Below are 55,450 nucleotides of genomic sequence, written 5' to 3' on the forward strand. Positions count from 1 at the left end.
GAGAAAGCGATGCGGCGCGAGCGCGTCGCCGCCGAACCGCTTGGGCGTGCCGGCGCGGAAAATGCCGGCGCGCTTCATTTGCGCAACCATGTCGCGCGGAATGTGCGAGCGCGCGTCGAACTCGTCGCGGCGCCGTTCGATTTCGGCGATCAGTGCGTCGAGCGGCAGCGCGGTGGCGTGCGCGGGCGTAGCGTCGTCGGTGGCGACGCTGTCGTCGGAATGCAGGGCGTGCATGCGGTCATCTCCTGGCTCGATGCCTGGCCAGGCAACCTGCAAGCCATGCCCAAGCCATGCGTGAATGGTGCGTGAATAATGTGCGAATAATGTGCGAATAATGCGGGTCGTGCCGATATCGGCGGATCATTCGGACTGCTGACGAGCGGCGAGACGCGCCGCGCGCGGAAACGTTTCGCGCGCGCAACCGGTGGCGATCACCGTGACGAGCCCGAGCGCGCCGAGGTACACGGCCACCGGCCCCGCGCCGCGATAGTGCGCGAGGAGGCCCGTCGCGATCATCGGCGAAAGGCCGCCGCCCAGCACGGAAGCGAGTTCGCGCCCGATGCCGAGCCCCGAGTAACGCAGGTGTACCGGCAGCAGTTCGCTGATGAACGCGGGTTGCGCGCCTTCGAGAATGCCGAGCGTGAGACTGTTCGCGAGCACGAGCGCCGCCATCACCTTCCAGTATTCGCCCGAGCCGAGCAGCACGAAATAGGGCCACGCGATAACCACGATCGCGAGCGCGCCGACGAGATAAACGGGCTTGCGGCCCACTTTGTCGGTGAGATGGCCGACCAGCAGCGACACCGGGATCAGCAGCAGCATGGAAACGGTGAGGCCGCCGAGAATCCACGAGGATTTGACGCCGATGAACTGGCCGTAGGCGATGGAAAACGCGAAGAAAATATACGACGCGCCGCCTTCGCCGAAGCGCAGGCCGAACACCGTGAGCACTTCGCGCGGGCATTGGCGCAGCACGTCGAGCACCGGCATGCGGCTTTCGTGCTTTGTCGCCTTGACTTCGGCAAACGCGGCGCTTTCGTCGACCGAGCGGCGAATCCACAGGCCGAGCACGATGAGCGCCGCGCTGCCGAGAAACGGCAGACGCCAGCCCCAGCCCAGGAATTCGGCGGCGGGCAGGCTTTGCACGAGCAGGAACGCGCCCGAGGAAAGCACGAAGCCGAGCGCGGCGCCGCTCGGGCTCCACGCGGCCAGCGCGCCGCGCTTCGAGGCAGGCGCGTTTTCGTGAATCAGCAAAATGCTGCCGCTCCATTCGCCGCCCGCCGCGAGCCCTTGCAGGATGCGCAGCAGCACGAGCAGCACGGGCGCGGCAATGCCGATTTGCGCATACGTGGGCAGCGCGCCCATCGCGAAGGTGGAAACGCCCATTGTGAGCAGCGTGAGCATCATCGTGACCTTGCGGCCGTAGCGGTCGCCCAGGTGCCCGCAAATCACGCCGCCGATGGGCCGCGCGAGAAAGCCCACGGTGAAGCCGCCGAACGCCGCGATGGTGCCCGCGAGCGGGTCCGTGCCCACGGGAAAGAACAGCTTGCCGAACACGAGCGCGGCGGCCGTGCCATAGAGAAAAAAGTCGTACCACTCGAGAATCTGGCCGAGCACCGCCGTGGTGACGGCGCGCCGCACGGCGCTCGTGCTCGCGCGCGCGGGCCTTGCTGCGAGCGGGACGCCGAGTTCGGCGCTCAGGTCGGAATTGACGGCGTTCGGGTTCATGGCGGGCGCGGGCGTGAAGTTGAGTGCCGGCGCCTTGCGCCGCATGAAGCCAGGCGGGCAAGACGCGCCGGGGGAACGGCACGGATCAGGCAGGAGCCACGATAGGAGCCGCGCGAATGCCGGTCAAATAACGGCCAAAAATGCGCGATATGAATTCGCTTCATGGTGCCGCGGGGCGCGGCGCGGTGGGTTTGCGCCCGCCGCGCGTCACGCGTAGCGTTCGTCGAGCAGTTGCTTGACGAGGTCGATGTACTTCGAGTTGTCGTTCACGCGATGGTTGAAGATCACCGGCGAAGTGGCGCGCTCGCTGTCGATCAAACGGCAATGCACGTCCTGGCGAATCTGCCGCGCGGAAGCCGGAATCACGCACACGCCGAAGCCCGCCGCCACCAGCCCGAGCGCCGCCTGAATCTCGCGCACTTCGAGCACTTCGCCCACGTCCACGCCGTGGCCGTGCAGCACGTTCAGCACTTGGTCGGCATAACCGGGGCGCGGCTCCTTCGGATAGACGATCAGCTTTTGCCCCGCGAGCTGCCGGATGTTGAGCGGCGTGGATTCGCGCGCCATCGGCGATGCGATCGGCACCACGGCGGCAAGACGTTCCTCCTGCAACACGATGCTGACCACGGCCGGATCGGTGTGATGCACGCGGCCGAAACTCACGTCGATACGGCCTTCCTTCAACGCCTCGATTTGCTGCATCGACATCAGTTCGACCATCTGGATGTCCAGTTCGGGCGCGCGCTCGCGCAACTGGCGCATCACGTCGGGCAGGCCCGCGTAAAGCGTGGACGCCACGAAGCCGATCGAAAACACGGTGCGTTGATGCAGCCCCACGCGCTGCGTGGCGGCGCGCATCTGGTCGATGCGGCCGAGCACCTGGATTGCCTGTTCGTAGAGCAGCCGGCCCGCGTCGGTCAGGCGCACCGGGCGCGTGTTGCGCACGAGCAGCGTCACGCCGATCTCCTGTTCGAGCAACTGGATCTGGCGGCTCAGCGGCGGTTGCGCGATATGCAGTTGTTCGGCGGCGCGCGTGAAATTGCGCTCGCGCGCGACGGTGACGAAATAGCGAAGCTGGCGCAGATCCATGATTTCGTATGACGTGAAGGGCCTGGACTTGGAGCGTTAAGGCAATACCGTTAAACCAATACCGAAGCGATATGTTGCAGCGCGCAATAACCCCGCCGTTCGCGACTTTCGCGCATTCCATATCTTAAAGGTATTAAAGCCGATGCGAATGGTATTGGACGCCGCGCCCGCGCCGCTTGTATAAAACCAGTCGATGAACTCCTTAAAGCCGCATTTGCCATGATTTCAGCGACCATCGAACGCGTCGAAACCTGCCTTGTCGATTTGCCGACCATTCGCCCGCACAAGCTTTCCGTCGCGACCATGCATGGCCAGACGCTGATGCTCGTGAAGGTGTATTGCAGCGACGGCGTGGTGGGCATCGGCGAGGGCACGACCATCGCGGGCCTGGCTTACGGACCCGAAAGCCCCGAGTCGATGAAGCTCGCCATCGACGCGTATCTCGCGCCCGCGATGATCGGCCGGGACGCCACGCGCATTCAGGCGTTGATGGCGCACCTGGGCAAGCTCGTGAAGGTCAATCATTTTTCGAAAAGCGCGCTGGAAACGGCGCTGCTCGACGCGCACGGCAAGCGTCTGGGCGTGCCGGTGAGCGAGTTGCTCGGCGGACGCCGGCGCGAGCGCCTGCCGGTGGCGTGGACGCTCGCTTCGGGCGACACCGCGAAGGACATCGCCGAAGCCGAGCGTATGCTGGAGGCGCGCCGCCACAAGGTGTTCAAGCTCAAGATCGGCGCGAAGCCGCTCAAGGACGACATCGCGCACGTCGCCGAAATCAAGCGGCAACTGGGCGAGCGCGGCGCGGTGCGCGTGGACGTGAACATGGCGTGGAGCGAGACGCAGGCCGCGTGGGCGATTCCCGCGCTCGCCGACGCCGGTTGCGAACTGGTCGAGCAACCCGTGGCGTCGGCGGCGGCGCTCGCGCGGCTGATGCGCCGCTTTCCGGTTGCGCTGATGGCCGACGAGATCTTGCAGGGCCCCGAAAGCGCATTCGAGATCGCCAGAAACCAGGGCGCCGACGTATTCGCGATCAAGATCGAGCAGAGCGGCGGCCTGTTCGCGGCGCAGCGCGTGGCCGCGATTGCGGACGCGGCCGGCATCGAACTCTATGGCGGCACGATGCTCGAAGGCGCGTTCAGCACGATGGCTTCGGCGCACCTGTTCGCGAGTTTCGCCCATTTGCAGTGGGGCACCGAATTGTTCGGCCCCTTGCTGATTACCGAGGACATTCTCGCCGCGCCGCTCGAATACCGCGATTTCGAACTGACCGTGCCGAACGGTCCGGGACTCGGCATCGAACTCGACGAAGCGAAGCTCAAGCGTTTCGTGCGCGATGGCCTGATGAAAGTCACCCGATAAACCGTTTTCGCAACAAGGACAGCAAGCATGCTTTTTCACGTAAGAATGGATGTGCAGTTGCCGGCCGGCATGCCGGCGGCTATCGGCGACGAAATCAAGGCGCGCGAGAAAGCGTATTCGCAGGAATTGCAGCGCAGCGGCAAATGGCGGCATATCTGGCGCATTGTGGGCGAATACGCCAACTACAGTATTTTCGACGTGGAAAGCAATGCCGAATTGCACGAAATTCTCACGGCATTGCCGTTGTTTCCGTATATGAAGATCGAGGTGACGCCGCTGTGCCGTCATCCTTCGTCGATTCATGGCGGCGACGACTGAACCGCATTCCATACAGGGCTGGCATGACTAATCAGTATGACGAATCAATACGATGAAACAGCCCGGCATCAATCCCCGAAAACCAGATGGAGACAGTGACATGAGCGCGAAGATATTCGAGAACCAGGACGTGCAGGATTTATTGAAGTCGGCGGCCAATCTCGACGGCGACGGCGGCAACGTGCGCTTCAAGCAGATCGTGCATCGCTTGCTGAGCGACGTGTTCAAGGCCATAGACGATCTCGACATCACGCCCGACGAAGTGTGGGCCGGCGTGAACTATCTGAACAGGCTGGGCCAGGATGGCGAGGCCGCGCTGCTCGCGGCGGGCCTCGGGCTCGAAAAGTATCTCGACATGCGCATGGACGCCGAAGACGCGGCCATCGGCCTTGCGGGCGGCACGCCGCGCACCATCGAAGGGCCGTTGTACGTGAGCGGCGCGCCGGTGCGCGAGGGCGTGACGAAGATGGACGTCAACCCCGACGAAGACGCGGGCCCGCTCGTGATTCGCGGCACGGTGAAGGACGTGGACGGCAAGCCGGTGACGAATGCCGTGGTGGAATGCTGGCATGCGAATTCGAAGGGCTTTTATTCGCACTTCGACCCGACCGGCGCGCAAAGCGATTTCAATTTGCGCGGCGCCGTGAAAACGGACGCACAAGGCCACTACGAATTTCGCACGTTGATGCCGGTGGGTTACGGCTGCCCGCCGCACGGCTCGACGCAGCAATTGCTCAATGCGCTTGCGCGCCACGGCAACCGCCCGGCGCACGTGCATTTCTTCGTGACCAGCGACGGTCATCGCAAACTGACGACGCAATTCAATATTGAAGGCGATCCGCTCATTTGGGACGATTTCGCCTATGCCACGCGCGAGGAACTGATTCCGCCGGTGACGGAAAAGACCGGCGGCGCCGCGCTCGGCCTGAAAAGCGACGCGTACAAGGAGATCGAATTCGACTTCGTGCTGACGCCGCTCGTGCAGGGCAAGGACAATCAGCGCGTGACTCGTCTGCGCGCGGCGGCGCAAGTTTAAAGCGTTAATGAGGCGGCATCGAAGGCCGCATTAAAGCGGCGTTAAAGACGAATTAAAGCGGCGGCGCGCGTGCCGCCGCGCGTCGAAAGCGTGAAGGAGGCCCCGGTGTCCAGCGAAATGCGCGAGCAAGCCACCCGCGACGTTCTGCCCGTATTGCCGGGCCGCGCGCACGATCTCGCGCGCCTGCACCGGCTCGTGAGCCGCGGCGAGCCGGTCGTGACCGTCATCGGCAAATACAATCATGGCAAGAGTAGTTTGCTTAACGAACTAATTGGCCACGATGCGTTTTCGGTGTCGGACAAGCGCGAGACGATCGTGCTGGCGGACCGTCTGCATGCAGGCGTGCGCTGGCTCGACGCGCCGGGGCTCGATGCCGACGTGGGCGCCGAAGACGATCGTCATGCGTTGCAGGCGGCATGGCTCAAGTCGGATATCCGTCTTTTCGTGCATGCCGCCAAGGAAGGCGAGCTGGACGCGAAGGAACTGGCGTTGCTGCACGAATTGCGCGAGGACGGCGCGCGAACCGCGCGGCAAACCTTGTTCGTGCTTTCGCAAGTGGATCAACTCGCCGACGAAACCGAGCGCGAAAAGATCGAAAAAGCCGTGAGCGCGCAGGCGCATGGGTTTGCGCTCAACGCGGTGTCTTCCGTCCGGCATCGCAAGGGGCGCGAAGGCGGCAAGACGCTGATGCTCGAAAAAAGCGGCTTTCCCGCGCTCAACGCCGCCTTGCGCGCGGCGCTCGCTCGCATTCCGCAGGCGCGCGCGCAGGAAACGGCGTTGCTGTTCGGCGAAATGAACGGCGAATTGCTGGCGCTTCGCGCGGCGCAAACGCTTACGCTCGAACAGTTGCGTCTAACCCGGCAACAACAGGCGCACGAATTCGAACGCGGATTGCGGGCCGTTATCGACAAAGTCAGCGGCGAGATCGAGCCGGTACTGAATGCGTTCGGCGAAGATCGCGCTCTCGTTCCCGACCACGCGAAAGATCATTACGGCATTACCGCAGGCAAGCGCGAGCGCGCGCATATCCAGATCGCGTATTCGCGCGCCTGCATCGCCATCGACAGTTTTCTCGCGGGTCATGGCGTGGTGGCGCTGCCCGCCGCGCAACATACGGCCGCGCATAGCCTGAATACGGTGATGATTGCGGTCATGGGCGTTTCGGTGAAATTTCGCAAGGACTTGCGGCGCATGTTCGGCGAAGCGGCGGGGCGCGAGCGTCTGCATCGCGACTTCACGCATTACTTCGAGCTCTCCGACGATCGGCGCGCGCTGGCGCAGCGTATCGCGCAGATCGAGGCGGCGCTGGGCGCTGCGGAGAAAGCGTCGGCGGCATTGCGAACTCTGCAAATGCAGGAACGGCGCGAATGAACGAAAGCGCGAGCCACGAAATGCGGTTTATTCGCGAAGTCGGCGCGTTGGATTTCGCCGCCGGCGACCTGGCGGCCACGCTTCAGGCGCTGGACGATTGGCGCGAACGTCTCGCAACGGATTTGCTCGCGCAGCGGCTGGAAAAGCAGGGCTTCCACGCACAGTCGCTATTCGCTCGCCGCATCGATTCGATCCACGCGATGCTGCGCGAAAGCGCGCGCGCCTGGGCGCAGCGGCGCGCCAATCTGCAAGCGGTGCAGTCGCTGGCGGATTCGTTCGGCGATAAAGCGCTGCTGCTCGTATTCGGCAAGTTCAACGCGGGCAAGAGCGCGTTCTGCAATTTTCTCGCCGACCGTTTTGCGGCATCCGGGCAGCCCGTGCGGTATTTTCATGTCGAAGCGGGAAAGATCGTGGCAACGGACGAGCGCTTGCGCGAAGGCTCGACCGAAACCACGTCGCGGCTCCAGGGTGTCGTGCTCGGCGCAACGCTGGTGCTGCTCGACACGCCCGGCCTGCATTCGGTCGCGCGCGACAATGCCGCGCTCACGCAGCAGTTCATGGACAGCGCCGACGCCGTGCTGTGGCTCACCAGTTCCACTTCGCCGGGCCAGATGCAGGAACTCGACGCACTGGGCCACGAATTGCGGCGCGGCAAGGTGCTGATGCCCATCGTCACGCGCAGCGACGCTTACGAAGAAGACGAGGTGGACGGCGCGATCCGCAAGGTCTTGCGCAATAAATCCGCCGCCGTTCGCGCGTTGCAGGAAGCCGACATTGCGGCGCGCGCGAAAGAAAAATTGCAGAGCATGGGCGTTGCGGTAACGCTGCTCGAATCGCCCGTTTCCGTTTCCGCCTATGTGGCGCGCGAAGCCGGACAAACCGCTGCGGCCATGCAAGCCGCCGGGTTCGAGCGGCTTTACGCGTCGTTGCGGGCGATGACGGCTTCGGCGTTGCGCTACAAGCGGCGCAAGCATGCCGAGATCGTGCTGCATCATCTGGAAGAAGACGTGCTGGGCGTGCTGCACGCCACGCTGCTGCCCGCGCTTGCCGCATTGAACGAGGCCGCGCAACAGGCGCTCGATTCGCTGGACGAATGCGAAACGCGCATTGTGAGTTCGGCCTGGCGCGGCATCGTGCCCGCGTTGCCCGAATGGCTCGATACCTATGCCGATACGCGCGATATTCAGGCGCTGGGCGATGGCTTGTCGCGCTCGATCGACGCGGCGCTGGCCCGCGAAGTCGATGCGCAACTTGCCGAATATGCGGTGGAGCACGGCTTTGCCACGCTCGATCTCGACGCTCTCCAGCGCACGATGGGCGATGCCATCGACATCGACATCGACTATCAAAAGCTGTATGGCGCGTTGCAAGCCGTCCTCCACGAAACATTGGTTCGGTATGCGAAATATGCGTGCGAAGCGGCGCGCGCCTCGATCGTGCAACTGACCCGGCACGCCGCGAAGCTCGATGCGTGCGTGAAATCGCACGAAAGCACGTTGGCCGGGCTAAAGGCGCGGCTGCGAGCGCAGACCGCCTAAGCGCGTGCCGGTGGCGCGGCCGCATTCGGGGCGTTTCATTCGGGGCGATCCATTCAGGACAATCCCTTACGCAGCCGCTATTCCTCACACGTATTCGATCTCCCAACGCGCTCGCCAGGCCTCGAACGACCTCGCAAACGATTGCGCACATCTGGCCGGGCGCGATGCGCAATGAAGGTCATTGTGTACACACCGACCTGCGATACGATAGGCATCGGCCTTGCATTGGGGCACGATGCCGTCTTCGTTCGTTTTTCTTTCCGTATTCCGTTTTTTGCCGCTTCCGACTTCCCGACCTGTTCGCCGACGCCCGCATGCTTAGCCCACTCTCCCTGTTCGGGATTTTGATCGTGTCTTGCCTGACGAGCGTCGCCATTCTGGGTTCGCTGTATCGCACGGCGGTGCCGGGGCTCGCGCGCTGGTGCCTCGCGTACACGCTGCTCGCGGCAGCGTCGCTACTGGTGGTAATGAGCGGCGTGCCGCTCGCACGCGGGGTGATCGTCGTCACGGCGTTGCTCACGATCGTGTCCGTTCTGCTGCTCGTGCAGGGCACGCGCGAGTTTTTCGGCATGAGCGCGGTATGCCGTCGCGAACTGGCGGCGGCTGCCGTCGCGTTCGCCGTCATGGTGTATTTCACGGAAATATCGCCGGATACGGACGCGCGCGTGCTGCTTTTTTCGCTGGTCCTCGCGTATGGGCGCATTGGGGTCGGCACGCTCACGCTGCGTTACGCCCCGCGCGACGGCGCGCGCTACGCGTACCGGTTCGTGGCGGCTGCGGCCTACCTGGGCGCGCTGATTCACGTCTCGCGCATCGCGGCCATTGCGGCGGGCGTGGCGCCGCACGGCACGCTGTTGCAGCCCACGACGTGGAATACGCTCGTTCTCGGCCTTGCCATCGTCACGTTGCCGTGCATGTCGATCGGCATGGTGATGCTCACGCACGACCGCTTGATTCGCCGCATGGAATGGCTCGCGACCGTCGACGAACTCACCGGCATTCTCATGCGCCGCGCCTTTATCTCGCAGGCGAACCGGATGCTGGGCGAGTCGTCGCACGCGCGCCCTTCGCTTTCCGTCGCGCTGCTCGACATCGACAACTTCAAGCTCATCAACGACGGATTCGGTCACGCCGCAGGCGACCGCATGCTGCGGCACGTCGCTTCGGTGGTGTCGGGGCAGTTGCGGCCGAGCGACGTGTTCGGGCGGCTCGGAGGCGAGGAATTCGCGATTGTGTTCGTGGGCGCGCTCGAAGCCGAGGCGGAAGCGCTGACGAACGCGTTGCGGCTGGCTGTCGAACAAACGCCCAGCAGCGGCGTGTGCTGCACGCTCAGCGCGGGCGTAAGCCGCGTGGCGCAGGGCGAGTCGCTCGAGGACGTCATGGCGCGCGCCGACACCGCGCTCTACATGGCGAAAGCGACGGGGCGCAACCGCGTGGTGACTGCGCCGCCCGGCGACCGGCAGGCTTGCACGGACGTGTCCGCGCGGGCGTGACGTGCGTTTGCGGCTGCATTTGCGTCGCAGTTGATATTGCGGTGCGGCTAACTGCAACTAACTGCCTGACGAACCGCGACGCCGCGAGCGCACCTTGATGGCGCGGCAACCTGTGCGTTCAGCCCTGAGCCAATAGACACCACAATCGCATCCTCAAGACCTTGCGCGAGCGCCTGGCGCCCCGGCGCAGGCGGCATTCGATTGACGCAATCCAAACCCAACAAGAAAGTGCGCGACGGTAACGCAGCGTCAATGCCGACCGGTTCGCGCGTTGACGTTTTCCGCGCTCCATTCCAAGTGACGCGACTCGGTTTCGTCGTCGGCGGGAAAGAGGCATTCGAGCCGCAATTCCTGCGCGCTCACGTTTTGCGGCGCACCCACGCTCGTGACAGCGAGAAGTAACGCAGCACGGCGCCGTCGCTTTTGAAACCGATCGGCACGAACGGCATCGAAGCCGCCGCGGCCGTCTGCGACGTTCTCCAGTCGCGCGGCACCTCGGGATAGGCGAGCAGGGCGTCGAGCAGTTGCTGCGTGCCGTCGTCGATGGCGCGCCCGATGGATTCGCGATGCACGCGTTGCAGCAGGCTGCGCGCGACCGTGGGCCAGTCGTCGACGAAAGGGCGCATGCCGCGAGGATCGAACATCAGATGCAGCATGTTGCGCGGCCCCTTGCGCGCGGCCATGTCGATAAAGCGGCTAAAGAAGCGCGGCGCGGCGTCGTTGGTCATGAGCACGTTCCAGTGCCGGTCCATCACGACGGCGGGATACGGCTCGTGCTGGCGCACGACGCGTTCGAGCGCGCGCACGACGGCGTGCATTTCCCGCGCATTCCATGGCGCTTCGGAATAGAGCGGCGCGTAACCGGCCGCGAGCAACAGCGCATTACGCTCGCGCAGCGGCACGTCGAGCGTTTGTGCGAGCGCGAGCAGCGTGTCGCGGCCCGGCACGCTGCGCCCGCTTTCGATAAAGCTGATCTGGCGCTGCGAGACGCCGGCCTCGAACGACAGATCGAGCTGACTCACGCCGCGCAAATCGCGCCAATAGCGCAGCAGGCTGCCCAGTTCTCCGGTTGCGGTTTTCGGGTCGCGACGGCTGGCGTTCATCGGCTTTCCTCTTTACGGTAGCGCCTCAAGCTGCGTGAGCATGCCACGCAAACGCTTCGAACGGCGCTTCGAGTGCCGGTTCGGTCACGCTGCTCGCGTAATTCGTGATCGTCGATGCGGCTACCACCGCGATCACTTCGAGCAGTTGTTCGGCGCTGAATCCGGCTGCGATAAAGCTTTGCCGGTCGCGCGCGCTCAGCCGGCCGCGTTTTTCGATCAGCGTGCGCGCGAGCGCGGAGAGCGCGGCCAGCCGCGCGTCGCCGGGCAGCGCGCCGCGCCGCATCGCTTCGACGTCCTCGTGCGCGACGCCTTGCTTGAGCGCGAGCGCGCTGTGAAAGGCCACCGGCCATTCGCTCGCGTTCGTGACCGCATTGGTGAGCAGCAGCGTCTGGATTTGCGGCTCCGTCAAACTGCTCGCATGCACGCGTTCGAACAAGCCGATAAAACCGTTGATCAACACGGGCGAATTGGCCATGACGGCGGCGATATTCGGAATCAGGCCGAATGCTTGCTGAAGTTGCCGAAGCACGGGCTGCGAGGCTTCGGGCGCGGATTCGAGCGTATGAACGCGATAGTCGGACATGATCGTTCCTTGGCATGAGCGCCGCCGGAATGGCGGCGCGACAGGCAAAGAATAAGAAGCTTCGCGCGGCGCGCCAATTACATCCGATGTAATCGTTCTGTTGCGCTTTTTTCGCGGCGCGAATGAAAATGCGCCCTTTGAAGCCGGGCGCATTCGAGTTGCCGAAGCGAATTAACGGTTTAAAAGCGGCCTGGCGCCTTAAGGGCGACCTAACGCTTAAAAAGCCGCTAAAGGCGAGTTAAAACTGAGGTAAAGCGTGAAGTAAAACGCGAAGTAAAGCGCGAAGTAAAACGTGAATTAAAGCGCTTCAATCCAGTTCGTAGCCGCGCGCCCAGAGATTCGCATAAAGCGCGCGCACGCCGAAAGTCCACGGCTCGATTTCGGTACACAGGCGCACGGTGTTGACGATGGCGCCGAGCGGCGGCGCGCTGATCGTCACCACGTCGCCGAGATGGTGCGTGAAGCCGCCGCCGGGCGCGTCGCGGTCCTTGATCGGCGAGAACATGGTGCCGAGAAACAGCACGAAGCCGTCGGGATATTGATGATGCTGCCCGCAGGTCTGCGCGACGAGATCGAGCGGGTCGCGGCTGATCTCCTTCATGTGGCTCACGCCTTCGAGCAGGAAGCCATCGTCGGCGCCTTCCACGCGCAGCGCGACGCTGGTGGCGCGAATCGTGTCGAGCGTGAAGTCGTCGTCGAACACGCGAATGAACGGCCCGATCGCGCAGGCGCCGTTATTGTCCTTGCATTTGCCGAGCAGCAGGGCGGAGCGGCCTTCGATGTCGCGCAGGTTCACGTCGTTGCCGAGCGTCGCGCCCACGGCGCGGCCCGCGCTGTCGACCGCGAGCACGATCTCGGGTTCCGGGTTGTTCCATGCCGAAGCCGGGTGCAGGCCGATATCGGCGCCGAATCCCACGGCCGACATCGGCTGCGATTTCGAAAACACCTCGGCGTCGGGGCCGATCCCGACTTCCATGTATTGCGACCACGCGCCACGGCGCTGAAGCTCCGCCTTGAGCTTGAGCGCTTCCGCCGAGCCGGGCTTGATCTTCGAAAGGTCGGTGCCGATCAGATTCGTGATTTCCGCGCGCACGTCCTGGGCTTTGGCGGGATCGCCGCCGGCCTGTTCCTCGATCACGCGTTCGAGCAGGCTCACCGCGAACGTCACGCCGCACGCCTTGATCGCCTGCACGTCGCACGGCGCGAGCAGGTACGGACGTCCCGCTTCGCGATGCGGCGGCAGGCTCGCCTCCACGAGCGCCTGCACGATGCCGAGCGGTTCACCGGCCGCGTGGCGCACGACGTCGATCAGGTCGTCGCGGTCGAACAGGTCTGCCGTGGTGGGCGTGATGTGCGTGATGTCGAAAACCTGACCATGACGCACGACGACGACACACGGGCCGTCGCCGTCGGGCGTGGCGCGCCAGACCCGGCCGACGAGCAGCGCGCGGTCGAGGTCTTGCGGAAGATAGGCGGAAATCGAAGGCATGGCGGTCCAGGCAAAGTCGGCAGTGAAGCGAATCGTAGAGCGGAAGCGCGCGGGCGTCCAAGCCAATGGCGCGATTTCCAGCCGGTTGGACGATTGCCTCGAACCCGGCGGCATGCGGTGTCCTGGGACGGCAGGCGGTGACGCGCCGCAACGCGGCCGCGCTGCACGCGGCGCATGACACGGTGCGCGACACGGCGCACGACACGGTGCATGACACGGTGCATGACACGGCGCATGACACGGCGATGGCATCGGCGCACGCGCGGCCGGCGCGTCGTCAGCGCGTGCCCAAGGGGCCGGAAACCACGCCGGCGTGCTGCGTGCGCGCGCGAAAGCCCCTCGCCGATTGCGTTTTTGCTCTACCATTTGCGGATGCGGTTAAAGCATCCGGGCAACGGCACCGCTGTAGCGCAAGCGTCTGGCCCCTCTCGTCGCCCGTCTTTCGCGTCGTTTGCGGCACGCTTGTTTCCACGAGGACACGTACTGAAGGTGATTTATGACGTCTAATACGTACCAGGACACGCAACTCTTTATCAACGGCGAATGGCTCGACGGCGAAGGCGGCGCGAGCATCGACGTCGTCAGCCCGGCCACCGGCGAGAAGATCGGCAAGGTTGCGCGCGCCAGCGTCAACGACCTCGAGCGCGCCGTGCAGGCCGCGCAGGCGGGGTTCGCGAAATGGCGCAAGGTCCCGGCCAACGAGCGCGCCGCGCTCATGCGCAAGGCCGCCGGCATCGTGCGTGAGCGCGTCGATTCGATCGCGCGCCTCATGACGCAGGAGCAGGGCAAGCCGCTCGCCGAAGCGAAGATCGAAGTGGCCTCGGCCGCCGACATCATCGAATGGTTCGCCGACGAAGGCCGCCGCGTCTATGGCCGCATCGTGCCGCCGCGCAACATCAACGCGCAGCAGACGGTCGTGAAGGAGCCGGTCGGTCCGGTCGCCGCGTTCACGCCGTGGAATTTCCCGGTCAATCAGGTCGTGCGCAAGCTTTCGGCCGCGCTCACCACGGGCTGCTCGTTCATCGTCAAGGCGCCGGAAGAAACGCCGGCCTCGCCCGCCGAACTGATCCGCGCATTCGCCGACGCGGGCATTCCCGCCGGCGTGCTGGGTCTCGTCTACGGCAGCCCGCCCGAAATCTCGAACTTCCTGATCGCGCATCCGGCCATCCGCAAGGTCACGTTCACGGGCTCCACGCCGGTCGGCAAGGAGCTCGCCGCGCTCGCGGGCCGTCACATGAAGCGCGCCACGATGGAACTGGGCGGGCACGCGCCCGTGATCGTCGCGGAAGACGCCGACGTCGAACTCGCCGTGAAGGCGGCGGGCGCGGCCAAGTTCCGCAACGCGGGCCAGGTCTGCATCTCGCCCACGCGTTTTCTCGTACACAACAGCTTGCGCGAGGCGTTCGCGCAAGCGCTCGTCAAGCACGCCGAAGGCCTCAAGGTCGGCGACGGCCTGGCCGAAGGCACGACGCTCGGGCCGCTCGCCAACGCGCGCCGCATCACGGCGATGGCGAGCGTGGTGGACAACGCGCGCAAGAGCGGCGCGAAAGTCGCCACGGGCGGCGAGCGCATCGGCTCGGCGGGCAACTTCTTCGCGCCCACGGTGCTGACCGACGTGCCGCTCGAAGCCGACGTGTTCAACAACGAACCGTTCGGCCCGGTCGCGGCCATTCGCGGCTTCGACAAGCTCGAGGACGCCATCGCCGAGGCGAACCGCCTGCCGTACGGCCTCGCGGGCTACGCGTTCACGAAGTCGTTCAGGAACGTGCATCTGCTTTCGCAGTCGCTCGAGGTGGGCATGCTGTGGATCAACCAGCCCGCCACGCCCTGGCCGGAAATGCCGTTCGGCGGCGTGAAGGATTCAGGCTACGGTTCGGAAGGCGGCCCGGAAGCGCTCGAGCCGTACCTCGTCACGAAGTCGGTGACGGTGATGACCGCGTAAGCGGCCACGGCATGACGATGCCGCGAGCGCGCGGCATCGTCGTGAAAAAAAACGCGCGGCGACGCAGGAAAGCGTCGCCGCGCGTTTTCTTTTGGCGCGCTTCAGCTCGCGGCTTTTTCCATCGGCTCGCCCAGCACGAACGGGCCGCCCTGGAACCGCTGCGCGGGATCGGCGAGATCGGCGTGCGGCGCGGCAGCCGGGAAACGCTGCGCATACGGCACCGAACTGTCGCGCGGACGGTAGCCGAGAAATGCCGCCTTCGCGTTGTTCCACCAGCTTGCCGGGTTATCCGAAACGCCATACACGACGGCGTGCGCCACGCGATTGGCGAACAGCGAGCAGCGCACGAGTTCGATGAAGTCGCGATAGCTCAGGAACGTGACGAGCATGCGCGCGTTCTTCGGCTCGTCGAACGACGAACCGATGCGCAGGCACACGGTTTCAATGCCGAAGCGGTCGTAGTAATAGCGCGAGAGCGATTCGCCGAAACTCTTCGTCACGCCGTAGAGGCTGTCGGGGCGAGGGGCCGCGTCGGTGTCCAGCACGCTCGTGACCGGATGAAAGCCGGTGACGTGATTCGAACTGGCGAACACCACGCGCTTCACGCCGTGTTTGCGCGCCGCTTCGTAGAGGTTGTACGTGCCGCGAATGTTCGCTTCGAGCAGATCGTCAAAGGGCGCGTCGATCGAAATGCCGCCCAGATGCACGATGGCGTCCACGTCCTGCACCATCTTCATGACCGCTTCGCGATCGGCGAGATCGGCGGGGCACAATTCCTCGTGCGGCGCGGCTTCGCCCAGCGGCGCGATGTCGCTCACGCGCACGGTGTCGGCCCAGTCGGCGAGCGCGCCGCGCAACTGGCGGCCCAGATTGCCGCCCGCGCCGGTGAGGAGCAGGCGACCGAACGGCTTGCCGGAGGAAGAGTGCTGGGGCATCGGGGTTCCCTAATAGCTGGTAAGGGGGTGAAGGGCGTGCGAAGAAAATTTCCGAGAAAACGTTTTCCAATATAACGAGCGGCGCAAGCAGCGTCAATGGTGGAATACGACCGGGCGGGCAGGCGATGGAGCGGGCGGCCGTTTCTGCGACAATGCACGCCGTCGCCCCGAAAAAAGTGCCGTGCCATGAAAAGCAGTTCTCCGACGATTCGCGATGTCGCCGCTCTCGCCGGCGTGTCGGTCGCGACCGTCTCGAAGTACGTCAACGGCACCCAGCGCTTCACGCCCACTGTCGAGGCGAAGCTCAAGGACGCCATCGAATTGCTCGGCTATCGCTCGAATCCGCTCGCGCGTTCGATGATTACCGGGCGCACGCGCACGATCGGCGTGGCGATTCTCGACATCACGAATCCGCATTTCACCAATGTGGTGAAGGGCGCGAACCGCGTGGCGCTTCAGCACGACTACACGCTGCTGTTCGTCGATACCGAGGAAAACCCGGCGCGCGAGCGGGCGCTGATCGAGGCGCTCGCGCCGCGCGTGGACGGGCTGCTCATCAGCTCGCGGATCTCGGCGGAAATCGGCAAATGGCTGCTCGAATTGCGCAAGCCCGCCGTCATGCTGCGCCGCGTGCCCGGCGTGGCGATTCCCAACGTGGGTTTCGACAATCCGCTCGCCACCTATATGCTCGCGCGCCATTTGCTCAATCTCGGGCACCGGCGCATTGCGTACCTCGGTTTCGACGCCGAAACCATCAACAACGAGCGCATCGAGGGCGCGCGCTCGGCGCTGGCCGAAGCGGGCCTCACGCTCGACGTCTACGACACGCATGCGCCCACGGCGCAGGGCGGCGTTGCGGCGTGCTCGCGCGTGATGCTCGGCCCGAAGCGCCCGCAGGCCGTGATTTGCTACAACGACCTGATCGCGCTCGGCTTCATGAAGGAAGCCAAGGTGCTGGGCTTCCAGTTGCCGCGCGACGTTTCCGTGGCGGGCATCGACAACGTGCCGTACGGCGAATACGTCGAGCCGCGCCTGACCACTATCGAAGGCCAGAGCGAAAAGATGGGCGAACTGGCGATGCAGATGCTGATCGACGCGCTCGCCGGCCGCACCGACATCGAGCACGTCATGCTCGAACCGAGCCTCGTCGTTCGCGATTCCACCGCGCCCTGCGGCTGATTTCTCTCGTTGCGCTTTCTGCACGCACGCCCCGCGCCATGCGGCGCGCGGCCTTGTTGCGTCTTTTTCCCGCGTCCGAATTCCCCGTGGGACTTCGCGTAACTACCTACTAGCCAACGTGAAAGGAAGTGTTTAGATTTCCGGAAAACGTTTTCCAAAGCGTTAGCAGCGTGGCAGGCGAAAAACAACAAAGGAGACTGGTGATGTCGAGGCAGAAAAGCCGTCTGAAGGCGGTCGTGGTGGGGGTGGCGATGACGGGCGCGGCGCCCGCGTTCGCGCAAAGCAGCGTCACGCTGTACGGGATTATCGACACGGGCCTCGGCTGGCAGTCGAGCCAGACCTCGCTCGGTTCGACCACGGGCGGCAAGTCGGCGGTCAAGATGATCAACGGCGTATGGGCCGGCAGCCGCTTCGGCCTGAAGGGCGCCGAAGACCTGGGCGGCGGCACCAAGGCGGTGTTCCAGCTCGAAGAAGGCTTCAACAGCGCGACCGGCGCGCAATCCACGAGCGGCCTCATGTTCAACCGCCAGTCGTTCGTGGGCCTCGCCAACGCCGCCTACGGCTCGCTCACGGCGGGCCGCCAGTACGCCTCGTATTACCAGTTGCTCGCGCCGTACAGCCCGACCACCTGGCTTACCGGCTTCTACGGCGCGCATCCGGGCGACCTCGACGGGCTCGACACCATTTATCGCGCGAACAATACGCTGCTCTATACGTCGCCGAAAATCGCGGGCTTCACGTTCAGCGGCTCGTATTCGCTGGGCGGCGTGCCGGGCAGTTTCAATCGCGGCTCCACGTGGTCGGCGGCGGGACAGTACGCGATGGGGCCGGTCGGCCTTGCCGTGGGCTTCTCGCGCATCAACAATTCCACGCTTGGCGGCGGGGCGTTCGGCGCCGATTCCACCACGTCGAGCGCGGGCGGCCAGGCCGGCATCTCGGCCGTGACCAACGGCTATCAGTCGGCGCAGGCGCAGCAGCGTCTTGCCGTGGGCGCCGGCTACACCTTCAACAGCCAGTTCGACATCACGGCCACGTATTCGAACGTGCAATACGTGGCCGGCATCGGCTCGGCGTTCCGCGACACCGCGATCTTCAACACGGGCGGCCTGGTGCTGCACTGGAAGCCCGCTTCGACATGGGACTTTGCCGCGGGCTACAGCTACACGCGCGCGACCAAGGCGAACGGCATCACGAGCAGCGCGCAGTATCAGCAATTCAATCTTTCGCAGTACTACACGCTCTCCAAGCGCACCGGGCTCTACGCGCTCGAAGCGTATCAGCGCGCGAACGGCCAGACGCTCGCGCCTTCGAGCACCGGCGGCACGCACATCATCGGCGCCACGGCCACGCTCGGCGACGGTTTCAACAGCACGCCTTCGTCGTCGCGCAGCATGGTCGGCGTGGGCGCGGGCATCATCCATCGCTTCTGACACACAAGCGGCTTCGCACGCCGGCGGGCCGTGACGCGGCCCGCGCGACGACAACCACGCGTGCGTGCCGTGTTTTCCGGCGCGCACGAGAGCAACGATCGAGACAAGATTTTTCCCTGAGGTAAGCGATGAAAAAGACTTTTCGCCACTCCCGTACCGCAACGACCGCAATGACCGTGGTGGCCGCGGCGCTCGCGCTCGCCACGGGCGCCGCGCAAGCGCGCGTGTTCCGCGTGGCCGACGTGCATAGCGACACGTTTCCCACCAACATGGCCGTCAAGTTCATGGGCGAGGAAATCTCCAAGGCCACCAATGGTAAGGATTCCGTAAAAGTATTCGGCAACAGCGCGCTCGGCTCGGAAAACGACACCATCGACCAGGTGCGCATCGGCGCGCTGGACATGGTGCGTGCGAACGGCGCCGCGTTTAACGAGATCGTGCCCGAGTCGATGATTCCCTCGCTGCCGTTCCTGTTTCGCGACATCAACCATTTCCGCAAGGTGATGTACGGCCCCGAAGGCCAGAAGATTCTCGATGCGTTCAAGGCCAAGGGCATGATCGCGCTGACCTTCTATGAAAGCGGCGCGCGCTCGATCTACGCGAAGCGCCCGATCAAGTCGCCGGCCGACATGAAAGGCCTGAAGGTGCGCGTGCAGCCCTCCGACCTGATGGTCGACGAAATCAAGGCAATGGGCGGCACGCCCACGCCGATGCCGTTCGCCGAGGTCTACACGGGCCTCAAGACGGGTCTTGTCGATGCCGCCGAGAACAACCTGCCGTCGTACGAGGAAACCAAGCACTACGAAGTAGCGCCCGACTTCTCGGAAACCGAGCATGCGATGACGCCGGAAGTGCTGGTGTTTTCGAAGAAGGTCTGGGACACGCTCACGCCGCAGGAGCAGGACGCCATCAAGAAGGCCGCCGCCGACTCCGTGCCGTACTACGTGAAGCTCTGGACCGCGCGCGAGGACAACGCGGGCAAGACCGTGCAGAAGGGCGGCGCGACCATCATCCCGGCGACGCAGGTGGATCGCGCGGCGTTCGTGAAGGCGATGCAGCCGGTGTGGACGAAGTACGAAAAAACGCCGGAGATGAAGAAGATCGTCGACGAAATCCAGGCCATCCAGTAATCACGCGGCAACGCAGCAACGCCATACACGCCATGATCGAACCGAAAAAGGCGCTCAAGGCAACGACGCACTCCGCCGCTTCCCGTCTCCACGGAGAAGCGGCGGGGCCGTCGCGCGGCCTCGAAGGCGCTCGCGCGCCGGGACGCGGCCTGCGTGTCCTCACGCGCGCGAACGACATTCTCTTCCAATTGCTGACGATACTCGCCTCCCTCGCGCTCGCCGTGCTCACGGTGCTCGTGTTCTATGGCGTCGTCATGCGTTACGTGTTCGCGAACGCGCCCGATTTCGTCGAGCCTGTCGCGCTGCTGCTCGTGATCGTGATCGCCATGTTCGGCGCGGCGCTCAAGGTGCGCGAGCGCGGCCATATCGGGCTGGATTCGCTCGTCAAGCGGTTCGGTCCCCGCGGCCGGCGCATCGCCGAGGCCTTCCAGCATCTGTGCCTGATCGTGCTGGGCGCGGCGATCTTCTACGGCTGCTGGCAAATGGCCGAGACGACCATGGACGACCGCATCGCCATTCTGGGCGTGCCCGAGGCGCTGCGCTATTTCATTCCCATCCTGGCGAGCGTCTGCATCGTGCTGTTCTCGCTCGAGCATCTGTTGATGCTGTTCGTTCGCACCGAACGCCACCTGCGCGAAGGCGCGTAACTCACGCGATCAAGGCAAGGCAAACATGGAACTCGCCATTCTTTCCGGTAGTTTTTTACTGCTGCTCGCGGTGGGCGTGCCAGTGTCGTTCTCGCTCGGCCTCGCGTGCGTGCTCACGTACTTCTACGAGGGATTGCCCGCCGCCACGGCGATGCAGTCGATGATCTCGGGCATGAACGCGTTCTCGTTTCTCGCGGTGCCGTTCTTCATCTTTTCCGGCGAATTGATGCTGCACGGCGGCATTGCCGACCGCATCCTGCGCTTCGCGCAAGCGGCCGTCGGGCATTTTCGCGGCGGCCTGGGCATGGCCAACGTCGTCGCCTGCACGCTGTTCGGCGGCGTGTCGGGTTCGCCTTCGGCCGATACCTCGGCCATGGGCGGCGTAGTCATTCCGCTCATGAAGCGCGAAGGGTACAGCGCGGCGTATGCCGTGAACGTGACGACGCATTCGTCGCTGGCCGGCGCGCTCATGCCCACGTCGACCAACATGATCATCTACGCGTTCGCCGCGCAGGGGATCACGGGCACCTTGAACGGCATGCCGATGAGCGGCGTTTCGATCGGCGATCTGTTGTTCTCGGGCCTGTTGCCGGTGCTGTGGGTAATGGGCTTCGTGCTGGTCGCGGCGTATTGGCAGGCGCGCCGCTTCGGCTATCCGATGAGCGCCGACGGCACCACGCGCGTGCAGGCGTTTCCCGGCTGGTTCGCGGTGTTGCGCGCGTTTCTGGGCGCGTTGCCGGGCTTGCTCGTGATCGCCATCATTCTGTTTTGCGTGGCGCGCGGCATTGCCACCGCAACGGAAGCCGCGGCCATTGCCGTGGTGTATTCGCTCGCGCTCACGGTGGCCGTGTATCGTTCGATGACGCGCAAGCTGCTGTTCACGGCGCTCTCGCGCGCGGCCAAAACCACGGGCGTGGTGCTGCTGCTGATCGCGGTGTCGAACATGCTGCGTTACCAGATGGCGTATCTGGAGATTCCCGAGTCGATCGAGCGCGTGCTCGAACACGCGACCACGGTGCCATGGCTGATGCTGCTGTACATCAACATCATTCAGGTGTTTCTGGGCACGTTCATCGACATGGCCGCGCACATTCTCATCACGACGCCGCTGTTCCTGCCGCTCGCGATGCATAGCGGCGTAGGTCCGGTGCAGTTCGGCATCATGATTTTGCTGAATTGCGCGCTGGGTCTCGTGCATCCTCCCATCGGCTCGGTGCAGTTCATCGGTTGCGCGATCGGCGAGGTCTCGATCGGCGAGACGACCAAGGTGGCGTGGCCCTATTATCTGGCGATTTTCAGCGCGATCAATCTCGTGACCTACGTGCCGTTGTTCTCCACCTGGCTGCCGAGCCTCATCAACGGGCATCCGGTGTTCTGATTCGCGGCGGTCTTCGTTGCGATGAAGCGGGGCGGCTGTCGTGACTCACGGCAGCCACTTTCGCGCATCCTGCTCCCACGTGGGCTCGCCGCAATCGTGCGGATTCTCCGGCCCGAGTATCGTTAGATATCCTTTGTTTTTCATGCAGGCCTCGTAGGCGCGCACCTGGGTGCAGCGCCCCGCACCGGCTTTGCGCGCGGCGCTTTTGCATTGCACGATGGATTGATCCATCGGGGCGAAGTCGAGGTCGTCGGCGCGCGTGAGCGCGGGGGCGTCGGCGCCCGTTGCGGAAAATTCCACGGGCTGCGCGCAGGACGCGAGCAGCGCCAGCGCGGCGAGCGCGGTCGTGGCGCGGCCAAAGGCTTTCATCTGCATGTCGATTTTCCTTGCCGAACGGCGTCGTGAATCAGGCAGCGAAACGGTTTTGCGAGTGTAGCCAATGTGCGCCGATCAAGTCGCGGCCGTGCCGCTTCGCGCGAGATCGTCATGATGCGTTTCGCGCAAGGCCGGGAACTCGATCATGACGGCGAGGCCGCGCCGGTCGCCGTCATCGCCGCTTCCGTTGCCGTTGGCATCGCTGTTTCCGTCGCCTTCGCCGTTACCGTTGCCCGCGCGCAGCGTCAGCACGCCGTTGAAGTAATGCGCGATGCGCTCGACGATCGACAGGCCCAGTCCGCTGCCTGGCGCTTGCGCGCCCGTGCCGCGATAGAAGCGGTCGGTGAGGCGCGCGAGGTCGGCCGGCGCCACGCCGGGGCCGTCGTCGCGCACGGCGAGGCATTGCCGCTCGCCGCGCTCGAACAGCGAGACCTTCACGTTGCCGCGCGTCACGCCGTATTTGATGGCGTTGTCGATGAGGTTGTCGAGCAGGATGCCGATCAGCACCGGGTCGGCTTCGATCGCGTGTTCGGACTGAACATGGGCGCGCAACGCGATGCCTTTCTCGTGCGCATGCGCGAGGTGACGCGCCACGGCATCGTCGATCAATTCACCCAGATGCACGGCGCGCGCGGGAATGCGCTCGTGCTCGTCGAGCCGCGCGAGCAGCAGCAGTTGTTCGGCGAGCCGCGCGCTGCGATCCACGCCTTGCACGACACGCTGCATGGCGAGGCGTTGAAGCGCGGGATCGTCGGCGGAAAGCGCGACTTGCGCCTGCACCTTGATGGCGGCAAGCGGCGTTTTCAGTTCGTGCGCGGCGTCGGAGGTGAAGGCGCGTTCGCGCACGAGCGACTGGCGCAGTTGCGCGAGCAACTGGTCGATGGCGTCGACGAGCGCCTTCACTTCGGCGGGCACGGCCGCGATGGCGAGCGGCGTGAGCGACTTTGCGTCGCGCGCGCGAATGGTGGCGGAGAGCGTGCGCAACGGCACGAGCGCGCGGCCGATCGCCAGCCACAGCACGAGCGCGAGCACGGGCAGCGCGACGAGCAGCGGCCAGACGATTTGCCAGGCGATGCCGGTCACGAGGTCGCTGCGCGTGTTCGCCATTTCCATCACGCGCACGACGCGGCCCGTGCCGCCGTCGCGCAGTTCGTAAAAGCGCCACGGCGTGCCGTCGATGTTCACGTCGCGCGGCGCGGCGCCCGGCACGGCAGCGGCGGCGACCGCGGATGCCGCGGCGGGCAGGCTCGATGCCACGCTCGCGCCGTTGGATTCGAGCACTTGCAGCAGGACGTCGCGCGGCAAGGCGTCCTGGTCCCATTGCGAGGCAGGCGCGTTCGGGCGCGCGATTTCGAACTGCGCGTTCGGCGGCGTTTGCGCGAAGCGTGCAATGTCGGCGGCGTCGAGCCGTGCGATGAGCATCGCGTATTCGACGAGCCGCGCGTCTTCCCATTCCTGTACTTCGCGCGAGGCGTGCCGGAAGCAGCCGTACAACGCGGCGAGCCACACGGCCACCACGCAGGCCAGCACCACGAGCGACAGCCGGTGACGGATCGCGTGCCGGTTCATGGTTTTTCGATGACGTAGCCGACGCCGCGCACGGTGCGGATCAAGTCGGCGCCCAGCTTCTTGCGCAGGCTGGAAACGTGGACTTCGATGGTGTTGCTTTCCACGCCGTCGTTCCAGCCGTACAGGCGGTCCTGCAAGCGCATCTTGGGTTGCGGCACGCCCTGGTGCGTGACGAGTTGCGCGAGGATCGCCCATTCCTTGCCCGTGAGCGCAACCGGCTCGGCGTTGCGTGTGACCACGCGGGCGGTGACGTCCACTTCGATATCTCGCCAGACGATCGTTTCCTGAATGCGGCCGTGCGAGCGCCGCACGAGCGCGCGGCAACGCGCGAGCACTTCGGACAGCTCGAAGGGCTTGGCGAGATAGTCGTCGGCGCCGGCGTCGAGTCCGCGCACGCGGTCGGCCACCGTGCCGCGCGCCGTGAGCACGAGGACGGGCGTGTCGTCGCCTTCCTCGCGCAGCGAGCGCAGCAGTTCCGTGCCGGACCGGCCGGGCAGGCCGAGGTCGAGAATCACGAGTCCGTAGTTTTCGGCGGCGAGCGCCATCGACGCATCGTAGCCGTCGCGCTTCCAGTCCACGGCGTAGCCCGCTTGAATCAGGCTCATTTCGAGCCCGCTTCCGATCAGGTCGTCGTCTTCAACAAGCAGTATTCGCATGGGCAAGGCCGGTCGTGGGAATGAGCATTGGCGCTCAATTGTAGGGCAGCCCGCATCGCGAAAATCGCACCCTGCAAGTTGGCGCGGGGCTTCAGGCTATCTTAAGCATGACTCGCTAGCATCGGACGGCAATGGCTTTAAAGCGCGATTTTCAACCTTTCAAAGCGCTGTTTAAAGGGCGTCGAGACGAAGGCATTGCCTTGGCCACTCACGGTTCTCCGCAGCGCCGCGTTGCCGGAATAAAGATTGATGAAAGCTTGCCGTCAACATGGCTGAAGCGGGGCGTTTGCCGGACGCCAAAATCGAAGAATTGCGAGTCAAAAATGCTTGTAAACGATGGTAATATGCCGGGCTGTCGGTGGGGCACAAGCGTACTTCCCCGTTCATTGATTCGAAATCCGGCCTCGGCGCTTTAAGCGGATTTCGGTGATTCGCTACGAGGTTGGCGCACTGTAAGCCATGGAAATCCGCAATGCCCGTCTTTGGGCGCCGCGAGGCGCGCGCCGCTGGTATATCGCAGCGGGCACGCTGATTGTCGCGAGCACCGTTCGTCTTGCGCTGCATCCGCTGCTCGGCCCCATCATGCCGGCCACCGCTTTTTGCATTGCGGCCGCACTGGTCGAATATGTTTGCGGGCTTGCGCCGGCCTTGACCGTCATGTTTCTCGGGCTGGGCATCGCCGATTATCTGTTCGTGCCGCCCTACGTCAATATTACTTATTTCGACCGGCGCGACCTCATTCTGGTCATCTCCTATCCGCTCGTCACGCTCATTGTGATCGTGCTGATCGAACGTTTGCGGCGCGAGCAGTTTCGCGCGTTGCTGCTCGCCTCGGTGGCGCAGTCGCGTTATGAAATGCTGCTGCGGCACGACAACGAGCGCGCGCTCGCGCGCCGCGCGGTCGACGAAACGCATCGGCTTCTGCGGCATCTCGCCCATCATCACGACGGCTTCATTCTCATCAAGGCGCTGGAGCGCACGCCCGCGCAGCGCTCGCACATGGGCAAGGGCGGCGCGGGCGCGCTGTTGCAGGCGAGCGAGGTGGAACCCGGCCCGCTGTTCGACTCCGTGCATCCCGAGGACGTGCAGCGCCTGAACAACGCGCTATGGCCCGGCAGCCATCGCGTGCGCCTGCGTGGCGCGCAGGATGACGAGCACCGGTTGATCAATTGCACGTGCGAGCGGTTCACGACCCACGCGGGCGATTTTCTCGTGTTGCGCACGGAGAGCTGACATGGCCACAGGGGATCTCGAAGCCGCGCGCGCGACGGCGCAAGCGGCCGAACCGGCCCAGGCGGCGCTCGCGGCACGCTTTTTCAGCGAAGGCGACGGCCACGCGGTGCTGTTGCTGCACGGGCTTTCCAGCTCGCCGCTCGAACTGCGCTATCTCGCGCGCTACTTGCAGAAAGAAGGCTTCACGGTGTGCGCGCCGGTTATTGCCGGTTATAGCGCGGGGTCGCCCGTGTCCACGATGGAGCAATGGGTCGAAGGCGCGCTGCGCGAATACGACGCGCTGGCCGCGAAGTACGAGCGCGTGTCGGTTTGCGGGCTGTCCATCGGCGGCGCGCTGGCTTTGCGCGTGATTCGCGAGCGGCCCGGCGCGCAGTCGCTCGTGCTACTTTCGCTCACGCTCGCTTACGACGGCTGGGCGATTCCGTGGTATCGCTTCGTGCTCGATTGCGCGTATTACACGCCGCTGCGGCATCGCTACTGCTATCGCGAGGCCGAACCGTTCGGACTCCGAAACGAGGCGCTGCGTGCGAAAATCGCGCGCGCGATGCAGCGCAATGCGTTCAGCGAAGTAGGGCCTTCCACGATCTCGCTGCCCGCGTTGCACGAGGCGTTGCGGCTGGCGCGGTCGGCACGCAGGCAACTTGCGTCGATCGAGAACGATGCGCTCGTCATTCACGCCATCGACGACGAAACATCGAGCCCGCGCAATCCGCGTTTCGTGATCGACAACCTCGGTTCGACGTTCCTGCGCACGGTGTGGCTCGACGATTCCTATCACATGATTACCTCGGACAACGAACGCGAAATCGTTGCGCGTGAAACCGTGCTGTTCCTGCGCGAAAGCGAAGTCGTGCATGGCGCGCAGGACGCGCAAAGCCAACCGGTGGTGTCGAAGGCGCTGGCGCGCCGTTTGCGGCAACTCGCCAACGTGGGACGAAGCAAGACGTGAAGCGCGTGAAATTGGCGAAGGCGCTTGCGGGCGCGGCAATGCTGGCGATGGTTCAGCACGCGTACTCCGATACGGGCGATACGGCCGCGACCGCCGATGCGGGCAGCGCGGTTAGCACGGCGGGCAGCGCGGCGAGCAACACGAGCACGGCAGGCACAGCGGCCGACTCGCCGTGGAAAATTTCCATCGGGCCGGGCGTCTATCTCGCGCCGCAGTATCCCGGCGCGCGGCGGCTCAAGGCGTATCCGTTTCCGGCGCTCGATATCTCGTATCGCGACCGCGTGTTCTCGCAAGGCCCGGACGTGCTCGGCGTCAACGTGATATCCAACGAGAACTATCATGTCGGCGCTTCGCTGAGCTTCGACTTTCAGTCGCGCAAGGCGTCCGACGACCCGCATTTGCGCGGTCTCGGCGATGTCGACGACGGCCCCAAGCTGCGTCTGTTCGCCGATTACACGCTCTGGGCGTTCACGGGCGCGGCCGCCGTGTATCAGGACATCAGCCGGAACGGCCAGGGTTTGACCGCGAGCCTCGACATGTACGCCTCCTTGCCGCTGACGGGCTGGCTGTTCTCGGTCGGACCGGGCCTCACGTGGGCGAACGCGGTGTACACGCGCACGCTATTCGGGGTGTCTTCGGGGCAAAGCGCGGCTTCGGGGTTGCCGCAATACGCGACCGGTTCGGGCGTGCGCGATATCCATCTGACGTTCTACGCCACGCACGACTTTTCGAAGCATTGGGTCGGTTCCGTCAACGCCACGCTGGGGCGGCTCGAACACGATGCGGCGGGCAGCCCGATCACGGAGCGCCGCCGCGAGATGACCACCTTCGCGGCGCTCGATTACCGTTTCTGATGGCGCGCGGCACGCTCGGCGAACCGCGCGCGGCGTGACGCTCAGGCGGCCGGCTTCATCGTCCATTGCTTCTTGTGCGAGCCGTCGACGGAATGGTCGAAGCCCGCGTCGAGCACCCATTGCCAGCCCGGTTGCGGCATGACGCCCGTCGATTGCAGCGCGTCGATCTGCGCGCGCGCCTGTTCTTCGTTGGCGAGAAAGCGCAGCGTGCCGTACACGACGTTGTAAAGCGGCAAGGCCGCGTCGATCATGAAGAGATGAACGACCTTGCCGGCCGTGTCGACAAAGCGCGTGGTCGAGCCAATCGAGCGGGGAAACGTGATGGTAGGGGTGGTCACAATCGACACTCACTGAGTTGAATAATTTTTTGGCGCTTGCAACACGATGCGGCCCAGTCGCCGCATTCAGGCGCGCGGCTTTGCCGGCTTGCGCCCCTCCTCACGTTAACGGTCGCATTCGGCGCGGCTTTAAGCGATGAACCCCGGGGAAAGCCCCAATGCACCGAAGCAGTGAATGCGGTGCTGAAAGAAGCGGTAAACCAGCCGGGCCCGTTCGGGAACCACGCTTGCAACACCGGAACGCATCCACGTGGCGAAGCGCGGCGCAGGGCCTTGCGAAAGGCTGTCGCGTTCGCCGGTTCTTGTTACCGCGCGTTCATGAAAGGCGCTCAACCGGAGGAGTTCTCGTGCGCACTGCAAGGTTCATGGTTTCCATTTTGCTTACGCTGCCCATGCTGATGTCGGGCTGCGCGACGTATCGCATGCACGAGGCGCGCGAGTCCTCGGGCGAACTGGTGGGTTCGAATATCGAGGATCTCGTGCAATCGGTGGGGATTCCCGACAAGACGATGAAAGTGGTCGACACCGGCGGCGCCGGCGATCGCATGGTCGCGCAATGGAATTTCAGCAATGCCGATTCGGCGCTCGACATGACGCTCATCCTGCTCGACGTGAAAGTGGGCGGCGCCGGCAAATGCAGCATGACGGCCACGGTCGAACGCTGGGGCGGCAAGGTGGAAGCGATCAATTTCCCGCAGGCGCATGCCGACAGCATCGGCTCCGATTACAACGCGTGCGAGCCGCTCGTTTCCGAGGCGATCACGCATATGCCGCATACGCCCATCGATCCGAAGTTCGATGCGTTCACGCTCGTGGGCGCGGCGAAATAATTTCGCCGTTCGGCGAAGTCACGCCGCCTTGCCGTAAAGCGGCAGGATTTGCGATTCGAGCATCGCAATGGCTTCGGTCGCGAGCTGCGAGGGAATGTGCTTGCTGCTCGTGGCGATGGCGAGGCGGCTAAAGAGCGTGGGCTCCGTGATGCGCAGCACCTGGAAGCGGCGCTTGAGCGCATCGCTCGCGGTCGCGTGCAGCGAGAGCACCGCGTAGCCGATGCCTTCGCTCACGAGATCGAGAATCGACGCCACGGCATCCACTTCCAGCTCGATGCGAAGGCGCACGCCTTGCTCGGCCGCCGCCGATTCCACGAGACGCCGGATCGTGTGCATGCGGCCCGGAATCACGAGCGGGTAGCGGGCGATGTCGCGCAACGGCACTTGCGCCGGCAGCGGGCCGGCTTGCGCCGCTTCTGTCGCTTGCGCTGCTTGCGCCGCGCGCGAATCGGCTTCGGGGCCGATCAGGAATAACTCCTCCGTGAACACGGTTCGCTTGTCGATGAGCGGCGTTTCGAACGCGTCGTAAAGCACGGCCACGTCGATGCGCCCGAGCATCAGCCATTCGACGAGGTGCGTGGACAAGCCCTGCGCGACCGAAATGGTCGCCTCGGGAAACGACGCGCGAAATGCGCGCACGAGCCCGTGCGTGGCCACCTTCGCGAAGCTGGGCGTGACGCCGATGGCGAAATGGCCGCCCGAAGCGCCGTGCAGCGCGTCCAGATCCTGGGTGGCGCGCTGCACCTGCTGAAGAATGCCTTTGGCGTGCGCCAGCATGCGCTGGCCGGCGGGCGTGGGACTGACGCCGCGCCCGTTGCGCTCCAGCAGCGTGTGGCGCAACTCCACTTCCAGTTGGCGCACGAGCCGGCTCAGCGCGGGCTGGTTGGTGTCGAGCGCGATGGCGGCGCGCGTGAAACTGCCGAGTTCGGCAACGTGTACGAACGCCTCGAGCTGTTTCAGGTCCATGACGGGCGGCCTATGTGAAATTCACATAGCAGTTAGTTGGATATGGCGATTGTAGCCAGTGGGGTGTCTATTCACAATCTAGCCACGCCAAAGTGCCGTGTGCCTTTCACGGCGCGCGGCGCAAAAACACCAGTGAGACCCAGAGACAACGCTCGATGAAATCCTGCCTGCCCCCCGATCCCAACCCCGTCAAGCCAGCCCACGCCTTGCCCGCGCTCGCCTGCGACGCGCACTGCCACGTATTCGGCCCCGCCGCCGTGTTCCCGTACGCCGACGACCGCAGCTACACGCCGCCCGACGCGCCCTTCGAAGGACTCGTCGCGCTGCACGACCATCTCGGCCTCGAGCGCGGCGTGATCGTGCAGGCAAGCTGCCACGGCACCGACAACACGGCGATGCTCGACGCGATCGCGCGCGGCAACGGCCGTTATCGCGGCGTGGCGATCGTCGATGGCAACGTGACCGACGAACAACTTGCCGATCTCGACGCCAAGGGCGTGCGCGGCGTGCGCTTCAACTTCGTCGCGCATCTGGGCGGCGCGCCCGATCTGGACGTGTTCGACCGCGTGCTCGAACGCATTCAGGACCTGGGCTGGCATGTCGTGCTGCACCTGGACGCGCAGGATATCGTGCATTATGCGGAGCGCATCGCGCGCATCAAGGTGCCGTTCGTGATCGACCACATGGGCCGCGTGCGCGCGGAAGCGGGTCTCGATCAGGAGCCGTTCAGGCAGTTGCTCGAACTCATGCGCAATCCGCTCGCGTGGGTCAAGGTGTGCGGTTCCGAGCGCGTTTCGGCCGGCAAGCGCCCGTTCGACGACGCGATTCCGTTCGCGCGGACGCTGATCGAAACGGCGCCGGATCGCGTGCTGTGGGGCACGGACTGGCCGCATCCGAACATCAGCAAGGACATGCCGAACGACGGCGAACTCGTCGATCTCATGTTCCGCTTTTGCCCGGACGCGGGCTTGCGCGAAAAGTTGCTGGTGACGAATCCCGCGCGCCTTTACGGGTTCGAGGCCGGTTCCGGGCGCGCGTAAGACGCGTCGTTCAGACGAGAACGCGCCGGCGCACACCGGCGTTGCAAGGTAAAAACCACGATTCGAGCCGCCACGAAAGGCGGCCGCATTTTCCAGATCAGGAGACGACATCGATGCAAGCGATCCGCCAATTTCTTACTTTGCGAGCGGCGTCATGAATGAAAGCGCTGTCATGACCGCACGCACGCAATCGGCGAAAACGCCTTTCTACCGCAAGCTGTATTTCCACGTGTTCGTCGCGATCGTGCTGGGCGTGCTGCTCGGCCATTTCGCGCCGTCGCTCGCCGTCAAGATGAAGCCGCTGGGCGACGCGTTCATCAAGCTCATCAAGATGGTGATCGGGCCGATCATCTTCTGCACGGTCGTGACCGGCATTGCGGGCATGGGCGACATGAAGAAAGTGGGGCGCGTGGGCGGCAAGGCGCTGCTGTACTTCGAAATCGTTTCGACGGTGTCGCTCGTGATCGGTTTGATCGCCGGGCATCTGTTTCATCCGGGCAGCGGCTTCAATCTGAATCCCGCGACCATCGACACAAAAGCGCTCGCCGGTTTCACCACGGCCGCGCATCAGATGAGCACGGTCGAGTTCCTCATGCACATCATTCCGGACACGGTGTTCGGCGCGTTCAGCACCGGCAACGTGTTGCAGATCCTGCTCGTTTCCGTGCTGTTCGGCGCGGCGCTCGCGGCCACGGGCGAGCACGGCAAGCCGCTCGCCGCGCTGATCGACCGCATCGCGCAAACCTTCTTCGGCATCGTACACATCATCATGAAGGTGGCCGCGATCGGCGCATTCGGCTCGATCGCATTCACGATCGGCACCTATGGCATTGGCGCGGTGGTGCCGCTGCTGAAGTTGATCGGTGCGTTTTACGCCACGCTCGTGGTGTTCGTGATCGTCGTGCTCGGCCTCATCTCGCGCATGCTCGGCTTCAGCATCCTGCGCTTCATGAGCTATATCCGCGAGGAAATCCTCGTCGTGCTGGGCACGAGTTCCTCGGAAGCGGCGTTGCCGCAAATGCTCGAAAAGCTCGAACGCCTCGGCTGCTCGAAGTCGGTGGTGGGCCTCGTGATTCCGGCGGGCTACTCGTTCAACCTGGACGGCACCAACATCTATCTGACGATGGCCGTGCTGTTCATTGCCCAAGCGTTCAACGTCGATTTGACGCTCACGCAGCAACTCACGCTGGTGGGCGTGGCGATGCTGACCTCGAAGGGCGCGAGCGGCGTGGCGGGCGCGGCGTTCGTGATGCTCACCTCCACGCTGCTGGTGTTCCCGATCATTCCCGTCTCGGGCATGGTGCTGATTCTCGGCATTCACCGCTTCATGGGCACCGGGCTCGCGATCGTCAACACGATCGGCAACGGCGTGGCCACGCTCGTCGTTTCAGCGTGGGAACGCGAACTCGACCGCTCGAAGCTCAACGCCGAAATGTCGCAGCGGCGCGCGCGATGAACACCTGACACACCGTTTCTCGCACGGGCAGCTTTCGCATGCACGCGCGCCGTCACGGCGCGCGGCGGGGGCGGCCGCGCGCCTGAAAAAACTTCTCATATCAGATAAAAAAGTTTGGAGACCTAAACCATGTATCAAGCTCAGCTTCGCCTTACCCGCATCGCGCGCGGCGCCATGTTCACTCTCGCGCTGGCCGCCGGCGCCGCGCACGCGGCCGATCCCTCGCAGGCCAATGCGGGCGCGGCGCAGATGTCGTCATCGTCGGTCCAGTTGTACGGCCTTATCGGCATGTATATCGACAGCGCGAAGCTGAGCACCGCGCGCCAGAGCACGGTGCAGGAGGGCGGCGGCGGCATGACCACTTCGTTCTGGGGCATTCGCGGGCGCGAGGACCTTGGCGGCGGCAATGCCGTGATCTTCAGCCTCGAAAGTTTCTTTCGCCCAAACACCGGGCAAATGGGCCGCAACACCACGGACGGGCTGTTCTCGCGCAACGCGTATGTGGGGCTGACGGGCGCATACGGCACGGTAAAGTTCGGAGAACAAACCAATCCGACTTATATCAATCAGCAACTCGTCAATCCGTTCGGCTCCTCGGTGGTGTTTTCGCCGCTGATCGTGCAGTCGTACACGGCGAGCTACAACAACACGCAGATCGGCGACACGGTGTGGCAAAACGCGGCCGAGTACGTCACGCCCAGCTTCAACGGACTCACGGGCACGGTGATTTACAGCGTGAGCAGCACGACGGGGCATCAGGGCCGCGACAATATCGGCCTGCATCTGACCTATGTGAAAGGGCCGCTCACCGCGGTGTTTTCCGCGCAGCGCGATCGCACGGCGGCGGTCGCGCCTTCGTCGGGGCAGTATCTTTATCTCGCGGGCGCGGCCTTCGATGCCAGATTCGCCAAGTTCTACGGCGCGGCGCAAATGACGAGCAACAACAACGTGGAAACGGGCTCGCACACTTACGAGCTTGGCGTTTCCGTGCCCATTACGCCTTCGAACGTGATTCTTGCCGAGTGGGCGCGCACGAAGCATAGCGCGCCGCTCAACGCGAGCAACGTGCGCAACACGGGCAGCCTTGCGTACGACTACATCCTCTCCAAACGCACGTATGTGTACGCCGTTTATTCATACGACAAGTTGACCGGCAATCCTTCCGGCAGCACGTATGGCGTGGGGATGCAGCACACGTTCTGACCGGCGAACGATCGCGCACGCGACGTTTGCCGGCGTCGATCCCGATTCGCGCGCATCATGGACGCATCGCCGGAACGCGCTTGCCGAATAACCGGCGCGGCGAGTCGCCCGATCCGTAAAGACCGGGGGCGCGCTTCGGAAAGGTCGATGCGGACGCCGGCGACGCCCGGCGAAGGAGAGACGAACATGGCGCGATTCATTCATCTCGCGGCGGCCGCCGCGGCGGGCATGGCGGCGATGTACTACCTCGATCCGGCGCAGGGCGAGCGGCGCCGCGCGTCATTATGCGGCTTCGCGTGCGCGTGCTGGCGTGGCCGCGACGAGCGCGACCGGACCGCTCGCCACGACGGCGAGGGTGACGATTTGAAAGGGCCGGGCGGCGGCGTGGGAACCGGGCCCTGAATAGCCCGTTTCAAAGGCATACGTGCGCGAGCGATGCAAAACATCGCTTGCGCCACGGTTGCGCGCTAATATATGATTCGTATATTGATTGTATATGGAGCGTAACATGGGCATTGTCAACATCGGCGACGAACTGCACGACCAGATCCGCAAGGCGAGTGCGGTGTCATGCCGGTCGATCAACGCGCAGGCCGAGTTCTGGATCAAGATTGGTATGTTGTGCGAAATGAATCCCACGCACAGTTTCAACGAGATCGTTGCGCGGGAATTGCGCGCGGCCGGCGTCGTGCCGAAAGCCGTCAAGGTCGCCGCAACATGACCAAGCGGCCCGAGGAACTGGCGCTGATGGCGGAATCCGGCAAATTGCTGGCAAGCGTATTCGGCTATCTGGACCGGCTGAATCTGGCCGGCATGTCGACCATGGAAGTCAACGACCGGGTGGACGGTTTCATCGTGAACGAACTGGGCGCGCGGCCGGCCAGCAAAGGGCAATACGGCTATGCCTATGCGCTGAATGCCTCGCGCAACCACGTGGTTTGCCACGGCGTGCCTTCAACAACGGAAACGCTGCAAAGCGGGGATATCGTCAACTTCGACATCACGCTGGAAAAGAACGGCTATATCGCCGATTCCAGCAAGACCTATCTCGTGGGCGAAGTTTCGCCGCTGGCCCAACGGCTGGTGCAGGTGACTTACGAGGCAATGTGGAAGGGCATCAAGGCGGTGCGCCCCGGCGCCACGCTGGGCGACGTGGGGCACGCCATCGAACGGCATGCGCGCAGGAACGGCTATTCGGTCGTGAGAGAGTATTGCGGGCACGGCATCGGGCGGGAAATGCACGAGGAGCCGCAGGTGCTGCATTGGGGCAAACCCGGAACGGGCCTCGTGCTGCGCGAAGGCATGGTGTTCACCATTGAACCGATGCTCAATCAGGGCCGGCATGCGACCCGAACGGAAGACGACGGCTGGACCGTGGTCACGCGCGACGGGCGGCTCTCCGCGCAATTCGAGCATACGGTGGCCGTGACCGGCAACGGCGTGCGAGTGCTCACCCTGCGCGCCGACGAAAAAGCGGTGCATTGAGCGCACGGCGGGCACGCGCCGTCATTTCGGCCTGCTAATCAAACGCGCGCGTCACGACAGATGACGCGCGCCCGGCACCGCATGCTCGCAACCGCCGCTTTCGTCAGAACGTTTTGCGAATGCCCAGCCGCAATGCGAGTTGATTGATCGAACTCGATGGGGCCAGCACCGGCGCCAGGTCGGCAACGGCGCCGCCGCCCGCGCGCATATAGGTTGCGGTTGCGTAAATGTCGGTGCTCTTGGAGAGGAAGTAGTCGGCGCTGGCATCCACTTCGTGATAACGCGGGCGCTGGTCCGTGGCGGAGACCGAGCCTTGCGTATAGCTGTACGCGGTGCCGAGTTGCAGGGCCGGCGTGAGTTGATAGCTGGCCACGATTTCGCCGATGTTGAACGTGACGTGACCGGAAATCTTCGCGCCCAGCGTGGGGTCGAGATCGCCGAATTGCGTGTGCGTCCAGGTCGCGCTGAGCTTGAACGAGCCGAGCGTATAAGCGCCGCCCAGGCCAAGGACCTTGTAGCTTCCGGCGGCGAGCCCGTAGTTGCCGTCCACGGTGTTGCTTGCCGTCCATACGCCGTCGGTCACCGCCACGGCCGGATGGTCGATCGCCGTATAAGCGGCCGCGAATTCGAATGCGCCGCCCACGTATTGCAGGGCAAACGACTTCGCGCTGTTGCGGCCGAAATTGCCCGCCGTTCCGCCGAAGCTATATGCGGCCACGCCGGTCCATCCGGCGATCACGGGCGAGACGTATTTGACGGCGTTTTGCAGGCGAAAGTCGATGCCGTTGTTATCCAGATCGCCCGGATGCGGAAACAGAATGCCGCCCGGCAAGCGCGCATTCGCGGAGTACGGTCCGATATAGTCGCCGATTTCCTCGTCTTGCCGCCCGAGCGTCAACGTGCCGTAACGCGCGTTGGACAAGCCCACATAGGCGGGCCGGCCAAACAGGCGGCCACCCTGGCTCAACGCGCCGGTATTCACGTTGAAGCCGCTTTCGAGCCTGAAAATGGCGCTGCTGCCGCCGCCCAGGTCCTCGGTTCCCTTGAGACCCCAGCGGTTGCCCTGCGAAATGCTGCTCTGCATCTGAACGGCGCTATGGCCGCCCTGATTGCTCGACCAGGTGAGGCCGTCGTCGATGATTCCGTACAGGCTGACACTGCTTTGCGCCTGCGCGCCCGTGCTGATCGTCAGCATGCCTAACGAAATAGCTGCAAACCGTTTCATGTTCTTCACCTCTGGGGGTTGCTGGTTTCGATTTTTTGCGAGTGGTGGGTCTTGCTTTCGCGAACACGCACCGCGAAACGTCGCGCGATGCGTGCCGACGACTTCGTTACGGCGCGGGCAGCACCTTGCCGGGATTCAGAATGCCGTGCGGGTCCAGCGCGAACTTGATGGCGCGCATCGCCGCGAGTTCGGCCGGGCTGCGCGTGTGGCCGAGCACGTTGCGCTTCTTGCCGCCGATGCCGTGTTCCGCCGAAACCGAGCCGCCATACTCGCGCACGATGCCGTAGACGAGTGCTTCGACGGCATCGGCCGTGGTTTCGCCGCCGCCGGGCACTTGCACGATCAAATGCAGATTGCCGTCGCCCAGATGGCCATAGGTGAGTACCGTGCTGCCGGGCCACGCGGCGCGCAACGCCTGGTCGCAGTGTTGCGCGGCGCGGCCGATGTCGGCAATGGCGAAGCTCACGTCGAAGGCGATGAGGTCCGGCATCAGGATCGGGAATTCGGCGGTCGCGTCGCGAATACGCCAGAACGCGCCCGCATCGCCTTGCGATTGCGCGATCGACGCGTTGCCGATCACGCCGGCCTCGAGCATGTCGGCAAGAAAGTCCTCGAATGCGTCTTGATGACGTTGCCCGTCGCCGCCCGCCGATTCGAGCAGCACATAGAACGGATGCTTCGTGTCGAGCGGCGAGCGCAACGTGCTCACGTGGGCGAGCATGTAATCGACGAAACTCGGCCACATCACCTCGAATGCCGACACGCCTGTTGCGAGGCGCCGCTGTGCCTCGCCGAGCAGGCGCGTGACGGCCGCGTAGTCGGGCAACCCGCACCACGCCGTGGCGAGCGCGCCCGCGCGCGGGCGCAACCGCAGCACGGCGCGCGTGATGATGCCGAGCGTGCCCTCGCTGCCGATCATGAGATTGCGCAGGTCGTAACCCGTGTTGTTCTTCACCATCTTGTGCAAGCCGCCAATCACGCTGCCGTCGGCGAGCACGGCTTCGAGACCGAGCACCTGGTCGCGCGCCATGCCGTAACGGATCACGCGATTGCCGCCCGCATTGGTCGCGAGATTGCCGCCGATCGTGCAACTGCCGCGCGCGCCCAGGTCGAGCGGAAACATCAGGCCGGCTTCGCTGGCGGCGTGCTGAACGGCTTCGAGCGTGACGCCGGTTTCGACGGTGATCGTGCCGGAAATCGCGTCGACTTCCTGTATCGCGGCCATGCGTTCGAGCGAGAGCGCGATCTCGCCGGCCGAGGTGCATGCGCCGCCCGCGAGCCCGGTCAAGCCGCCTTGCACGACCACAGGCTGGCGAAAGCGGTTGCAGAGGGCGAGCGCCTGCGAGACTTGCGCGGTCGAGCGCGGCCGCAGCAGCGCGAGCGGCGCTTCGCCGGGCAAGCCGCTCCAGTCGGCGTTGCGGCGTTCGAGCAGGTGGTCGCGCGTGGTGAGCACGTCATGACCGAGCGCGTCGAGCAAGGCGGTCAGGATTTCGGACTGAGGCATGATATGGATTCCTTAGCGATGATTCGGCTCGCGGTCCGTCGCATTCGGCACGTCATTCGGTGCGTCATTCGGTGCGTTATGCGGTACACGACGCGGCGCACGATGCGGTGCGCTAAGCGGCGCGCTGACGGAGACGAACGCCAGCAACACGACGGCAAGCAGCGAGACGGCGGCGAACAGGTACATGGCGTCGTCGAGGCGATTCGTCAGCGTCTTGATCCAGCCGACGATGTACGGCGAGAAAAACCCGGGCACGTTGCCGAGCGACGTAATGAACGCAATCGCCACGGCGGCGGCCGTGCCTTGATAGCTTGCGGTCGGCAGATTCCAGAACACGGGGAGCGACGCCATCAGGCCGAACATCGCGAGACTCAGCACCACCATCGACCACGCGACGCTATTGACGACGAACGGGCTCGCGGCCCAGCCCGCCGCGGCGAGTAACGAAAGCACCATCAGCGTGCCGCGCGTGTTCTGGCGGCGGTCGACGTGCGCGGCGACGAAGAACATCGCGACCGTGGCAACGGCCCAGGGAATCGCCGAGAGCAGCCCGATGGACAAGGGGTCCTTGACGCCCGATGACTTGATGATCGTCGGCAGCCAGAACACGAAGCCGAAGAACGACATGCCGTAGCAGCCGTAAATACCCGAAAATACCCAGACGCGCGCGGAGCGCAGCACGCGGCCCGTGGAAACTTCGCTCGTGGCGGCGCGGTCGCTCGCGATCAATGCCGCGAGCTGCTGCTTTTCCGATGCGCTTAGCCACGCGGCGCGCTCGGGCGTGGGCGGCAGATAGAACAGTGTCGCCACACCCAGCAACACCGAAGGCACGCCTTCGATCAGAAACAGCCATTGCCAGCCCGCGACGCCGCTGAGTCCGGTCATGCTGTGCAGAATCGCGCCCGAAACCGGCCCAACCACCACGCCCGCAATGGCAATGGCGGTCATGAAGATCGCCGTCATTTTCGTACGATATTCGCGCGTGAACCAACTGGTGAGATAAAAAATCACGCCGGGGAAAAAGCCGGCTTCCGCCACGCCCAGCAAAAAGCGCATCACGTAGAACTGCATGGGCGTATGCACGAACATCATGCAAGCCGAGACAGCGCCCCACGAAATCATGATGCGGGCGATCCAGCGATGCGCGCCGTATTTTCTAAGTAGAACATTGCTTGGCACTTCGAACAAAACATAACCGATGAAGAAGATGCCCGCGCCTAGGCCGTAGACGGTTTCGGAGAAACCGAGTTGATCGAGCATTTGCAGCTTGGCGAACGCCACATTCATCCGGTCGACCTGAGCGATCAGGTAACAGATGAACAGCAAGGGCATCAAGCGCCAGGCGATCTTGCCAAAGAGCGCGCGCGAAGCATCGCGCGATTCAGACGGCAGCGTACCGATAATGCTTTCTTCGGGAACCATGCTGGCCTCACTTCGTTGTTTTTCTCTGAGACGTGTGGGAAGAGGGCGGCCGCCATACTGCAACCACCGTCGTTCACGATGGACGCCCCATGATCGACAACCTGCGCGGCCGGCGCACGACTGCCCGCGCGCGGCTCGCCACGCGCAGCGCGTTACGGCATGGCGCTGGCGTGCGCTGTGATGAAGCCTTGCTTGACGAGGTCGATGTCGTTCGCGGCAACCGCCATGCGGTAGCCGTTCGCGAATGCCTTGCGTGCGCCTGCGGCGTCGCCGGTGAAAAGGCCGCACGGCAGGCCGCGTTCGCGCGCCGCCGCGAGCACGCGCTCGCAGTCGCGCGCAATGACTTGCGCGTCGGTCGTGCCGCGCGAAAGCGAGAGGTCGCCCGTGCCGACGAAGAGATAGTCCACGCCCGGCACGGCCGCGATCGCGGCGGCGTTTTCCACGCCGGCCACGGTTTCGATCAGCATGCCGACGGCAACGTGGCGGTCGGCGTCGAGCATGGTTTCGATGCCGGCGAGCAGCGGCCGCACGCCGCCCGCCGACCGGCTGCCGAAGGGCGGATAACGCGAGGCCGACACGGCGCGACGCGCGTCGTCGGCGCTTTCTATCATGGGAATCAGCACCGAAGCGGCGCCCGCGTCGAGCGCTTGCGCAATGGCATGCGGCGAGTTTTCCGCGCAGCGCCCGATGACCGGCACGCGCAGGCGCACGGCGGCGATGGCCGCTTCGAGCGTGCCGCGCTCCCACAAGCCGTGCTGTAGATCGAGCACGATGGCGCCTGGCGCGGCGTGTGTCGCGAACTCCACAAGCGGCGGACTGCCGAGCGCGAGCCAGAAAATATCGACTGGCGCAGCGTCCTGCAAACGAGGCTTGAGCGACGAAAAGAGCATGACAGGTTTCCCCGAGCGTCTGGCGCTACGTTCACAAGTTCGCGCCTGTGTTCGTCCTGTGTGATTCGCCGCGGATGCCGTTGCGGCCGCGCCCTGACAGGAATGCTGGGCACGTCGGTCAAAAACTGAATTCAGAATATTTTTGAAAAAAAAGAATGTCAAACGACAACCATGAAATTTTCTGGGATCGCGGGTTTACGCGCAGATTCCGCGGAAAATTTGCGGTACCACCCACCGCACGTTGACTTAAAAATTGGCAAACCATATTCTGTATTCAGAAATCAGTTTGCACGAAAGAAGTGCATCGGCGGTGCGTTCGGGCGGGGCATTGGCTTTGCCGGCGAGCGGCCGTGTTTGCTGGGAGACCGCGCCTTGGAAATCGCCTTGTTTCTGACGTATCGCACGCCCGCGAATGCGGGACCGGCGCCGCTCGCGCTGTTCGAGGCGCAGCTCGCGGCGGCGCCGGGTGTACGGCAAGCCCTCATGCACGTGCCCGCCACGGCGAACGACCCGTATTTAAAGGACGAACACGCGCCGCAACTCGTGCTGCAACTCTACTTCGACGAACTCGCTGCGCTTGACGCAGCCACGTCGGCGAACGGCTGCCTTCAGGCGTTGACCGACCGGCGCGCGATAACGTGGGCCGGCGGCGCCGAGATCGCGCAGCAAGCCATGGCCGTGCGCCGTTTCGTAAGCTCGCCGCCGCCCGCGGGCCGCGCGCGATGCACTTATCTGGTGGCCTACGAAGGCGCGCCGCACGATTACGATGCATGGCTCGGCCACTATCTCGCGGGACATGTGCCGCTGATGCAGCGCTTGCCGGACATCCGCGAACTCGAGGTGTACACGCGTCTGGAATCGGCGAGCGCGTTGCCCGCGCGGCGCGAAGGCGCGGTGCAGCGCAACAAGGTCGTGTTCGACGACGCGGCGGCGCTCACGCATGCGCTGAATTCGCCCATTCGCCACGAGATGCGCCGCGACTTCGAAGCGTCGCCGCCATTCGACGGGCACAACGTGCATTACCCGATGTCGAGCCATGCGGTGCCGCTCGCGCCCGCGCATCCCATAGGAGCGAACCGATGAGCCGTGCCGTTCAGAACCCCATGCGCGGGCCGAATCCGTTCAAGATCGGCGTCTTTTCCGCGAACGCCGACGGCGGCCTCAGTTTCACCACGGTGCCCGAGCGCTGGACCGCGCAGTGGGACGATGTGCAGCGCGCCGCCGTGATCGCCGACCGCGGCGGCCTCGATTTCTTCTTGCCGATCGCGCGCTGGAAGGGATTCGGCGGCGCGACCAACGCACGCGAGTGGTCCTTCGAAACCTTTACGTTCGCGGCCGCGCTCGCCGCCGTGACCGAACGCATCGCGTTGTTCATGACCGTGCATGTGCCGCTCGTGCATCCCATCTACGCGGCCAAGGCGCTGGCTACCGTCGATCACGTAAGCCACGGCCGCGCGGGACTCAATATCGTTTGCGGCTGGAATCCCGACGAATTCGCGATGTTCGGCACGAAGCTCAGCGAAACGCCGTATGTGCAGGCGGGCGAGTGGACGGAAATTCTCACCCGGCTTTATAACGATCCCGAACCGCTCGACTTCGAAGGTCAGTTCTACCAATTGAAGCAGGCGGTCTCCCGGCCCGCTGCGTTGCAGTCGCCGCGACCGGTCACGATGAACGCGGCATTCGGACCGCCGGGGCGCGATTTTGCCGCGCAGTATTGCGATTATCTGTTCACCACGTTCACCGATATCGAAGCGGGACGCCAGCATATCGCCGACGTTCGCGCGCGCGGCGAGCGAGTGGGGCGCGACATCGGCGTATACACGGTCGCGCACGTCGTTTGCCGCGAAACCGAAAAGGAAGCGCGCGATTACTACGACTATTACTCGCGCGATCACGCCGACGAAGCCGCGCTCGACTATCACATGAAGCAGAAGCAGGGCTTTTCGAAGAGTCACGAGGACGACGCGTATCGCCTGTATCGGCAGCGTTTCGCGGCGGGCACCGGCAGTTATCCGCTCGTGGGCACGCCCGGGCAGATCGTCGAGCAGATGGCGAAAATGCAGCAAGCCGGATTCGGCGGCGCGGCGCTGACCTTTGTGAATTACGCCGAGGAATTGCCGTTCTTTTGCGAGCGCGTCGTGCCGCTGATGCGCGAACGCGGCTTGCGCGTCGAGTGAGCCGGCGATGAGTTCGGCAATGAATCTGGCAATGAGTTCGGCGGACAACGCGACTTGAGGCCGAATAGCGCCGCCAGCGCCGTGGCCATCGTCAAAAGGGCGGCGAGCACGACGGCAATGTGCAATCCATGCACGAGGCCATGCGGCGCGGCGCTCACGAGCGAGCCGAAAATGCCCACGCCGAGCATGCCGCCGATCTGGCGCGCGGTGTTGAGCACACCCGACGCAATGCCGATGGAAGTGGGCTCCACGTGCGCCAGCACGGCCGTGTTGATCGCGGGAACGGCGAACGCCACGCCCACGCCCACGGCAAACAACGGCGCGGAGATCGCCAGCGCGGAACTCTGCGCATGAACGAACGCGAGCGAGACATAGCCCGCCGAGGCCAGCACCTGGCCGCCGATCATCGACAACCGGTAGCCGAAGCGCGCATTGAGCGCGCCGGAAACGACGTTCGCGACCGTCACCACGGCGGTCATCGGCAAAAACGCGAGTCCCGCTTCGAGCGGCGTATCGTGGCGCACGCCCTGAAAAAACAGGCTCATCGCGAACATCAGCCCGTAATAGCCGAAATTGAGCGACATGCCCGTCAACGCGCTTACGTTCACGACGGACTCGCGAAACAGCGCAAGCGGCAACAACGGCTGCGCCTGGCGCGCTTCGACCATCACGAACAACGCGCCCGCCGCGAGCGCAAGCGCGAACAGGCCGAGCACGGCCGGGCTCGTCCACCCGAGCCGGCCGCCTTCGACAACGGCATACGCCAACGCTGCCAGCGCGACGACCGCGAGCGCTTGCCCGAGCAGGTCGAGATGGCGCGCGGCGTGGCGCACGGTGTCGGGGGCGTGCGCGAGGGTCAGCCAGATGCCGGCCACGCCCACCGGTACGTTGATCAGAAAGATCGAGGCCCAGCCGAACCGATCGACGAGCATGCCGCCCACGAGCGGTCCCGCGCCCAGCGCGAGCGCGGCCGTGCCCGCCCAGATGCTCACCGCCCTGGCTCGCGAGCGCGACTCGGGAAACGCCGCGCCGAGCAGCGCGAGCGAGGAAGGCACGCACAGCGCCGCGCCCACGCCTTGCAGCACGCGCGCGACGATCAGCGTCGCGCCGTTCGCGGAGAGCGCGCAGCCCACCGAAGCCACGGTGAAGATCGCGAAGCCGCTCACGAACACGCGGCGCGCGCCAAGGCGGTCGGCCAGCGCGCCCGCACTGAGCAAAAGGCTCGCGAACGCCAGCGTGTACGCGTTGACCACCCATTCGAGGCCCGTTGCGTCGATGGCGAGACTCGCGCGAATGCGGGCGAGCGCGACGTTTACGACCGTGACGTCGAGACAGACGATGACGAAACCCAGGCTCGCGGCAAGCAGGGCGAGGCGGGGTGAAGGAGTAACAGGAGTAACGCGTGATTGCATGGCGGTCGAGCAAATTCGATGCGAGCCGAAAGGCCCGCGCATCGTGCAGGACGACTTTATTGCCAAATAAACGTTGGATAAATGCGCGGCGAATTCGAACAGAACTCAGTAATATTGCGCAATGGATCTTTTAAAAGCGATGACTGTGTTCGTGCGCGTGGTCGAGTCGGGCAGCCTCACGGCGGCGGCCGTGGCATGCGATCTCTCGCCCACCATGGTCGGCAATCATTTGCAGGCGCTGGAAGCGCGGCTCGGCGCACGGCTGATTCACCGCACCACGCGCAAGCAGCAGCTCAGCGCATTCGGGCAGACGTATTACGAGCGCTGCGTGGAAATTCTCGGCCTTATCGACGACTCGGAGCGGCTCGCGCTCGATCATCTCGCCACGCCGCGCGGCCGCTTGCGCATCACGGCGCCCGTGGTTTTCAGCAACGAATGCCTGATTCCCGTCATCGGCGACTATTACGCGCGCTATCCCGAAGTGAAGCTCGACATCGTGGCGACCGACGCGTTGTCCGATTTGATCGCCGACGGGTTCGAGGCGGCCATACGCATCGGCGCGTTGGGCACGCCCGATGTGGTGGCGCGGCCGCTCGCCTCGTATCGTCTCGTGCTGTGCGCGTCGCGGGCCTATCTCGACGCGCACGGCGAGCCCGCGACGCCCGCGGCGCTGACCGCGCATCAGTGCCTGACCTACGCGTATCCGCCGCGCTCGGAGTGGTACGCGGCGCAGGCCGAATGGACCTTGCAAGGGCCGGCTGGCCGCGTGAGCGTGCCCGTGGACGGCCGCCTGAAAATCGACAACTCGGAAGCGCTGCGCCGCGCCGTGCTGCGCGGCCTCGGTATCGCCATGCTGCCCGCCATGCTCGTGAATGCCGATTTGCGCGCGAAGCGGCTAGTCGAAGTCTTGCCGGGTTTTGCCGCGCCCGAGCGCATGCTCAATCTGCTTTATCTGCGCGAACGGCAAATCTCGCCGAAGCTGCGCAGTTTTATTGATTTCATCGTGGAGCGTTTTGGGCAAGCGGGAGATTCAGCGCGATGAAAACGGTGGCCGAGCCATGCGCCTTTATCTCGCGCGGTAATTGCGCGAATCGGGCTGCTGAAATCGAGCGAATTATCGAAGCCGCCGATCGCGCTTCGACAACTCGCATTCTTGATTTGCGCGCCGCAGCCATTGCTGAATGCGCTGATTAACGCCACGCCGCGCGCTTCATTGAATAAAGCGCCGCAATTCCACCGTCGAAGGTTGGTCGAAAATCGCCTCCGGCGGCCCGCTTTCCCACACGCGGCCTTCGTGCATGAACACCACCAGATCGCTCACCGCGCGCGCGAAACGCATTTCGTGCGTGACCATGACAAGCGTCATGTCCTCGCGCGCGAGGCTTTCCACCACGCTCAGCACTTCGCCCACGAGTTCGGGATCGAGCGCGGAGGTGATCTCGTCGCAAAGCAGCACGCTCGGCTTCATCGCCAGCGCGCGGGCAATCGCCACGCGTTGCTGCTGCCCGCCCGAAAGCTGGTCGGGATAGGCGTCGAACTTGTTGCCGAGCCCCACGCGTTCGAGCATCTGCTGCGCGGTCGCGCGCGCCTCGCCGCGCGACGTTTTCTTCACCACCGTCTGCGCGAGCATCACGTTTTGGCCCGCCGTGAGATGCGGAAACAGGTTGTATTGCTGGAACACCATGCCCACTTTCAGGCGCAGCGCGCGCAAGTCGGCGTGGCGGGCATCGACGTGTTCGCCGTCGATTTCGATCGAGCCCGCGTCGATGCTTTCGAGGCCGTTGAGCGTGCGCAGGAAGGTGCTCTTGCCCGAGCCGCTGCGGCCGATGATGCTCACGACCTGGCCGCGCTCCACGGCGAGATCAATGCCCTTGAGCACGTGATTCGCGCCGAATTGCTTTTCGACGCCTTGCGTTTTAACGAGCGGCATGCCATTTCCTTTGCAGCGAACGCGCGTACCGCGTGAGCGGATAGCACAGGATGAAGTAGATCAGCGCGACGAGCCCGTAGACGAGAAACGGCCGGAACGTCGCGTTCGAGATTTGCGTGCCCGCTTTCGTCAGTTCCGCGAGGCCGATGATCGAGACGAGCGCCGTGTCCTTGATCGCCTGCACGCCGAAGCCGACCGTCGGCCCGATCGCGATGCGCAAGGCTTGCGGCAGGATCACGTGGCGCAGTTGCTCGAAGTAATTCATCGCGAGACTGGACGACGCTTCCCACTGGCCTCTGGGAATCGCTTCCACGCAGCCGCGCCAGATTTCGGCGAGATACGCGCTCGTGAAGAACGTGAGGCCGAGCGTGGCCGCGACCCACGGCGAGACCTCCACGCCGATGAGCGGCAGGCCGAAGAACACGATGAAGAGTTGCAGCAGCAGCGGCGTGCCCTGAAACACCTCGATATAAAGCCGCACGAGCGCGCGCAGCACGCGCGAGTTCGACACGCGCATCACGAGCAGCACGAGTCCGACCGCGCCGCCCGCGAGGAACGACACGAGCGAAAGCACGACGGTCCAGCGCGCGGCCAGCAGCAGCCCTTCGAGGATTTGCGCGAAAGTGAATTCGATCATCGCGTGCCTCGCGGGTTGCGTGCGAACAGCCGGCGTGCGGCGGCGTTGAGCGCGGCGCGCAGCACGAGCGCCATCGCCAGATAAATGCCGGCGATCAGAAAGTACGTTTCGAACGCGCGGAAGTTGCGCGACTGCACGTAGCTCGCCGCATAGGTGAGATCGGCCACGGAAATCTGCGAGACGACGGCCGAGCCGAGCATGGTGATGACGATCTGGCTCGTGAGCGCCGGAAAGACCTTCGCGAACGCTTGCGGCAGCAGCACGTGAAGGAAGGTTTCACGGCTCGACATCGCCAGCGCGGCGGCCGCTTCGCGGTGCCCGCGCGGCACCGCGTCGATGCCCGCGCGCAGGATTTCCACCGAGTACGCGCCCAGGTTGAGCGTCATGGCGAGCACGGCCGCCGAGTATTCGCCGATATGCACGCCGAGCGCGGGCAGGCCGAAAAACACGAAGAACAACTGCACGAGAAACGGCGTGTTGCGGATCGCTTCCACATACGCGTGAACGAGCGCGCGCGGCGCCGCACGGCGGCTCTGGTACGCGGCGGCGCCCGCCACGCCGAGACTCACGCCGAGCGCCGTGGAGGCGGCGGTGAGCGCGAGCGTGACGGCCGCGCCGGACGCGAACATGCCGCTATAACCGGCAAGGTCGCCGAACTGAAGCTGGTAGCTCATGAGCGGAAAAGAGGGGTGCGCACGGGGAGGGCGCGCGCCGCACGCAGCGGCGCGCAAGAGGTGGATGGGGAACGTGTCACAGACCGGCGGGCAGCGGCTGGCCGAACCACTTCTTCGACATCGCCTGAAGCGTGCCGTCCTTCTTCGCCTGGTCGATGGTGGCGTTGACCTTCGCGAGCAGTTGCGGCTCGTTCTTGTCGAGCCCCACGAAGCACGGCGAATCCTTGATGACGAACTTCATTTGCGGCTCGCGCGGCGGGTGCTTCGCGAGTATCGCCGCGGCCACGATGTTGCCCGCCGCGATCAACTGCACCTGGCCGGAGAGAAACGCCTGAATGGTGGCGTTGTTGTCGTCGAAACGGCGGATGGTGGCGTTGGGCGCCATGTTGGTGAGCGCGACTTCCTCGAGCGCGCCGCGCGTGGCGCCCACGGTCTTGCCGGTGAGGTCGGCCGGGCCGCTCACCTTGATGTCGGCGGGACCGAACACGCCCTGGAAGTACGGCGCGTAGGCCGCCGAAAAGTCGATGACCTTCTCGCGCTCGGGCGTTTTGCCGAGCGAGGAAATCACGAGATCGACCTTGTCGGTCTGGAGGTACGGAATGCGGTTGCCGCTGTTCACGGGCACGAGTTGCAGCTTCACTTTCATGGACTTCGCGAGCAGCGCGGCCATGTCGATGTCGTAGCCTTGCGGCTGCATGTCGGGGCCGACCGCGCCGAACGGCGGATAATCCTCCGGCACCGCCACGCGCAGCGTGCCGCGCTTTTCGATGGCGCCGAGCGCGTCGGCGTGCGCGCTTTGTGCCGCGAAAACGGTCAGCGCGGGTACGGCGAGGAGTGCGAGCAGGCGTCGGCGCGTCGCGAGTTTGGGTTGGAAAGCCATCGTGTAGTCCCCGGGAAAGTGGTGGGCGCGATCCGTCGTTTCGCGTGCAGGCGATGCATTAAGCAAAGGTCGAGCCAGGCGCGGCGCGGCGGGCGCGAGCGGGCCATGCGGGGAAGGAGGCGGCGGAAAAATTCGTCACGGCGGCGCACGAATTCACTGCTTTGGTGCGCAGCGAAGCGGGAAGAAGGAAGAGAGCGGCGGGCGGACGCGCGAGGTCCGCCGTGGTCCGCCGTGGTCCGCCGACGCAAGGCGCCGGCGGTTTTTTAGCCGCGGGTTCGAGAAACCGGCGAACGCGTGCGAACTTCGGCGCTCAGCCCTTCACGAGCCCGCCATCGACGACAAGATTCTGGCCCGTCACCGCGCGCGCCCACGGCGAAAGGAAGAACAGCACGGCGTCGGCGAATTCGGCGGGCGTTGTCACGCGGCGCAGCGGCGTGAAACCCGCCACCATGTCGAACACCGCCTCGGGCGTGGCGCGGCTCGCGTCCGTGGTGCGCAGCAAGCCGCCCGAGACCATGTTCACGGTGATGCCGTCCGGCCCGAGGTCGTTGGAGGCGGTGCGCGTGAGCGCGAGCAGCGCCGCTTTGGCCGCCGTGTAGTCGTGATACGGCACGACGGGATTCTGGAACAGATTGGTGCCCACGTTGACGACGCGCCCGAAGCCCGCCGCGCGCATGGCGGGCAGCGCGGCCTGGATCGTGTTGAGCGCGCCCTTGAGCGCGCCGTCGATCTGCTGCTGAAAGCGCGTCCACTCGATCTCGCCGAATTTGGGCCGCGCGTCGCCGTCGAAGCGGAAATCGGCCAGCGCGTTGTTCACCACGGCCAGCACGGGGCGCCCGCTTTTTGCCTGCGCTTGCTCGAAAAGACGCGCGACCGAAGCCGCGTCGGTAACGTCGGCCTGCACCGCAATGACGCGCGGCCCGAGCCGTTCGGCCAGCGCTTTCGCTTGCGCTTCGCTGCGGCGGTAGTTGACGACGACGTTCGCGCCTTCGCGGGCGAGCGCTTCGGTGATCGCCGCGCCAAGGCCGCGCGCGCCGCCGGTAACGAGTACGTTTTGTTCGGACAGCAGCATCGACTTCTCCGGTTTCGTTCTAAACAAGCCGATGATTATGCCGCGCGGCGGATTTTGCGGCCTTCGCGCTTCCGGATGCGATGGCTTCCCGCGCTCACGGCCTAACCCTGCGCCACAGATCGTCGAAGGCGATGCTGTCGAAAAACGCCGTCGCGCGCACGACTTTGCCGTGCTGCATGGAGAGCAGCCAGACGTAACTGTTGGCGTACGGCTTGCCGTCGTTGGCGACGCCCGCGCCGTCGAACCACGCGACCACCGTGTCGCCGTCGGCATACACGCCGTTGATGCGGCGCGGCCGGAACGGGTCCGCCGAATGCGCGAAGCGCGCGCCGAACGGGGCGAGGATTTTCGTCATCAGCTCGGCGCGTCCGTGTGTCGTACCCGCGGCGAGCGAACGGCCCGCGATGGTCCATTCGATATCGTCCGAAAGCAGTGCGGCCAGCGCGCCGGCGTCGCCACTCATCCACGCGTCGAGCGTCGTTTCGACAACCGCCTTGTTCGATGCCGTCATGGTGTGTTGCTCCGTGATCTGGGTGAAAGTGTCCGCGACGACGGAAGCCGAGGCGCCGCCCATGAAGAACGTCGCCGCTGCAAGCAGGCAAATCATGCGTTGATTCATGGATTTTTCCCGAGTTGACGGCTTGCGCCGTTGCATGAGTGACGACTATAGAAGCGCACGATTGCTGGGTCTATGGCATAGAATCCGCATGCCCCAGTGGTAAAACGCCATGAATCAACGTCCCAGCCTGACCGAACTCACCGCCTTCATTCAAGTCGTGCGCCACGCGAGCTTTCGCGCGGCCGCGGACGAACTGGGCGTGTCGCCTTCCACGCTCAGCCACATGATGCGTGCGCTGGAGGAGCGGCTTGGCGTGCGGCTGTTCAATCGCACCACGCGCAGCGTCGCGCCGACCGAAGCGGGCACGCGGCTCTTTCAAAGCCTCACGCCGGTGCTGAGCGAACTCGATCTCGCGCTGCACGACGTCAACCGCTTTCGCGAGCGGCCTTCGGGCGTGCTGCGGATCAATGCATCGGAAGCCGCCGCCGATTTGCTGGTCAATCGCTTCGTGCCCGTATTTCTCGATCGTTATCCCGAGATGCACGTCGACGTCGTGACCGAAGGCCGGCTGATCGACGTGGTGGCGGAAGGCTTCGACGCCGGCGTGCGCCTCGCCGAATCGGTGCCGCAGGACATGGTCGCGGTGCCGCTGGGCGGCGCGGTGACGTTTCTGGCCGTGGCGTCGCCCGCGTATCTGGCGGCGCACGGCACGCCGCGCACGCCCGACGATCTGGCGCGGCACCGCTGCATCCGTTTTCGCCTGCCGGGCGGCAAGCTGTATCGCTGGGAATTCGAGCAGCACGGTCAGCCATTGCGCGTGGAGGTGAGCGGACCGCTCACGCTCGACCATATCCGCTTGATGGCCGAGGCGGCCGTGAAGGGAGTGGGCATTGCCTACGTGACGGCGGGCGCGGCGCAGCCCGCGATCGACCGTGGGCTGCTGGTGCCCGTGCTTTCCGACTGGGTGCCGTCATTCGAAGGCCACTGCCTCTATTACCCGAGCCACCGGCTCGTGCCTGCCGGCTTGCGCGCGTTCGTCGACGTCGTCAAGGAACTGAAGACGGGAGCCGGTCGCGCGCCGGAATCGTCGTCGGCGTCCAGGACACCGTGACGCACTGCCCGCACGACGCCCGCCCCATTTTCATTTGATCTACGTCAAAAAATATTGCCTCCTTCGGTCCATCATGAAATCGGCGCGCACGCTGACGCTTCATTTTCGGAATGCATGGAGGAAGCATGAAAGCACTGGTCTACAACGGTCCCGGCAGCATCGCCGTCGAAACGCGGCCGATGCCCGCATTGCAGGACGCGGGCGACGCGATCGTCCGGCTCACGAAAACCACGATTTGCGGCACCGACCTGCACATCATCAAGGGCGACGTGCCGAGCTGCACGGCGGGCCGCATTCTCGGCCACGAGGGCGTGGGCGTGGTGCATGAAGTGGGCGCGGGCGTGAGTGCGCTGAAGCCCGGCGACCGCGTGCTGATCTCGTGTATTTCGAGCTGCGGGCAATGCGACTATTGCCGGCGCGGCATGTACTCGCACTGCAAGACGGGCGGCTGGATTCTCGGCAATCGCATCGACGGCACGCAGGCCGAATATGTTCGCATTCCGCACGCGCAAACGAGCCTGTACCGCCTGCCCAACGGCCATGACGAAGCGGCGCTCGTCATGCTCTCCGACATCCTGCCGACCGGTTTCGAATGCGGCGTGCTCAACGGCAAGGTCGAACCGGGCAGCACGGTGGCCATCGTCGGTTCGGGGCCGATCGGGCTCGCGGCGCTGTTGACCGCGCAGTTCTATTCGCCCGCGCAGATCCTCATGATCGACCTCGACGCCAACCGGCTCGAATGCGCGAAGCGCTTCGGCGCGACGGCGTGCGTGAACACGCGCGTGGCCGATCCCGTGGAAGCGGTCATGGAACTCACGGGCGGCGTGGGCGTGGATTGCGCCATCGAAGCGGTGGGCGTTCCCGCCACCTTCGAGCTGTGTCAGCAGATCATCGCGCCGGGCGGCACGATCGCAAACGTCGGCGTGCATGGCGCGCAGGCCTCGCTCTTTCTCGACAAGCTCTGGGACCGCAACGTGACGATCACCACGCGTCTGGTCGATACGGTCAGCACGCCCATGCTGCTCAAGACCGTGTGCGCCGGGCGCATCGACCCGGGGCGCCTCATCACGCACCGCTTCGCGTTCGAAGACGTGCTGAAGGCGTACGAAACGTTCTCGCATGCGGCCAGCACGCAGGCGCTCAAGGTGATTATCGAAATGTGACGGCGCGCGCATCGCGCCATCGCCGCCGCGCCGGCACTCGCGCCTTCCGGGGCGCCACGGAAAACGGCGGCACTTAACGGAGAGTTCTCATGCAAGCATCGGACATCATGACCACGGACGTCGTCAGCGTGCGGCCCGACACCTCGGTATTCGAGGCGGCAACGCTGCTCGCGGAGCAGCACATCAGCGGCGTGCCGGTGATCGACGACCACGGCAATGTCGTCGGCATCCTGACCGAAGGCGACCTGCTGCATCGCGTGGAAATGGGCACGGGCAAGCCGCAGCGAAGCTGGCTTGGCGAATTCCTGCATTCCACGCGCAAGCTCGCGGGCGAATATCTCAAGGAGCATGCCGTGCGCGTGGCCGACATCATGACGGAGAACGTCGTGTCGGTTGCGCCTTCCGCCGATCTGAGCGAAATCGCCGACGTGCTCGAACGTCATCACATCAAGCGCGTGCCCGTGCTGGAGAACGGCAAGCTCGTGGGCATCGTGAGCCGCTCGAACCTGATTCGCGCGCTGGCCGACGCGTTGCGGCCCGACCCGCAAGCCGCCGCGTCGGACGAAGCCATTCGCCATGGCGTGCTGGACGCGCTGCAAGGGCGCCGCTGGGCGATGTCGACGGAAAACGTGGTGGTGAAGGACGGCGTGGTGCACTTCTGGGGCACCGTAAGCTCCGAGGAGGAACGCAAGGCGATTCTCGTTTCTGCGGATCACGTGGCGGGTGTGAAGGGCGTGGAGGATCATCTGGGCTATCCGGTGGTCTTTGCGCAGATGTGAGGCGTGACGCGCGGGCGCATCGAGCGCGCGAGCCCGCGTGCGATGCGTTCCCGCGATGCCGCGCCGGTCATGCAGGCCGATTTCTCGTGTGCAACGGGAATCGGCCTTTTTTGTTGCGTGCGCGCCGCTGGCGGTCGAGGCGCGGCAACGCTCGGCGGCTCGCCGCGACCGCGCGCGCGGCACGAAAACCGGGCTATCAGCGTGGAATGAGATCCGTCGCGAAAGTTGCCGCGGCGGGCGCGATGCCCCGGCAACGAACTCGCGCAGGGGCGCGCCGTGGCGTTCGCAATTCGACTGGCGATTCGCCGATTAACGGCCGCCGCGTTCGCGCAGTGAATGTTTCACTTCGCGCGGCCACGCCGGGCCGAAACGCCCGCAGCGGCTCGCGGCGGCTGGGGCAACCGGGGCGCAGGCCCGACATATGCCGCGCGCGGCCGGATCAAGTCGTTCATGGCGCGCTGTTCGAGCGCGTGCGCGATCCAGCCGACGGCGCGCCCGAGCGCGAACAGGCCGAACGCGGCGCCCGCCGGCAGATTCAGGTGCCGGCGCACGGCAACCAGCGCAAAGTCGACGGAAGGCGGTGCGCCGGCGAGCGTCGCGGCTTCGTCGATCAGCGCTTGCCAGGACTCGTGCTGAGGCAGGATGCGCGCCAGCAACGCGCTCGCGCGCGGGTCGTCGTCGGGATAGAGATGATGGCCGAAGCCCGGCAGGTCCTCGCCGCGAGCAAGCCGCTCGCGCAGCTTCGCGGCCGGCCGCGTTTCGCCCAGTTCGTCCCAGAGCGCTTCGACGCGCGCGGTAGTGGCGCCGTGGCGGTTGCCCGTCAGCGCCGCGAGTCCGGCCACCACCGCCGCGCGCAGGCTCGCGCCGGTCGAGGCCACGCAGCGCGCCGTGAAGCTGGAGGCGTTCAGTTCGTGATCGGCGCATAGCACGAGCGCCATGCGCACCAGGTCCGCGCCTTCGGCATCGAGCTTCCATTGCCTGGCGCATTGCAGATGGATGGGCGCGCCATGCGGTTTGGCGTCGAGCATGCACGCGGCAAGCTGGCGCACCAGCGCGCCGCAACCTTCGGCGAGGCGCTCCGGCGCGCGTTGCCAGGCGGCGGTGCCGGTGTCGTCGCTCACGAGCGTGAAGCCGCGCAGCAGGCTTTCCTCGTAGCGCTCGGGCGCAAGCGTGTCGAGCGCGGCCTGGCGCAACGGATCGGGTGGATGGACCGCGCCGAACGCAACTTCCTTCGGCATCTGCCAGAGCAGGGCGGCGACGTCCTCGAGCGGCAGCCTTGCCGCGAGCGCAACCGCATCCTGACCGCGATAGTACAAACGTTGATCCTGAATCAACGTAATCGACGATTCGAGCACCGGCAGTCCCCAGTCGAGCGCCGTTCGGGCCGCGTCCTTGGGCTTTCTTCCGCGCCGCCGCGTGAGCGCCACGCGCTCGACCTCGCTTTTCAGATAGCGACTTTCGCGCGGCGTTTCGCCGGGCAGCGCGCGCAGCACGCCGCGGCTTACATACGAATAGAGTGTTTGACGCGAAACGCCCAGCAGGGCCGCGGTTTCGACAGCGCTGAGATAACTCGACATGGGAAGGCCGGAGCAAGAGGGACGACGAAGCTATATTGACCCAATTTCTTCCTCGATATCCACGAACGAATCAATGTCGATCGACTTGAGCAATATAAAAAGCGTTTAGCAGCGTTTAGCAAACTATGAAGTTAATCTTTGCAGTTTACCTTCGCATCTCCTAGAATGCGCACATGACACCGCGCACCGATTCGCTTCCTGCCGACCCCGCCCCTGACCGCGCCCCCGACCTTGCGCACGCGCTTGCGGGCGACCTGCGCGCACTGGTGGGCAAGCTCAGGCGCCGGTTTCGCGAGCACGCAATGCTCGGCGACTTTACGCCTTCGCAAATCGCCGTGATTTCGCGGCTCGAGCGCGACGGGCCGGCCACGGTGTCCAGCCTCGCGCGCGCCGAGGGCATGCGCCCGCAGTCGATGGGCACGCTCATCGCGCCGCTCGAAGCCGGCGGTCATGTGATCGGCGCACCCGATCCCAACGACGGCCGTCAAACGCTGTGGTCGCTTACCGAGAGCCTGCGCGCGTCGCTCAGGGAGGGGCGCGCGGCACGCCAGGACTGGCTTTCGCACCGTATCGAGGCGTGTCTTTCGACCGCCGAGCAAAGCCGGCTTGCCGAGGCGCTCGCGTTGCTCGAACGGCTGGTCGATGAGTAGGCGCGCGGGTCGCGCCGCTTGCACCCCGCTTCGCGAATTATTTCGTATCCCTGATTATTTTCGGAGCCGATTCATGGCCGCGACGTCACGCCGCCGCACTGCCGGGAAACGCGCATGAGCGCGCCTGCAACGGGCATTTTTCGATCGCTGAGGAGTTACAACTATCGCGTGTGGGCGGCGGGCGCGCTGGTCTCCAACGTGGGCACGTGGATGCAGCGCACGGCGCAGGATTGGCTCGTGCTCACGGGGCTCACGCATCACAGCGCGGCGGCCGTCGGCATCGTCATGAGTCTGCAATTCGGGCCGCAAATGCTGTTTCTGCCGTGGTCGGGCTATGCCGCCGACCACATGGATCAACGCAAGCTGCTGATGTTCACGCAGGCCACGCTCGGCGCGCTCTCCATCGTGCTGGGCGTGCTCACGGTGCTGCACGTCGTGCAGCTTTGGCACGTGTACGTGTTCGCGTTCCTGTTCGGCTGCACCACGGCGTTCGATTCGCCCGTGCGCCAGACCTTCGTTTCGGAACTCGTGGGCGATGCGGACCTGCCTAACGCCGTCGCGCTCAATTCCACGTCGTTCAACGCGGCGCGCATGATCGGCCCGGCGGTGGCGGGCGTGGTGATCGCCGGAGTGGGCGTGGGCTGGGCGTTCGTGCTCAACGGGCTTTCGTTTGTCGCGGTGCTGAGTTCGCTTACGCGTTTGCGCGTGGACGAATTGCGCGCGGCGCGTCGCAAGTCGCCCGCGAAGGGCGGGCTTGCCGCAGGTTTTCATTACGTGTGGCAGCGCCCCGACCTCAAGGCCATCGTCATCATGCTGTTTCTGCTCGGCACGTTCGGGCTGAACTTCCCCATCTTCATTTCGACGATGGCCGTGCGCGTCTTTCATGCCGATGCGGGCCGCTATGGCTTGCTCTCCTCGCTGATGGCCGTGGGCACGATGAGCGGCGCGTTCTTCGGCGCGGGGCGCAGCCACCCGCGTTTCATGTCGCTGTTGATCGCCTCGGCCGTGTTCGGCGTGGGCTGCACGCTCGCCGCCATTGCGCCGGGCTACTGGTGGTTCGGCGCGGCGCTGGTCGTGATCGGCATT

At 64.9% G+C, this 55,450-nt stretch carries 54 protein-coding genes and 1 pseudogene (2 of these 55 cut by a window edge); 31 read left to right on the forward strand and 24 right to left on the reverse strand.

What is annotated here, in order from left to right:
• The 3 genes from U5805_RS05845 to U5805_RS05855 form a co-directional block, all read right to left on the reverse strand.
• On the reverse strand, nucleotides 1-234 hold the start of the coding sequence (locus tag U5805_RS05845) for an acyl-CoA dehydrogenase family protein (RefSeq protein ID WP_322102500.1). Its footprint begins 960 nt before the window's first position; the window shows 234 of its 1,194 coding nt (coding positions 1-234); it begins with the start codon at nucleotides 232-234; the stop codon falls past the left edge of the window.
• Nucleotides 235-360: 126 nt separating this feature from the next.
• Nucleotides 361-1,728 carry an MFS transporter gene (locus tag U5805_RS05850; RefSeq protein WP_322102501.1) on the reverse strand — a complete coding sequence of 456 codons (1,368 nt, stop codon included), beginning with the start codon at nucleotides 1,726-1,728 and terminating at the stop codon, nucleotides 361-363.
• A gap of 207 nt (nucleotides 1,729-1,935) precedes the next feature.
• On the reverse strand, nucleotides 1,936-2,817 hold the full coding sequence (locus U5805_RS05855) for a LysR family transcriptional regulator (protein WP_322102502.1): 882 nt from the start codon (nucleotides 2,815-2,817) through the stop codon (nucleotides 1,936-1,938).
• Nucleotides 2,818-3,036: 219 nt separating this feature from the next.
• Here U5805_RS05855 and U5805_RS05860 point away from each other — a divergent pair, with 219 nt between their 5' ends.
• The 6 genes from U5805_RS05860 (at nucleotide 3,037) to U5805_RS05885 (ending at nucleotide 9,929) form a co-directional block, all read left to right on the forward strand.
• Nucleotides 3,037-4,173, forward strand: a complete 1,137-nt coding sequence (locus tag U5805_RS05860) for a muconate/chloromuconate family cycloisomerase (RefSeq protein WP_322102503.1) — start codon at nucleotides 3,037-3,039, stop codon at nucleotides 4,171-4,173.
• Nucleotides 4,174-4,200: 27 nt separating this feature from the next.
• The gene (gene catC, locus U5805_RS05865; protein WP_322102504.1) at nucleotides 4,201-4,491 is read left to right on the forward strand and encodes a muconolactone Delta-isomerase; all 291 of its coding nucleotides are present in this window, start codon (nucleotides 4,201-4,203) and stop codon (nucleotides 4,489-4,491) included.
• Nucleotides 4,492-4,591: 100 nt separating this feature from the next.
• Nucleotides 4,592-5,527 (forward strand): catechol 1,2-dioxygenase, encoded by a 936-nt coding sequence (catA, locus tag U5805_RS05870; protein ID WP_322102505.1) that lies wholly within the window; start codon nucleotides 4,592-4,594, stop codon nucleotides 5,525-5,527.
• Nucleotides 5,528-5,632: 105 nt separating this feature from the next.
• Nucleotides 5,633-6,898 carry a GTPase gene (locus tag U5805_RS05875; RefSeq protein ID WP_322102506.1) on the forward strand — a complete coding sequence of 422 codons (1,266 nt, stop codon included), beginning with the start codon at nucleotides 5,633-5,635 and terminating at the stop codon, nucleotides 6,896-6,898.
• Nucleotides 6,895-8,436, forward strand: a complete 1,542-nt coding sequence (locus tag U5805_RS05880) for a dynamin family protein (RefSeq protein ID WP_322102507.1) — start codon at nucleotides 6,895-6,897, stop codon at nucleotides 8,434-8,436. The genes U5805_RS05875 and U5805_RS05880 overlap by 4 nt, the downstream gene beginning before the upstream one ends.
• 350 nt (nucleotides 8,437-8,786) lie before the next feature.
• Nucleotides 8,787-9,929 (forward strand): GGDEF domain-containing protein, encoded by a 1,143-nt coding sequence (locus U5805_RS05885; protein ID WP_322102508.1) that lies wholly within the window; start codon nucleotides 8,787-8,789, stop codon nucleotides 9,927-9,929.
• A gap of 249 nt (nucleotides 9,930-10,178) precedes the next feature.
• Here U5805_RS05885 and U5805_RS05890 read toward each other — a convergent pair.
• The 3 genes and pseudogenes from U5805_RS05890 to U5805_RS05900 all read right to left on the reverse strand — a co-directional run bounded on the left by U5805_RS05890 (nucleotide 10,179) and on the right by U5805_RS05900 (nucleotide 13,104).
• Nucleotides 10,179-11,032 (reverse strand): annotated as a pseudogene (locus U5805_RS05890) (helix-turn-helix domain-containing protein).
• Nucleotides 11,033-11,057: 25 nt separating this feature from the next.
• A complete protein-coding gene (locus tag U5805_RS05895; RefSeq protein WP_322102509.1) occupies nucleotides 11,058-11,615 on the reverse strand; it encodes a carboxymuconolactone decarboxylase family protein in 558 nt (185 codons plus the stop codon).
• Nucleotides 11,616-11,922: 307 nt separating this feature from the next.
• Nucleotides 11,923-13,104 carry a fumarylacetoacetate hydrolase family protein gene (locus U5805_RS05900; RefSeq protein WP_322102510.1) on the reverse strand — a complete coding sequence of 394 codons (1,182 nt, stop codon included), beginning with the start codon at nucleotides 13,102-13,104 and terminating at the stop codon, nucleotides 11,923-11,925.
• 496 nt (nucleotides 13,105-13,600) lie between these two features.
• Here U5805_RS05900 and U5805_RS05905 point away from each other — a divergent pair, with 496 nt between their 5' ends.
• Nucleotides 13,601-15,046: an NAD-dependent succinate-semialdehyde dehydrogenase gene (locus U5805_RS05905; protein ID WP_322102511.1), complete on the forward strand. Its 1,446-nt coding sequence runs from the start codon at nucleotides 13,601-13,603 to the stop codon at nucleotides 15,044-15,046.
• A 101-nt stretch (nucleotides 15,047-15,147) separates the two neighbouring features.
• On the opposite strand, the gene U5805_RS05910 is transcribed toward U5805_RS05905, so the two are convergent.
• Nucleotides 15,148-15,981, reverse strand: a complete 834-nt coding sequence (locus U5805_RS05910) for an NAD(P)-dependent oxidoreductase (RefSeq protein ID WP_322102512.1) — start codon at nucleotides 15,979-15,981, stop codon at nucleotides 15,148-15,150.
• A 186-nt stretch (nucleotides 15,982-16,167) separates the two neighbouring features.
• Between U5805_RS05910 and U5805_RS05915 the strand changes: the two genes are divergently transcribed.
• From U5805_RS05915 to U5805_RS05935, 5 genes are all read left to right on the forward strand, one after another.
• Nucleotides 16,168-17,160, forward strand: coding sequence for a LacI family DNA-binding transcriptional regulator (locus tag U5805_RS05915; protein ID WP_322102513.1), 993 nt, complete (start codon nucleotides 16,168-16,170; stop codon nucleotides 17,158-17,160).
• A 203-nt stretch (nucleotides 17,161-17,363) separates the two neighbouring features.
• The gene (locus U5805_RS05920; RefSeq protein WP_322102514.1) at nucleotides 17,364-18,590 is read left to right on the forward strand and encodes a porin; all 1,227 of its coding nucleotides are present in this window, start codon (nucleotides 17,364-17,366) and stop codon (nucleotides 18,588-18,590) included.
• A 128-nt stretch (nucleotides 18,591-18,718) separates the two neighbouring features.
• Nucleotides 18,719-19,720 (forward strand): TRAP transporter substrate-binding protein, encoded by a 1,002-nt coding sequence (locus U5805_RS05925; protein ID WP_322102515.1) that lies wholly within the window; start codon nucleotides 18,719-18,721, stop codon nucleotides 19,718-19,720.
• A 32-nt stretch (nucleotides 19,721-19,752) separates the two neighbouring features.
• Entirely contained in the window at nucleotides 19,753-20,367 is a 615-nt protein-coding gene (locus U5805_RS05930) for a TRAP transporter small permease (RefSeq protein ID WP_322102516.1), read from the forward strand.
• 25 nt (nucleotides 20,368-20,392) lie between these two features.
• Nucleotides 20,393-21,745 (forward strand): TRAP transporter large permease, encoded by a 1,353-nt coding sequence (locus U5805_RS05935; protein ID WP_322102517.1) that lies wholly within the window; start codon nucleotides 20,393-20,395, stop codon nucleotides 21,743-21,745.
• Between the two features lie 45 nt (nucleotides 21,746-21,790).
• On the opposite strand, the gene U5805_RS05940 is transcribed toward U5805_RS05935, so the two are convergent.
• From U5805_RS05940 to U5805_RS05950, 3 genes are all read right to left on the reverse strand, one after another.
• Nucleotides 21,791-22,120 (reverse strand): hypothetical protein, encoded by a 330-nt coding sequence (locus U5805_RS05940; protein WP_322102518.1) that lies wholly within the window; start codon nucleotides 22,118-22,120, stop codon nucleotides 21,791-21,793.
• A 75-nt stretch (nucleotides 22,121-22,195) separates the two neighbouring features.
• A complete protein-coding gene (locus U5805_RS05945; protein WP_322102519.1) occupies nucleotides 22,196-23,689 on the reverse strand; it encodes an ATP-binding protein in 1,494 nt (497 codons plus the stop codon).
• The gene (locus U5805_RS05950) at nucleotides 23,686-24,345 is read right to left on the reverse strand and encodes a response regulator (protein WP_322102520.1); all 660 of its coding nucleotides are present in this window, start codon (nucleotides 24,343-24,345) and stop codon (nucleotides 23,686-23,688) included. Before U5805_RS05950 ends, U5805_RS05945 begins: the two co-directional genes overlap by 4 nt.
• A gap of 459 nt (nucleotides 24,346-24,804) precedes the next feature.
• Between U5805_RS05950 and U5805_RS05955 the strand changes: the two genes are divergently transcribed.
• The 3 genes from U5805_RS05955 to U5805_RS05965 are packed head-to-tail and all read left to right on the forward strand — an operon-like array spanning nucleotide 24,805 to nucleotide 27,381.
• On the forward strand, nucleotides 24,805-25,578 hold the full coding sequence (locus U5805_RS05955) for a DUF4118 domain-containing protein (protein ID WP_322102521.1): 774 nt from the start codon (nucleotides 24,805-24,807) through the stop codon (nucleotides 25,576-25,578).
• A gap of 1 nt (nucleotide 25,579) precedes the next feature.
• Nucleotides 25,580-26,527 (forward strand): alpha/beta hydrolase, encoded by a 948-nt coding sequence (locus tag U5805_RS05960; RefSeq protein ID WP_322102522.1) that lies wholly within the window; start codon nucleotides 25,580-25,582, stop codon nucleotides 26,525-26,527.
• A gap of 38 nt (nucleotides 26,528-26,565) precedes the next feature.
• Nucleotides 26,566-27,381 (forward strand): MipA/OmpV family protein, encoded by an 816-nt coding sequence (locus U5805_RS05965; protein WP_415914544.1) that lies wholly within the window; start codon nucleotides 26,566-26,568, stop codon nucleotides 27,379-27,381.
• A gap of 41 nt (nucleotides 27,382-27,422) precedes the next feature.
• On the opposite strand, the gene U5805_RS05970 is transcribed toward U5805_RS05965, so the two are convergent.
• On the reverse strand, nucleotides 27,423-27,719 hold the full coding sequence (locus U5805_RS05970) for a hypothetical protein (protein WP_322102524.1): 297 nt from the start codon (nucleotides 27,717-27,719) through the stop codon (nucleotides 27,423-27,425).
• Between the two features lie 365 nt (nucleotides 27,720-28,084).
• Here U5805_RS05970 and U5805_RS05975 point away from each other — a divergent pair, with 365 nt between their 5' ends.
• The gene (locus U5805_RS05975) at nucleotides 28,085-28,549 is read left to right on the forward strand and encodes a hypothetical protein (RefSeq protein ID WP_322102525.1); all 465 of its coding nucleotides are present in this window, start codon (nucleotides 28,085-28,087) and stop codon (nucleotides 28,547-28,549) included.
• An 18-nt stretch (nucleotides 28,550-28,567) separates the two neighbouring features.
• On the opposite strand, the gene U5805_RS05980 is transcribed toward U5805_RS05975, so the two are convergent.
• Entirely contained in the window at nucleotides 28,568-29,515 is a 948-nt protein-coding gene (locus U5805_RS05980; RefSeq protein ID WP_322102526.1) for a LysR family transcriptional regulator, read from the reverse strand.
• A gap of 155 nt (nucleotides 29,516-29,670) precedes the next feature.
• On the opposite strand from U5805_RS05980, the gene U5805_RS05985 reads away from it, so the two are divergent.
• From U5805_RS05985 to map, 6 genes are all read left to right on the forward strand, one after another.
• Nucleotides 29,671-30,555, forward strand: a complete 885-nt coding sequence (locus U5805_RS05985; protein ID WP_322102527.1) for an amidohydrolase family protein — start codon at nucleotides 29,671-29,673, stop codon at nucleotides 30,553-30,555.
• Nucleotides 30,556-30,727: 172 nt separating this feature from the next.
• Entirely contained in the window at nucleotides 30,728-32,011 is a 1,284-nt protein-coding gene (locus tag U5805_RS05990; protein ID WP_415914545.1) for a dicarboxylate/amino acid:cation symporter, read from the forward strand.
• Between the two features lie 174 nt (nucleotides 32,012-32,185).
• Nucleotides 32,186-33,214, forward strand: a complete 1,029-nt coding sequence (locus U5805_RS05995; RefSeq protein ID WP_322102529.1) for a porin — start codon at nucleotides 32,186-32,188, stop codon at nucleotides 33,212-33,214.
• Nucleotides 33,215-33,400: 186 nt separating this feature from the next.
• Nucleotides 33,401-33,616, forward strand: coding sequence for a hypothetical protein (locus U5805_RS06000; protein WP_322102530.1), 216 nt, complete (start codon nucleotides 33,401-33,403; stop codon nucleotides 33,614-33,616).
• A 106-nt stretch (nucleotides 33,617-33,722) separates the two neighbouring features.
• Nucleotides 33,723-33,935, forward strand: coding sequence for a ParD-like family protein (locus tag U5805_RS06005; protein ID WP_322102531.1), 213 nt, complete (start codon nucleotides 33,723-33,725; stop codon nucleotides 33,933-33,935).
• A complete protein-coding gene (gene map / locus U5805_RS06010) occupies nucleotides 33,932-34,699 on the forward strand; it encodes a type I methionyl aminopeptidase (protein ID WP_322102532.1) in 768 nt (255 codons plus the stop codon). The genes U5805_RS06005 and map overlap by 4 nt, the downstream gene beginning before the upstream one ends.
• 103 nt (nucleotides 34,700-34,802) lie before the next feature.
• Here the strand turns inward: map and U5805_RS06015 are convergent, their stop codons facing one another.
• The 4 genes from U5805_RS06015 to U5805_RS06030 form a co-directional block, all read right to left on the reverse strand.
• Nucleotides 34,803-35,924: a porin gene (locus U5805_RS06015; RefSeq protein WP_322102533.1), complete on the reverse strand. Its 1,122-nt coding sequence runs from the start codon at nucleotides 35,922-35,924 to the stop codon at nucleotides 34,803-34,805.
• 106 nt (nucleotides 35,925-36,030) lie between these two features.
• Nucleotides 36,031-37,428, reverse strand: a complete 1,398-nt coding sequence (locus U5805_RS06020; protein WP_322102534.1) for an FAD-binding oxidoreductase — start codon at nucleotides 37,426-37,428, stop codon at nucleotides 36,031-36,033.
• Between the two features lie 12 nt (nucleotides 37,429-37,440).
• Entirely contained in the window at nucleotides 37,441-38,850 is a 1,410-nt protein-coding gene (locus U5805_RS06025) for an MFS transporter (RefSeq protein WP_322102535.1), read from the reverse strand.
• Between the two features lie 152 nt (nucleotides 38,851-39,002).
• The gene (locus tag U5805_RS06030; RefSeq protein ID WP_322102536.1) at nucleotides 39,003-39,740 is read right to left on the reverse strand and encodes an HpcH/HpaI aldolase family protein; all 738 of its coding nucleotides are present in this window, start codon (nucleotides 39,738-39,740) and stop codon (nucleotides 39,003-39,005) included.
• A 372-nt stretch (nucleotides 39,741-40,112) separates the two neighbouring features.
• Here U5805_RS06030 and U5805_RS06035 point away from each other — a divergent pair, with 372 nt between their 5' ends.
• Together U5805_RS06035 and U5805_RS06040 are read left to right on the forward strand one after the other, a co-directional pair.
• Nucleotides 40,113-40,823: an EthD family reductase gene (locus U5805_RS06035; RefSeq protein ID WP_322102537.1), complete on the forward strand. Its 711-nt coding sequence runs from the start codon at nucleotides 40,113-40,115 to the stop codon at nucleotides 40,821-40,823.
• The gene (locus U5805_RS06040) at nucleotides 40,820-41,920 is read left to right on the forward strand and encodes an LLM class flavin-dependent oxidoreductase (RefSeq protein WP_322102538.1); all 1,101 of its coding nucleotides are present in this window, start codon (nucleotides 40,820-40,822) and stop codon (nucleotides 41,918-41,920) included. The genes U5805_RS06035 and U5805_RS06040 overlap by 4 nt, the downstream gene beginning before the upstream one ends.
• On the opposite strand, the gene U5805_RS06045 is transcribed toward U5805_RS06040, so the two are convergent.
• Nucleotides 41,845-43,332, reverse strand: coding sequence for an MFS transporter (locus tag U5805_RS06045; protein ID WP_322102539.1), 1,488 nt, complete (start codon nucleotides 43,330-43,332; stop codon nucleotides 41,845-41,847). The genes U5805_RS06040 and U5805_RS06045 overlap by 76 nt on opposite strands.
• A gap of 121 nt (nucleotides 43,333-43,453) precedes the next feature.
• On the opposite strand from U5805_RS06045, the gene U5805_RS06050 reads away from it, so the two are divergent.
• Nucleotides 43,454-44,374: a LysR family transcriptional regulator gene (locus tag U5805_RS06050; protein WP_322102540.1), complete on the forward strand. Its 921-nt coding sequence runs from the start codon at nucleotides 43,454-43,456 to the stop codon at nucleotides 44,372-44,374.
• The gene (locus U5805_RS06055) at nucleotides 44,371-44,526 is read left to right on the forward strand and encodes a hypothetical protein (protein WP_322102541.1); all 156 of its coding nucleotides are present in this window, start codon (nucleotides 44,371-44,373) and stop codon (nucleotides 44,524-44,526) included. The genes U5805_RS06050 and U5805_RS06055 overlap by 4 nt, the downstream gene beginning before the upstream one ends.
• A 16-nt stretch (nucleotides 44,527-44,542) precedes the next feature.
• On the opposite strand, the gene U5805_RS06060 is transcribed toward U5805_RS06055, so the two are convergent.
• From U5805_RS06060 to U5805_RS06085, 6 genes are all read right to left on the reverse strand, one after another.
• Entirely contained in the window at nucleotides 44,543-45,262 is a 720-nt protein-coding gene (locus U5805_RS06060) for an amino acid ABC transporter ATP-binding protein (RefSeq protein WP_322102542.1), read from the reverse strand.
• A complete protein-coding gene (locus U5805_RS06065) occupies nucleotides 45,249-45,899 on the reverse strand; it encodes an amino acid ABC transporter permease (protein ID WP_322102543.1) in 651 nt (216 codons plus the stop codon). The genes U5805_RS06060 and U5805_RS06065 overlap by 14 nt, the downstream gene beginning before the upstream one ends.
• Nucleotides 45,896-46,573, reverse strand: a complete 678-nt coding sequence (locus tag U5805_RS06070; protein WP_322102544.1) for an amino acid ABC transporter permease — start codon at nucleotides 46,571-46,573, stop codon at nucleotides 45,896-45,898. Before U5805_RS06070 ends, U5805_RS06065 begins: the two co-directional genes overlap by 4 nt.
• Nucleotides 46,574-46,649: 76 nt before the next feature.
• Nucleotides 46,650-47,453, reverse strand: a complete 804-nt coding sequence (locus U5805_RS06075) for a transporter substrate-binding domain-containing protein (protein ID WP_322102545.1) — start codon at nucleotides 47,451-47,453, stop codon at nucleotides 46,650-46,652.
• A gap of 310 nt (nucleotides 47,454-47,763) precedes the next feature.
• Nucleotides 47,764-48,525 carry a 3-oxoacyl-ACP reductase gene (locus U5805_RS06080; protein ID WP_322102546.1) on the reverse strand — a complete coding sequence of 254 codons (762 nt, stop codon included), beginning with the start codon at nucleotides 48,523-48,525 and terminating at the stop codon, nucleotides 47,764-47,766.
• 94 nt (nucleotides 48,526-48,619) lie between these two features.
• Nucleotides 48,620-49,144, reverse strand: coding sequence for a nuclear transport factor 2 family protein (locus U5805_RS06085; RefSeq protein WP_322102547.1), 525 nt, complete (start codon nucleotides 49,142-49,144; stop codon nucleotides 48,620-48,622).
• 109 nt (nucleotides 49,145-49,253) lie between these two features.
• On the opposite strand from U5805_RS06085, the gene U5805_RS06090 reads away from it, so the two are divergent.
• The 3 genes from U5805_RS06090 to U5805_RS06100 all read left to right on the forward strand — a co-directional run bounded on the left by U5805_RS06090 (nucleotide 49,254) and on the right by U5805_RS06100 (nucleotide 52,137).
• Nucleotides 49,254-50,195 carry a LysR family transcriptional regulator gene (locus tag U5805_RS06090; protein WP_322102548.1) on the forward strand — a complete coding sequence of 314 codons (942 nt, stop codon included), beginning with the start codon at nucleotides 49,254-49,256 and terminating at the stop codon, nucleotides 50,193-50,195.
• Nucleotides 50,196-50,320: 125 nt separating this feature from the next.
• Nucleotides 50,321-51,358: a zinc-dependent alcohol dehydrogenase family protein gene (locus U5805_RS06095; RefSeq protein ID WP_322102549.1), complete on the forward strand. Its 1,038-nt coding sequence runs from the start codon at nucleotides 50,321-50,323 to the stop codon at nucleotides 51,356-51,358.
• An 89-nt stretch (nucleotides 51,359-51,447) separates the two neighbouring features.
• Complete coding sequence (locus tag U5805_RS06100; RefSeq protein WP_322102550.1) at nucleotides 51,448-52,137, forward strand: CBS domain-containing protein; 690 nt, start codon at nucleotides 51,448-51,450, stop codon at nucleotides 52,135-52,137.
• Between the two features lie 341 nt (nucleotides 52,138-52,478).
• Here the strand turns inward: U5805_RS06100 and U5805_RS06105 are convergent, their stop codons facing one another.
• Nucleotides 52,479-53,714 (reverse strand): citrate synthase family protein, encoded by a 1,236-nt coding sequence (locus tag U5805_RS06105; protein ID WP_322102551.1) that lies wholly within the window; start codon nucleotides 53,712-53,714, stop codon nucleotides 52,479-52,481.
• 173 nt (nucleotides 53,715-53,887) lie between these two features.
• On the opposite strand from U5805_RS06105, the gene U5805_RS06110 reads away from it, so the two are divergent.
• Complete coding sequence (locus U5805_RS06110; protein WP_322102552.1) at nucleotides 53,888-54,364, forward strand: MarR family winged helix-turn-helix transcriptional regulator; 477 nt, start codon at nucleotides 53,888-53,890, stop codon at nucleotides 54,362-54,364.
• A 114-nt stretch (nucleotides 54,365-54,478) separates the two neighbouring features.
• On the forward strand, nucleotides 54,479-55,450 hold the 5' portion of the coding sequence (locus tag U5805_RS06115; RefSeq protein ID WP_322102553.1) for an MFS transporter. Its footprint extends 267 nt past the window's final position; the window shows 972 of its 1,239 coding nt (coding positions 1-972); the start codon lies at nucleotides 54,479-54,481; the stop codon falls past the right edge of the window.

Origin of the sequence: Paraburkholderia sp. J41, assembly GCF_905220235.1 — a bacterium.
Lineage (GTDB): Bacteria > Pseudomonadota > Gammaproteobacteria > Burkholderiales > Burkholderiaceae > Paraburkholderia.

Excerpts from the sequence above, each read along its gene's own strand:
- U5805_RS05950 (WP_322102520.1), bottom strand. The coding sequence starts at position 24,345 with ATGCGAATACTGCTTGTTGAAGACGACGACCTGATCGGAAGCGGGCTC.
- U5805_RS05905 (WP_322102511.1), top strand. The coding sequence starts at position 13,601 with ATGACGTCTAATACGTACCAGGACACGCAACTCTTTATCAACGGCGAA.
- U5805_RS05955 (WP_322102521.1), top strand. The coding sequence starts at position 24,805 with ATGGAAATCCGCAATGCCCGTCTTTGGGCGCCGCGAGGCGCGCGCCGC.
- U5805_RS05995 (WP_322102529.1), top strand. The coding sequence starts at position 32,186 with ATGTTCACTCTCGCGCTGGCCGCCGGCGCCGCGCACGCGGCCGATCCC.
- map (WP_322102532.1), top strand. The coding sequence starts at position 33,932 with ATGACCAAGCGGCCCGAGGAACTGGCGCTGATGGCGGAATCCGGCAAA.
- U5805_RS06050 (WP_322102540.1), top strand. The coding sequence starts at position 43,454 with ATGGATCTTTTAAAAGCGATGACTGTGTTCGTGCGCGTGGTCGAGTCG.
- U5805_RS06105 (WP_322102551.1), bottom strand. The coding sequence starts at position 53,714 with ATGTCGAGTTATCTCAGCGCTGTCGAAACCGCGGCCCTGCTGGGCGTT.
- U5805_RS05920 (WP_322102514.1), top strand. The coding sequence starts at position 17,364 with ATGTCGAGGCAGAAAAGCCGTCTGAAGGCGGTCGTGGTGGGGGTGGCG.
- U5805_RS05945 (WP_322102519.1), bottom strand. The coding sequence starts at position 23,689 with ATGAACCGGCACGCGATCCGTCACCGGCTGTCGCTCGTGGTGCTGGCC.
- U5805_RS05980 (WP_322102526.1), bottom strand. The coding sequence starts at position 29,515 with ATGGACCTGAAACAGCTCGAGGCGTTCGTACACGTTGCCGAACTCGGC.
- U5805_RS05895 (WP_322102509.1), bottom strand. The coding sequence starts at position 11,615 with ATGTCCGACTATCGCGTTCATACGCTCGAATCCGCGCCCGAAGCCTCG.
- U5805_RS05930 (WP_322102516.1), top strand. The coding sequence starts at position 19,753 with ATGATCGAACCGAAAAAGGCGCTCAAGGCAACGACGCACTCCGCCGCT.
- U5805_RS06000 (WP_322102530.1), top strand. The coding sequence starts at position 33,401 with ATGGCGCGATTCATTCATCTCGCGGCGGCCGCCGCGGCGGGCATGGCG.
- U5805_RS06055 (WP_322102541.1), top strand. The coding sequence starts at position 44,371 with ATGAAAACGGTGGCCGAGCCATGCGCCTTTATCTCGCGCGGTAATTGC.
- U5805_RS05990 (WP_415914545.1), top strand. The coding sequence starts at position 30,728 with ATGACCGCACGCACGCAATCGGCGAAAACGCCTTTCTACCGCAAGCTG.
- U5805_RS06020 (WP_322102534.1), bottom strand. The coding sequence starts at position 37,428 with ATGCCTCAGTCCGAAATCCTGACCGCCTTGCTCGACGCGCTCGGTCAT.
- U5805_RS06060 (WP_322102542.1), bottom strand. The coding sequence starts at position 45,262 with ATGCCGCTCGTTAAAACGCAAGGCGTCGAAAAGCAATTCGGCGCGAAT.
- U5805_RS06030 (WP_322102536.1), bottom strand. The coding sequence starts at position 39,740 with ATGCTCTTTTCGTCGCTCAAGCCTCGTTTGCAGGACGCTGCGCCAGTC.
- U5805_RS06025 (WP_322102535.1), bottom strand. The coding sequence starts at position 38,850 with ATGGTTCCCGAAGAAAGCATTATCGGTACGCTGCCGTCTGAATCGCGC.
- catC (WP_322102504.1), top strand. The coding sequence starts at position 4,201 with ATGCTTTTTCACGTAAGAATGGATGTGCAGTTGCCGGCCGGCATGCCG.
- U5805_RS05855 (WP_322102502.1), bottom strand. The coding sequence starts at position 2,817 with ATGGATCTGCGCCAGCTTCGCTATTTCGTCACCGTCGCGCGCGAGCGC.
- catA (WP_322102505.1), top strand. The coding sequence starts at position 4,592 with ATGAGCGCGAAGATATTCGAGAACCAGGACGTGCAGGATTTATTGAAG.
- U5805_RS05985 (WP_322102527.1), top strand. The coding sequence starts at position 29,671 with ATGAAATCCTGCCTGCCCCCCGATCCCAACCCCGTCAAGCCAGCCCAC.
- U5805_RS06005 (WP_322102531.1), top strand. The coding sequence starts at position 33,723 with ATGGGCATTGTCAACATCGGCGACGAACTGCACGACCAGATCCGCAAG.
- U5805_RS06110 (WP_322102552.1), top strand. The coding sequence starts at position 53,888 with ATGACACCGCGCACCGATTCGCTTCCTGCCGACCCCGCCCCTGACCGC.
- U5805_RS05935 (WP_322102517.1), top strand. The coding sequence starts at position 20,393 with ATGGAACTCGCCATTCTTTCCGGTAGTTTTTTACTGCTGCTCGCGGTG.
- U5805_RS05915 (WP_322102513.1), top strand. The coding sequence starts at position 16,168 with ATGAAAAGCAGTTCTCCGACGATTCGCGATGTCGCCGCTCTCGCCGGC.
- U5805_RS05960 (WP_322102522.1), top strand. The coding sequence starts at position 25,580 with ATGGCCACAGGGGATCTCGAAGCCGCGCGCGCGACGGCGCAAGCGGCC.
- U5805_RS06045 (WP_322102539.1), bottom strand. The coding sequence starts at position 43,332 with ATGCAATCACGCGTTACTCCTGTTACTCCTTCACCCCGCCTCGCCCTG.
- U5805_RS05860 (WP_322102503.1), top strand. The coding sequence starts at position 3,037 with ATGATTTCAGCGACCATCGAACGCGTCGAAACCTGCCTTGTCGATTTG.
- U5805_RS06100 (WP_322102550.1), top strand. The coding sequence starts at position 51,448 with ATGCAAGCATCGGACATCATGACCACGGACGTCGTCAGCGTGCGGCCC.
- U5805_RS06040 (WP_322102538.1), top strand. The coding sequence starts at position 40,820 with ATGAGCCGTGCCGTTCAGAACCCCATGCGCGGGCCGAATCCGTTCAAG.
- U5805_RS05880 (WP_322102507.1), top strand. The coding sequence starts at position 6,895 with ATGAACGAAAGCGCGAGCCACGAAATGCGGTTTATTCGCGAAGTCGGC.
- U5805_RS06015 (WP_322102533.1), bottom strand. The coding sequence starts at position 35,924 with ATGAAACGGTTTGCAGCTATTTCGTTAGGCATGCTGACGATCAGCACG.
- U5805_RS06065 (WP_322102543.1), bottom strand. The coding sequence starts at position 45,899 with ATGATCGAATTCACTTTCGCGCAAATCCTCGAAGGGCTGCTGCTGGCC.
- U5805_RS05940 (WP_322102518.1), bottom strand. The coding sequence starts at position 22,120 with ATGCAGATGAAAGCCTTTGGCCGCGCCACGACCGCGCTCGCCGCGCTG.
- U5805_RS05850 (WP_322102501.1), bottom strand. The coding sequence starts at position 1,728 with ATGAACCCGAACGCCGTCAATTCCGACCTGAGCGCCGAACTCGGCGTC.
- U5805_RS05925 (WP_322102515.1), top strand. The coding sequence starts at position 18,719 with ATGAAAAAGACTTTTCGCCACTCCCGTACCGCAACGACCGCAATGACC.
- U5805_RS05975 (WP_322102525.1), top strand. The coding sequence starts at position 28,085 with ATGGTTTCCATTTTGCTTACGCTGCCCATGCTGATGTCGGGCTGCGCG.
- U5805_RS06070 (WP_322102544.1), bottom strand. The coding sequence starts at position 46,573 with ATGAGCTACCAGCTTCAGTTCGGCGACCTTGCCGGTTATAGCGGCATG.
- U5805_RS06080 (WP_322102546.1), bottom strand. The coding sequence starts at position 48,525 with ATGCTGCTGTCCGAACAAAACGTACTCGTTACCGGCGGCGCGCGCGGC.
- U5805_RS06085 (WP_322102547.1), bottom strand. The coding sequence starts at position 49,144 with ATGAATCAACGCATGATTTGCCTGCTTGCAGCGGCGACGTTCTTCATG.
- U5805_RS05910 (WP_322102512.1), bottom strand. The coding sequence starts at position 15,981 with ATGCCCCAGCACTCTTCCTCCGGCAAGCCGTTCGGTCGCCTGCTCCTC.
- U5805_RS06095 (WP_322102549.1), top strand. The coding sequence starts at position 50,321 with ATGAAAGCACTGGTCTACAACGGTCCCGGCAGCATCGCCGTCGAAACG.
- U5805_RS05965 (WP_415914544.1), top strand. The coding sequence starts at position 26,566 with ATGCTGGCGATGGTTCAGCACGCGTACTCCGATACGGGCGATACGGCC.
- U5805_RS06075 (WP_322102545.1), bottom strand. The coding sequence starts at position 47,453 with ATGGCTTTCCAACCCAAACTCGCGACGCGCCGACGCCTGCTCGCACTC.
- U5805_RS05900 (WP_322102510.1), bottom strand. The coding sequence starts at position 13,104 with ATGCCTTCGATTTCCGCCTATCTTCCGCAAGACCTCGACCGCGCGCTG.
- U5805_RS06090 (WP_322102548.1), top strand. The coding sequence starts at position 49,254 with ATGAATCAACGTCCCAGCCTGACCGAACTCACCGCCTTCATTCAAGTC.